Annotated in this window: 47 protein-coding genes and 1 tRNA gene (1 of these 48 running past the window's edge); 34 read left to right on the top strand and 14 right to left on the bottom strand. The window is 51.1% G+C overall.

Going from position 1 to position 57,671, the window contains the following annotated elements; all coding sequences use genetic code 11:
• The first annotated feature begins 117 nt into the window (after window positions 1-117).
• Window positions 118-2,466 (top strand): Hint domain-containing protein, encoded by a 2,349-nt coding sequence (locus HK25_RS10310; RefSeq protein WP_233127798.1) that lies wholly within the window; start codon window positions 118-120, stop codon window positions 2,464-2,466.
• 164 nt (window positions 2,467-2,630) lie between these two features.
• Window positions 2,631-3,014 (top strand): DUF488 domain-containing protein, encoded by a 384-nt coding sequence (locus HK25_RS10320; protein ID WP_086636142.1) that lies wholly within the window; start codon window positions 2,631-2,633, stop codon window positions 3,012-3,014.
• A 21-nt stretch (window positions 3,015-3,035) separates the two neighbouring features.
• Here the strand turns inward: HK25_RS10320 and HK25_RS10325 are convergent, their stop codons facing one another.
• From HK25_RS10325 to HK25_RS10340, 4 genes are all read right to left on the bottom strand, one after another.
• Complete coding sequence (locus HK25_RS10325) at window positions 3,036-3,701, bottom strand: methionine ABC transporter permease (protein WP_086636143.1); 666 nt, start codon at window positions 3,699-3,701, stop codon at window positions 3,036-3,038.
• Window positions 3,682-4,668, bottom strand: a complete 987-nt coding sequence (locus HK25_RS10330; protein ID WP_086636144.1) for a methionine ABC transporter ATP-binding protein — start codon at window positions 4,666-4,668, stop codon at window positions 3,682-3,684. Before HK25_RS10330 ends, HK25_RS10325 begins: the two co-directional genes overlap by 20 nt.
• Entirely contained in the window at window positions 4,665-5,477 is an 813-nt protein-coding gene (locus HK25_RS10335; RefSeq protein WP_086636145.1) for a MetQ/NlpA family ABC transporter substrate-binding protein, read from the bottom strand. Before HK25_RS10335 ends, HK25_RS10330 begins: the two co-directional genes overlap by 4 nt.
• 199 nt (window positions 5,478-5,676) lie before the next feature.
• The gene (locus tag HK25_RS10340; protein ID WP_369824745.1) at window positions 5,677-6,786 is read right to left on the bottom strand and encodes a P-loop NTPase; all 1,110 of its coding nucleotides are present in this window, start codon (window positions 6,784-6,786) and stop codon (window positions 5,677-5,679) included.
• A gap of 194 nt (window positions 6,787-6,980) precedes the next feature.
• Between HK25_RS10340 and HK25_RS10345 the strand changes: the two genes are divergently transcribed.
• The 6 genes from HK25_RS10345 (at window position 6,981) to HK25_RS10370 (ending at window position 13,907) form a co-directional block, all read left to right on the top strand.
• Window positions 6,981-8,141 (top strand): OpgC family protein, encoded by a 1,161-nt coding sequence (locus HK25_RS10345; protein ID WP_086636147.1) that lies wholly within the window; start codon window positions 6,981-6,983, stop codon window positions 8,139-8,141.
• A 70-nt stretch (window positions 8,142-8,211) separates the two neighbouring features.
• Complete coding sequence (locus HK25_RS10350) at window positions 8,212-9,759, top strand: DegQ family serine endoprotease (RefSeq protein ID WP_086636178.1); 1,548 nt, start codon at window positions 8,212-8,214, stop codon at window positions 9,757-9,759.
• A gap of 77 nt (window positions 9,760-9,836) precedes the next feature.
• Complete coding sequence (locus HK25_RS10355; protein WP_233127799.1) at window positions 9,837-10,787, top strand: FUSC family protein; 951 nt, start codon at window positions 9,837-9,839, stop codon at window positions 10,785-10,787.
• A 634-nt stretch (window positions 10,788-11,421) separates the two neighbouring features.
• Window positions 11,422-12,699 (top strand): autotransporter strand-loop-strand O-heptosyltransferase, encoded by a 1,278-nt coding sequence (locus HK25_RS10360; protein WP_086553966.1) that lies wholly within the window; start codon window positions 11,422-11,424, stop codon window positions 12,697-12,699.
• Between the two features lie 224 nt (window positions 12,700-12,923).
• The gene (locus HK25_RS10365) at window positions 12,924-13,535 is read left to right on the top strand and encodes a hypothetical protein (RefSeq protein WP_233127806.1); all 612 of its coding nucleotides are present in this window, start codon (window positions 12,924-12,926) and stop codon (window positions 13,533-13,535) included.
• 120 nt (window positions 13,536-13,655) lie between these two features.
• Window positions 13,656-13,907, top strand: coding sequence for a hypothetical protein (locus HK25_RS10370; RefSeq protein ID WP_086553908.1), 252 nt, complete (start codon window positions 13,656-13,658; stop codon window positions 13,905-13,907).
• Between the two features lie 45 nt (window positions 13,908-13,952).
• Here the strand turns inward: HK25_RS10370 and ilvD are convergent, their stop codons facing one another.
• On the bottom strand, window positions 13,953-15,821 hold the full coding sequence (ilvD, locus tag HK25_RS10375; protein WP_086636148.1) for a dihydroxy-acid dehydratase: 1,869 nt from the start codon (window positions 15,819-15,821) through the stop codon (window positions 13,953-13,955).
• A gap of 275 nt (window positions 15,822-16,096) precedes the next feature.
• Between ilvD and pstC the strand changes: the two genes are divergently transcribed.
• From pstC to phoU, 4 genes are read left to right on the top strand one after another with little or no spacing between them, the layout of a single operon-like run.
• Entirely contained in the window at window positions 16,097-17,086 is a 990-nt protein-coding gene (gene pstC / locus HK25_RS10380; RefSeq protein ID WP_086636149.1) for a phosphate ABC transporter permease subunit PstC, read from the top strand.
• Window positions 17,083-17,943 (top strand): phosphate ABC transporter permease PstA, encoded by an 861-nt coding sequence (gene pstA, locus HK25_RS10385; protein ID WP_086553911.1) that lies wholly within the window; start codon window positions 17,083-17,085, stop codon window positions 17,941-17,943. Before pstC ends, pstA begins: the two co-directional genes overlap by 4 nt.
• Window positions 17,940-18,752: a phosphate ABC transporter ATP-binding protein PstB gene (pstB, locus tag HK25_RS10390; protein WP_086553912.1), complete on the top strand. Its 813-nt coding sequence runs from the start codon at window positions 17,940-17,942 to the stop codon at window positions 18,750-18,752. Before pstA ends, pstB begins: the two co-directional genes overlap by 4 nt.
• A gap of 17 nt (window positions 18,753-18,769) precedes the next feature.
• Entirely contained in the window at window positions 18,770-19,474 is a 705-nt protein-coding gene (gene phoU, locus HK25_RS10395) for a phosphate signaling complex protein PhoU (RefSeq protein WP_086553913.1), read from the top strand.
• An 85-nt stretch (window positions 19,475-19,559) separates the two neighbouring features.
• Here the strand turns inward: phoU and HK25_RS10400 are convergent, their stop codons facing one another.
• Entirely contained in the window at window positions 19,560-20,912 is a 1,353-nt protein-coding gene (locus HK25_RS10400; RefSeq protein WP_086553914.1) for a hypothetical protein, read from the bottom strand.
• A 223-nt stretch (window positions 20,913-21,135) separates the two neighbouring features.
• Here HK25_RS10400 and rplM point away from each other — a divergent pair, with 223 nt between their 5' ends.
• Together rplM and rpsI are read left to right on the top strand one after the other, a co-directional pair.
• Window positions 21,136-21,612 (top strand): 50S ribosomal protein L13, encoded by a 477-nt coding sequence (gene rplM, locus HK25_RS10405; protein ID WP_086553915.1) that lies wholly within the window; start codon window positions 21,136-21,138, stop codon window positions 21,610-21,612.
• A gap of 5 nt (window positions 21,613-21,617) precedes the next feature.
• The gene (rpsI, locus tag HK25_RS10410) at window positions 21,618-22,106 is read left to right on the top strand and encodes a 30S ribosomal protein S9 (protein WP_086553916.1); all 489 of its coding nucleotides are present in this window, start codon (window positions 21,618-21,620) and stop codon (window positions 22,104-22,106) included.
• A gap of 74 nt (window positions 22,107-22,180) precedes the next feature.
• Here rpsI and HK25_RS10415 read toward each other — a convergent pair whose 3' ends face one another.
• Window positions 22,181-23,749, bottom strand: coding sequence for a S10 family peptidase (locus HK25_RS10415; RefSeq protein ID WP_086636150.1), 1,569 nt, complete (start codon window positions 23,747-23,749; stop codon window positions 22,181-22,183).
• Between the two features lie 133 nt (window positions 23,750-23,882).
• On the opposite strand from HK25_RS10415, the gene HK25_RS10420 reads away from it, so the two are divergent.
• Complete coding sequence (locus HK25_RS10420) at window positions 23,883-24,308, top strand: hypothetical protein (RefSeq protein WP_086636151.1); 426 nt, start codon at window positions 23,883-23,885, stop codon at window positions 24,306-24,308.
• Between the two features lie 91 nt (window positions 24,309-24,399).
• Here HK25_RS10420 and HK25_RS10425 read toward each other — a convergent pair whose 3' ends face one another.
• Both HK25_RS10425 and HK25_RS10430 read right to left on the bottom strand, forming a co-directional pair.
• On the bottom strand, window positions 24,400-26,253 hold the full coding sequence (locus HK25_RS10425) for a DEAD/DEAH box helicase (RefSeq protein WP_086636152.1): 1,854 nt from the start codon (window positions 26,251-26,253) through the stop codon (window positions 24,400-24,402).
• Between the two features lie 118 nt (window positions 26,254-26,371).
• Entirely contained in the window at window positions 26,372-28,270 is a 1,899-nt protein-coding gene (locus HK25_RS10430; protein ID WP_086636153.1) for a hypothetical protein, read from the bottom strand.
• 158 nt (window positions 28,271-28,428) lie between these two features.
• On the opposite strand from HK25_RS10430, the gene HK25_RS10435 reads away from it, so the two are divergent.
• The 11 genes from HK25_RS10435 to HK25_RS10485 all read left to right on the top strand — a co-directional run bounded on the left by HK25_RS10435 (window position 28,429) and on the right by HK25_RS10485 (window position 37,034).
• The gene (locus HK25_RS10435) at window positions 28,429-28,830 is read left to right on the top strand and encodes a VOC family protein (protein WP_086636180.1); all 402 of its coding nucleotides are present in this window, start codon (window positions 28,429-28,431) and stop codon (window positions 28,828-28,830) included.
• 83 nt (window positions 28,831-28,913) lie between these two features.
• The gene (gene dapF, locus HK25_RS10440) at window positions 28,914-29,720 is read left to right on the top strand and encodes a diaminopimelate epimerase (RefSeq protein WP_086553967.1); all 807 of its coding nucleotides are present in this window, start codon (window positions 28,914-28,916) and stop codon (window positions 29,718-29,720) included.
• Complete coding sequence (gene mtaB / locus HK25_RS10445; protein WP_086636154.1) at window positions 29,717-30,967, top strand: tRNA (N(6)-L-threonylcarbamoyladenosine(37)-C(2))-methylthiotransferase MtaB; 1,251 nt, start codon at window positions 29,717-29,719, stop codon at window positions 30,965-30,967. Before dapF ends, mtaB begins: the two co-directional genes overlap by 4 nt.
• A gap of 1 nt (window position 30,968) precedes the next feature.
• On the top strand, window positions 30,969-31,907 hold the full coding sequence (ftsY, locus tag HK25_RS10450; protein ID WP_086553923.1) for a signal recognition particle-docking protein FtsY: 939 nt from the start codon (window positions 30,969-30,971) through the stop codon (window positions 31,905-31,907).
• A gap of 118 nt (window positions 31,908-32,025) precedes the next feature.
• Window positions 32,026-32,328, top strand: coding sequence for an AtpZ/AtpI family protein (locus tag HK25_RS10455; RefSeq protein ID WP_086636155.1), 303 nt, complete (start codon window positions 32,026-32,028; stop codon window positions 32,326-32,328).
• 59 nt (window positions 32,329-32,387) lie between these two features.
• Window positions 32,388-33,137: a F0F1 ATP synthase subunit A gene (locus HK25_RS10460; protein ID WP_086553925.1), complete on the top strand. Its 750-nt coding sequence runs from the start codon at window positions 32,388-32,390 to the stop codon at window positions 33,135-33,137.
• A gap of 52 nt (window positions 33,138-33,189) precedes the next feature.
• A complete protein-coding gene (locus HK25_RS10465) occupies window positions 33,190-33,414 on the top strand; it encodes an ATP synthase subunit C family protein (RefSeq protein WP_003624142.1) in 225 nt (74 codons plus the stop codon).
• Window positions 33,415-33,451: 37 nt separating this feature from the next.
• Window positions 33,452-34,042, top strand: a complete 591-nt coding sequence (locus HK25_RS10470) for a hypothetical protein (protein ID WP_086636181.1) — start codon at window positions 33,452-33,454, stop codon at window positions 34,040-34,042.
• A gap of 34 nt (window positions 34,043-34,076) precedes the next feature.
• Window positions 34,077-34,571: a F0F1 ATP synthase subunit B gene (gene atpF, locus HK25_RS10475; RefSeq protein ID WP_173560227.1), complete on the top strand. Its 495-nt coding sequence runs from the start codon at window positions 34,077-34,079 to the stop codon at window positions 34,569-34,571.
• 13 nt (window positions 34,572-34,584) lie between these two features.
• On the top strand, window positions 34,585-35,349 hold the full coding sequence (locus HK25_RS10480; protein ID WP_369822914.1) for a glycosyltransferase: 765 nt from the start codon (window positions 34,585-34,587) through the stop codon (window positions 35,347-35,349).
• A complete protein-coding gene (locus HK25_RS10485) occupies window positions 35,343-37,034 on the top strand; it encodes a glycosyltransferase family 39 protein (protein ID WP_086636156.1) in 1,692 nt (563 codons plus the stop codon). Before HK25_RS10480 ends, HK25_RS10485 begins: the two co-directional genes overlap by 7 nt.
• 43 nt (window positions 37,035-37,077) lie before the next feature.
• On the opposite strand, the gene HK25_RS10490 is transcribed toward HK25_RS10485, so the two are convergent.
• Window positions 37,078-37,153: transfer RNA gene (locus HK25_RS10490), tRNA-Thr, on the bottom strand.
• Window positions 37,154-37,319: 166 nt separating this feature from the next.
• Between HK25_RS10490 and HK25_RS10495 the strand changes: the two genes are divergently transcribed.
• The 3 genes from HK25_RS10495 to HK25_RS10505 are packed head-to-tail and all read left to right on the top strand — an operon-like array spanning window position 37,320 to window position 41,164.
• Window positions 37,320-38,801: a paraquat-inducible protein A gene (locus tag HK25_RS10495; RefSeq protein WP_233127801.1), complete on the top strand. Its 1,482-nt coding sequence runs from the start codon at window positions 37,320-37,322 to the stop codon at window positions 38,799-38,801.
• A 44-nt stretch (window positions 38,802-38,845) separates the two neighbouring features.
• Window positions 38,846-40,501 (top strand): intermembrane transport protein PqiB, encoded by a 1,656-nt coding sequence (locus HK25_RS10500; RefSeq protein WP_086553971.1) that lies wholly within the window; start codon window positions 38,846-38,848, stop codon window positions 40,499-40,501.
• Window positions 40,502-40,504: 3 nt separating this feature from the next.
• Window positions 40,505-41,164, top strand: a complete 660-nt coding sequence (locus HK25_RS10505) for a membrane integrity-associated transporter subunit PqiC (protein WP_086636157.1) — start codon at window positions 40,505-40,507, stop codon at window positions 41,162-41,164.
• A gap of 74 nt (window positions 41,165-41,238) precedes the next feature.
• On the opposite strand, the gene purF is transcribed toward HK25_RS10505, so the two are convergent.
• The 4 genes from purF to metH all read right to left on the bottom strand — a co-directional run bounded on the left by purF (window position 41,239) and on the right by metH (window position 48,528).
• A complete protein-coding gene (gene purF / locus HK25_RS10510) occupies window positions 41,239-42,714 on the bottom strand; it encodes an amidophosphoribosyltransferase (protein WP_086636158.1) in 1,476 nt (491 codons plus the stop codon).
• A gap of 45 nt (window positions 42,715-42,759) precedes the next feature.
• The gene (locus HK25_RS10515; protein WP_086553930.1) at window positions 42,760-43,284 is read right to left on the bottom strand and encodes a CvpA family protein; all 525 of its coding nucleotides are present in this window, start codon (window positions 43,282-43,284) and stop codon (window positions 42,760-42,762) included.
• Between the two features lie 2 nt (window positions 43,285-43,286).
• A complete protein-coding gene (locus HK25_RS10520) occupies window positions 43,287-44,939 on the bottom strand; it encodes a Na/Pi cotransporter family protein (RefSeq protein WP_158092779.1) in 1,653 nt (550 codons plus the stop codon).
• A gap of 73 nt (window positions 44,940-45,012) precedes the next feature.
• The gene (gene metH, locus HK25_RS10525; RefSeq protein WP_369824744.1) at window positions 45,013-48,528 is read right to left on the bottom strand and encodes a methionine synthase; all 3,516 of its coding nucleotides are present in this window, start codon (window positions 48,526-48,528) and stop codon (window positions 45,013-45,015) included.
• Between metH and HK25_RS10530 the strand changes: the two genes are divergently transcribed.
• The 5 genes from HK25_RS10530 to HK25_RS10550 form a co-directional block, all read left to right on the top strand.
• On the top strand, window positions 48,518-48,997 hold the full coding sequence (locus HK25_RS10530; RefSeq protein WP_143295987.1) for a hypothetical protein: 480 nt from the start codon (window positions 48,518-48,520) through the stop codon (window positions 48,995-48,997). The genes metH and HK25_RS10530 overlap by 11 nt on opposite strands.
• Window positions 48,998-49,223: 226 nt before the next feature.
• Entirely contained in the window at window positions 49,224-51,419 is a 2,196-nt protein-coding gene (locus HK25_RS10535) for a peptidase domain-containing ABC transporter (RefSeq protein ID WP_086636184.1), read from the top strand.
• Between the two features lie 3 nt (window positions 51,420-51,422).
• Entirely contained in the window at window positions 51,423-52,883 is a 1,461-nt protein-coding gene (locus tag HK25_RS10540; protein WP_086636160.1) for an HlyD family type I secretion periplasmic adaptor subunit, read from the top strand.
• 43 nt (window positions 52,884-52,926) lie between these two features.
• The gene (locus HK25_RS10545) at window positions 52,927-54,741 is read left to right on the top strand and encodes a tetratricopeptide repeat protein (RefSeq protein WP_086636161.1); all 1,815 of its coding nucleotides are present in this window, start codon (window positions 52,927-52,929) and stop codon (window positions 54,739-54,741) included.
• Window positions 54,742-54,791: 50 nt separating this feature from the next.
• Window positions 54,792-57,671, top strand: partial view of a glycosyltransferase gene (locus tag HK25_RS10550; protein ID WP_086636162.1) — the 5' portion only. 189 nt of this gene lie beyond the right edge of the window; only the first 2,880 of its 3,069 coding nucleotides appear in the window; the start codon lies at window positions 54,792-54,794; its stop codon lies off the right edge, out of view.

Genomic DNA, 57,671 nt, shown 5'->3' on the forward strand with positions numbered 1-57,671 from the left:
AGCACGTCTTCATCAGACAACAGCTCCTCTTCGACGACTGGCAGCACGTCTTCATCAGACAACAGCTCCTCTTCGACGACTGGCAGCACGTCTTCATCAGACAGCAGCTCCTCTTCGGTGACCGGTAGCACCTCATCATCAACCGTTTCTATCGATCAGTTTACAGATACCAGTAAGGTTATTGGTGCTGACGGTCAGACAACAACTGTAACCGGTACGTCGTCTGTAGCGCTGAACGGTGCGACCCTGAAGGGTAACGTTGTTTTTGGTAATAATGGCGATGTTACTCTGCAGCAGCTGACACTGGCTGACGGTGCTTCTGCAACAATTGGCACAGGCACGAACCTGACCCTTGATCAGAGCACGCTGCCATCTGGCACAATTAACATGGCCGGCGGCACACTGACAGATAGCAACGCATATGCCTCTTCTGGTCCGCTGACTGTTAATTTTGTTTCCGGCTCAGGCGTTAATACGGTTTCGCTGAATGGTCAGGCGTTAAGCAACGCGACGTTTAAGAATGTTTCTCCTGAAGACATCATTAACGTGACCAGCGACTATTATGGTCAGAACGGCGATACAGAAAAGCTTATTGATGTAAAAGACGGCGTTGTTGAGTTGGTTTATTACAACTCATGGGATTCAAAAACACAGCACGTACTGGCTACGTTTGACACGGCACAGAAATCTGACGGCTCTTACTACAAAGTTTCAGACTTCACATCGTCATATGCCAACAACACCTTTACGCTCGATGAAGGTGCAAAAGCGACTGGTAGCACGTCTTCATCAGACAACAGCTCCTCTTCACGTGTCAGCCCTGCTTCAACGACGGTTCCGGTTACCGACTTTAACGATGCCAGTAAGGTTATTGGCAGTGACGGTCAGACAACAACCGTAACCGGCACGTCAACCTCTTCTCTTGATGGCGGGACTGTAAAAGGGAATGTTGTTTTTGGCAGCAATGGTGATGTAACGCTTCAGCAGCTTACTCTTGATAGTAATGCTTCTGTTACAATCGACAGCGGTACAAATCTGACCCTTGATCAGAGCACACTGCCGTCTGGCACCATTACACTCAATGGTGGCACACTGAATAACACCAACGCGTTATCATCATCAGGTCCGCTGACTATCGCTTTTGGTTCAACACCATCTACAGTGACCCTTGATGCGTATGCTCTGAGTAATGTGACATTTACCAATGTTACACCAGAGGACACAATTAACCTGGACAACTCATACGGTGAAGTTAGTCTGGTTGATGATGGCACCGGTATTATTAAGGTCTTAAGTAAGAGTGGCCAAACTCTGACTTATCTGCATACAGGGCAGAAATCTGACGGATCTTATTATACAGCTTCAGATTTTACCGATCCGGCAACAGATGACGACGCATCGATTACGGGCGGTGATGATACGGTTGTGTGCTTCCTGGCAGGCTCAATGATCAGAACACCATCAGGTCTGACCGCGGTTGAAGCGCTTGAAACAGGTGATGATGTGCTGGTTTATGACAATGGTCAGCCTGCCACACAGCGCGTTACCTGGGCAGGTCAGGCACACTGCACTGTGCGTCCTGAACTGACGGATGATGAAGCCGGTTACCCTGTTCGTATTCTGAAAGATGCGATTGAAAAGGGTGTACCATTTAAAGATCTTCTGATTACGGCTGAACATTGCCTGTTTTTTGATGGTAAATTTATTCCAGCCCGTATGCTCGTGAATGGCCGTTCAGTTTTCTATGATAAGTCAATTACATCTTATGACTATTATCATATCGAAACCGAGCAGCATTCTGTTATCATGGCTGACGGCACCTTAACCGAAAGTTATCTGGATACAGGTAACCGCAGAGCGTTCACGCAGAAAAGTGCTGTTATTTCTATGGCAAAAACACGTGAGCTGACCTGGGATGATGCGGCTGCACCGCTTGGCGTAACACGTGATTTTGTTGAGCCTGTTTATCGTAAAATTGAAGCACGTGCAGAAAAAGCAAATCGTGTTGTTCAGGCTGAGCCACAGCCACTGACGAAAGAGACAAAACTGCATCTCACCACTGAAAGCGGTGCGGTTATTCGTCAGGCCCGTGAGCATAATGGTCGTGCAGTTTTCATGATCCCGGGTGGCGTGAATGCCGTTCGGATTGTTACCAGAGCAAGCCGCCCAAGTGACGTGATCGGACCATTTATTGATGATCGTCGTTATTTCGGTATTGCTGTTGGTGAAGTGAGTGTATTTGAACGCAATAAAATGCGTCAGGTTACTTCTCACCTGGTTGAGCACGACATTGATGGCTGGAACGGTTTCCAGGGTCATGACATGCGCTGGACCTCAGGTAATGCACTTCTGTCTCTGGGTGAGCGCGCTGCTGACAGCATTGCACTTCTCTCAATTGAGATTAAAGAAACCACACACTATACGGTTGAAGAAACAGCAGCCGAGGCTGCAACTCTTCGCGCCTGATATACTCGCCCGGCAGGTTTTATATCCTGCCGGTCAGGTGTTTGAAAAAATATTAAAGCAGAAGGGGCAGGCCAGTCGTCTGCCCCTTTTGTATTTTTAAATGGTATTAAAAACACTTTTCTCTGTAATGTATTTTTATACATTGAAGAAGAGGTGGGCATGCCATGCTTCCTGATATCAGACTAAAACGGGTTTATGATTCACCGTCTTCAGAGGACGGTATGCGTGTTTTCACAGACCGGCTATGGCCAAGAGGTATCCGCAAGGCAGATCTCAAAATGGACCTGTGGCTGAAGGGGGTGGCGCCTTCGTCTGAACTGCGCCGCTGGTTTGGTCATGACCCTGCGCACTGGGATGAGTTTCAGGTAAAATACCGGCAGGAGCTGGCATTATATGATCCGGATGTAAGGCAGCTTATTGACCTGGTGCGAAAAGAAAGAGTGACTTTGCTCTATGCTGCCCGTGACCCGGTATATAATCATCCTCGTGTGCTGGTGGCCTTTTTGAAAGAGACCATAGCTTCAGGTAAAGACCATCCGGGTGTTTAAAGGTCTTTGGGGCCGGTAATGTCAGTGACCGGCTGCATCATGACGTGCTTTGCGTGACAGCAGGTTGCCGATTGCCTGAAGCCCGGTGACCAGCACAATAAGCACGGCAACGACACCAGACATAATGGTGGTGTTGAAGCGCTGGTAACCATAACGAATAGCCAGGTCTCCAAGTCCTCCGGCACCAATTGTGCCAGCCATTGCTGATGCTCCAACCAGCGTGACAAGAGTGACGGTCAGCCCTGAAATCATACCAGGGAGGCTTTCTGGCAGAAGTACATAGCGTATCACCATCCAGCGTGTGCCGCCCATGGCCCGTACCGCATCGACAAGGCCAGGGTCAACTTCACGTAACGAGACCTCAGCAATGCGTGCGAAGTAAGGAATGGCGGCAACAGCCAGAGGTACGATTGCTGCCGTTGTGCCCAGAGATGTGCCAACAATGAAGCGTGTTAAGGGAATAAGCAAAACCAGCAGGATAATAAACGGCACAGCACGTACTGCATCTGTCAGTAATCCCAGAGGGCGCGCCAGCCACGGCATGGGTGACAGGCCGGAGGGGCCGGTCAGTACCAGAAGAATACCCAAAGGCAGCCCTCCGGCAACGGCGAGAAAGCCTGAAATGAGCACCATCTCAAGTGTTTGCCATGTGGCCTGAAGGAGCAGATTAAAGATCAGGCGTGACATAACCTGTGACCTCAACAGAACGGGCAAGACCATTCAGAAGAGAGAGGTTCTCTTCTGTCGGGGCGGGAAGCTGAAGCAGAACGTCCATCGCGGGCTGTTCGATATTCTGGTGTGGCTGAGCGCGCAGAACAGTGGCAGAAATCGTGTTTTGCTCAAGCTTTATAAGAAAAGGGGTAAGCGGGTGCTCTTTCAGGTCGAGCGTGAGTCTGACGATCGCCTGTGACCCGTTTTGCGCCTCTGTGCTCAGATTATCAGGTAATGGCATAGTGGAATTTTCTGAGTTTTGCAGAATTTCTGCCGGCGTGCCGCGTGCGGCAATATGGCCATCTTTCAGCACCAGAACATGATGACCGAGCTTGTGCACGACATCCATTTCATGCGTGATAAAAAGCAGAGTAAGCCTGAGCTTACGATTAATGTCAGACAGCAGGGCCAGAACAGAGTCAGTGGTTTCAGGGTCAAGAGCTGAGGTTGCCTCGTCGCACAGCAGCAATACAGGGTTAGCGGCTAAAGCTCGCGCTATACCGATACGTTGTTTTTGACCACCTGAGAGAAAGGCGGGGTATTTATGGCCATGGTCAGCCAGACCTACCAGATCGAGTAGTTCATTAACGCGTTTTTGTCTCTGTGCTTTTGCAATGCCAGCTATTTCAAGCGGCAGCGCAACATTAGCCGCTGCTGTGCGTGATGAAAGCAGATTGAAATGCTGAAATACGACACCAATTTTGCGGCGCAGGGGGACAAGGCGTTTTTCAGGTAAGGCTGCGAGATCTTCACCACAAAACAGAATGCGCCCGCTATCTGGTTTTTCAAGACCGTTCAGGCAGCGCAGCAGCGTTGATTTGCCAGCTCCTGAGCGGCCGATAATGCCAAAGCTGTCGCCCTGTTCAACGTTAAAGCTTATGTTGTGCAGTGCCGTATGAGACCCAAAACTACGACTGATATTTTCAACGGCAAGTAGTGTCATGACCAGCCTGGCACGATGGCCCCGTGATACACATCAGTCAGAGCTTTATGCACATTGGGCTGCTGGTAGGATTTGACCAGCGTTGCAACCCAGGGGGCATTTTTATCAGCTTCGTTCACAGCAATAAAATTAATATAAGGATTATCTTTTAATCCTTCATTGCCAATGCTGTCTTTTTTAACATCAATGCCGGCTTTAAGGGCCCAGTCAGTGTTGACGACGGCGGCATCAAGGTCAGGCAAAGCCCGCCCGACCATGCCTGCATCCAGCTCCTGGATCGTAATGTTTCTGGGGTTGTCAGCAATATCGAGCGCGGTAGGGGTAAGCCCGGCATTATCAGACAGTTTTATGACACCAAGGGACTGGAGCAGGTGTAGCGCCCGGCCTTCGTTGCTTGGGTCGTTTGGTACGCCAATTTTAGCATTCTGAGGTAATTCAGAAGGAGATTTCCAGCGTGTTGAATACAGGCTGATCGGTGCAAAATACGTATTACCTACGGGTACGATTGTATAATTTCTTGCTTTTTTCTGTGCTTCGAGAAAGGGACCATGCTGGAACGCATTAGCATCCAGCTCGTGCTGCTGAAGTGCTTCGTTAGGTGCGTTATAATCTGAAAAAGGGATAATTTTCAGTAACAGGCCCGCTTTGGCAGCATTTTCTGCAGCAACACGCCAGACGTCTTCATCTTCACCCGCCATAATGCCGACACGGATGACTTTTTGTGCTTCAGCATGAGCAAAATTAACAGTCAGAGGTGCTGTGCTTATCATGGCAAGCACAGAGCGCCGGGAGAGAGGAGGGAGCGACATGAAGGATGCACTTTAATTTACATTGGGATGATGGCGGTATTATAACACAAAATTCATAGTTTAATATAAAATAAGTGCACATAGTGTCCAATATAAAAAAACACTATTGGATCGTGTTAAATGATAATGCAGGCAGGATAATAATACAGTATCGAAATATTCTCTTATTTTTCCTGCCATGCACCGAAGTCTTATAAAATCAGAGCGCCGAATTCTTTTTGAGGGCCTGTGTGGTTGCCTGGGCGATCTGATAAAATGCGCGGGCGGCATCACTGTCAGGTGCACTGGCGACAACAGGCATACCATTATCAGCGCTTGTGCGGATATCAAGAAGCAGCGGTACTTCACCAAGGAACGGCACCTGCATCGCCTCAGCTTCTTTTCTGGCTCCGCTATGACCGAACAGCTCTGTGTTATGTCCACAGTTAGGGCAGCAGAAATATGACATGTTTTCGATAACGCCCAGCACGGGCACTTCCATCTTTTTAAACATGCTTACACCACGACGGGCATCAATCAGTGCGATATCCTGCGGGGTAGAGACAATAACTGCGCCAGCCAGCTTTATTTTCTGCATCAGTGAAAGCTGAGCATCGCCCGTGCCCGGAGGCATGTCGATAACCAGAATATCCAGCTCACCCCAGTCAACATCTGTCAGAAACTGGTTAATCGCACCCATGACCATAGGGCCGCGCCAGATCATAGCCTGCTGCTCCTGCACCAGCATACCAATAGACACAGACTTAATGCCCCAGGCATTAACGGGCTGAAGGCGGCCGTTTATAACTTCCGGCTTGCTGTTGACACCGAGCATACGGTGCTGAGAGGGGCCATGAATGTCAGCATCAAGCAGGCCTGTGCGCAGCCCCTGCTGTGCCAGGGCTACGGCAAGGTTGGTGGCTGTTGTTGACTTACCAACTCCCCCTTTGGCTGAGGCAACGGCGATAATAGCTTTAACGTCGGGCAGCACAGGGGCATCTGGTGCAGGTGCTTTTCCGCCAAAAGGCCTGTGTCCTTTTGGTGCCGGGGGTGACGCAGGGGCAGCCGGGCGGTGTGCTGTCAGAATAATAGCAGCGTCTCTCACGCCAGGAAGTGCTTTAAGTAACTCAGCAGCTTTGTCACATAAGGGGGCGAGAGCACCGGCTTTTTCGCGGCCGACAGCCAGAGCGACAGAGAGCTTGCCGCCATCTGTTGTGTAACCTTCAAGTTTGCTGAGCGAGAGCAGCGAGTGGCCAGTGCCTGTATCTTGTACCGAGTCAAGAATCTTTGCGATATCATCGGAATGGAAGAGGGGCTTTGTCACAGTCAGTGTCCTGATTCGCTATAAAAAAGACATGTAACCGTGTGCGGGTGGCGGTAACAGAGGCCTTGTAAGAAAAACGGGACTATACCCGAATTTGCTCTGAATGACATAATGCGTCAGGATAGTTTCGTCTTCCGGTCAGGCTGTATCTTATCAGAGGCAGCCCTTCATCTTGATATGCAGAGGTTCTGTTTGCGTTTATGGTAGCTCAGCATGAGGCATCGGCCATTACGCCTGTTCAGGTGGCACCTGTAAAAAATGGTCAGGGGCGAGACCATCGTATTGATGCTATGCGCGGGGCTGCATTGCTGATGATGTTTGTGGATCATATTCCGCAAAGTCTGTTGAATCGTTTTACAATGCGTAATGTTGGTTTTGCTGATGCCGCCGAGGTCTTTGTACTGCTGGCGGGTTATGCTTCATGGCTGGCTTATGGCCGGGGCTTTAAGAAATATGGGGTGGCCGGGTGCCTGAAACGGATTTTCCGGCGGTGCGTACAGCTCTATATCGCTCAGGCTATCATGGTGTTTGTCTCAGTAGCCAGTATCAGGGTATGGCGTCATTTTACCCCCGTGCCGGTTGATTTTCTTGAGCCTGAGCTGGCACATGGCATAGGCTGGATCTGGCGGGCGATGACGCTTGATGCCCTGCCCAGTAACCTTAATATCCTGCCTCTTTATATTGTTTTTCTGGCAGGCTTCCCTCTTTATTTTCTGCTGATGCGCTTACAGCGCTATCTGGCACTGCTTGTTGCCGGAGCGCTGTGGTTTTTAATTAATCTTGACCCGGATGTTAATTTTCCAAACTGGCTTGACCCTGACGGCTGGTATTTTAACCCGCTGGCCTGGCAGTTTTTGTTTGCTCTTGGGGTAACAGCTTCTGCTGAAACAGAGCGGAGGGGGACAGATTTTCCCCGCATTCCGGTTCTGTCCTTCTGTTGTATTGCTTACCTTATTTTTTCAGCTTTTCAGGCTTTTCCATGGGCTCAGTGGTCGTTGCCTGATCTGCGCCCGCTGGGTGACTTAGTGTCTCCCGCCAAGAGCTGGCTGTCACCGCTGCGTCTTTTCGATGTGCTGGCTATTTTTTATCTGATGCAGTCATCATCTGTTGCGCGTGTATGGGCGTCAGATACACGTGTCGGACAAATTCTGGCCAGAGTTGGGCGCTATTCACTGGATGTTTTCGTTGTCGGCACCATTCTCGATCTTTATGCGCGTCTGGTTTTTACGAGCTTTGGTGATGGCTGGATATTGCAGATTGTCGTGAATGTGGTTGTTCTGGGTGTATTGTTTGCGCTGGCCGGCTGGCTGGACGCCCGGCGAAAACGGCAGCAGTCGCAGGCTCTGGCAGCTGCAGGCTGACGTATCAGGCTGATCGTGTGATAAGCAGGCATAGTGTCTGAAGCCAGAAATGATGAGAGTGGTAATTTTTATGCGTTTGTCAGTTCGCCTTTTGTCTGTGAGTTCACTGTCGTGTTTGTTGCTGGCCGGTACAGCAGGCATGTCTTCTGCCTGGAGTGCAGATGCAGCCGTGCCAGTCGCAGCACCTGCCGGAGCTGGCAAAGTGCATATGGTGCCAGACAGTTTTGCTGACCTCGCTGACCGCCTTTTGCCTGCTGTAGTGAATGTTTCTACATCTCAGACCGTGAAAAAAGGAGAGGGTGATGATGACGAGGGTGATGATGATCAGTCATCACAGATGCCAGACTTTCCACATGGTTCTCCGTTTGAGAAATTTTTTCATGACTTTATGAACCGTAACACCAGCCCCGATTCACCGCCGCGGCGGATGCAGGCTCTGGGCTCAGGTTTTATCATTGACCCGGCCGGTTATATTGTAACCAACAATCACGTTATTAGTCATGCTGATAAAATCACGGTTACGCTGCAGGATAACACGGTGCTGCAGGCCAGGCAGATTGGTCATGATGATCGCACTGATCTTGCGTTGCTGAAGGTTGAAAGTAAGCAGCCTTTACCTTTCGTACAGTTTGGGGACAGTGAAAAGCGTCGGGTGGGTGACTGGGTGCTTGCCATTGGTAATCCGTTTGGCCTTTCCGGCACGGTGACGGCCGGCATTATTTCATCACGTGGCCGCAATATCGATCAGGGCCCCTATGACAATTTTATTCAGACTGATGCGCCAATTAACAGGGGGAATTCCGGCGGACCTCTGTTTGATATGGATGGTAATGTTATTGGCATTAACACAGCCATTTATTCGCTTTCCGGCGGGTCTGTTGGTATTGGGTTTGCTATTCCGTCAAGTGAAGCCAGAGGTATTATCGGGCAGCTGCGTAAAAACGGCAAAGTGTCGCGTGGCTGGCTTGGTGTACGCATCCAGAATGTGACGCAGGATATCGCAGATGGCCTGAATCTGACGCCGGCACGTGGTGCACTGGTGGCTGGTATTGAAAAAAATGGTCCTGCAGCAAAAGCAAAACTGCAAATGGGTGATGTTATTCAGTCGCTCAATGGCCATCCTATTGAAGGCAAGGCATTACCGCGTCTTTCAGCTGATATTCCCGCAGGTACGGTCGCGCATCTTGGTGTCTGGCGTCATGGCAAGGTTATTGATGTGCCTGTTACGATTGCAGCATTGCCTGATGTAGCCGCTGACAAACCTGAGACAAAAAAAGCGCCTGAGACAAAAAACTCGAAAGAAGTCAGTCTGTCAGCTCTTGGCTTTACAGTCGGACAGCTCGATGAGGCAGCGCGGCAGAAATACTCTGTTTCTGCTACCCAGAGGGGCGTGGTTGTCACCTCAGTGAAGGAGGATGGTCTGGCGTCTGATCGGGGGCTGAGAGAAGGTGATGTTATTACTATGGTGCAGCAGGCCGAAGTGAATACCCCTGCTGAATTAAAAACCCGGATTGAGGATGCTCAGAAAGCGAAAAAGAAGTCAGTCCTCCTGCTTGTGCACGATAATGATGGTGCGCGTTATATTCCTTTCACCCTGACCAGTGCTGATACGCACTGAAAACAGTCAGTAAAGAGTGAGTTGTTTTGCAGATACCGTCTTCTTGTTACCCGTCTTACTGGTTAAGAAGCCAGACCTTGCGGCAGGCCATTCGTCTTATTGTGTCAGTGGCCCTGTGTTGCCTTGTTACTCAGGTTACGCATTTGCAGGAGCCCGCCTGGGCCCTGATTACATCGGTGATTGTGACACAAAGCAGTATCACAGAAACCATGTCTTCCGGCCGGTATCAGCTTGTTGGCACGCTTATAGGCGCCTGTGCCAGTGTGGTGCCGATTACACTGATGTTGCTGCACTGGCCGCTATGGCTGAGTTTTAGTATTACGTTTGTGCCTTTGGCCATTCTGGCCTCCTGGCGTCCAAACACACGCATGGCGGTCGTTACGTTAATGATCGCAACGCTTTTCCCGATCGAAGGTGACCCGTACCTCAGGCCGGTTGAGCGTGTTCTGGCCATTCTATTCGGTGTCAGTGTGTCTATGTTCGTGTCTTACATGGTGTTGCATGAGCAGGCTCGTCGTGATGCATTTCGTAATGCGGCTGAGACCGTCCGAAAAATTGTGGGTATTCTGAGCCATGCCAAAAGACATGACCTTGCGTGGTCGGAGTTTCAGGATCTGAATGATGACTGTGCTGCCGTTTTAAGAAAAGTACAGACTGCTGTTGAAGAAGCTCGCCGTGAACGGTGGGTTCCTCTTGAGGAGCGTGATCCGATGCTGGCGTCTTTGCCAACGGCACTGCGGCAGTTGCAGATGGACACGATTGTTGTCGCCAGGGCTATTATTCTCCGCCAGGCCGGTGATATTTTAAAGCCGCAGACTATGGCCAGTTTTGACTGGATTATTGCGCGCTGTGAAGCTGAAGCCGTGAGTCGTAAGGCCACGAAGCCGGATATCGCGGCTGAGATCATTGCCGCACTTCCTGCTGAAAGCGACCATCCGGATGAGGTTGTGCGTTTTGTGCTGGCTATTTTACGTAAAGATCTGATTACATTGATTCATCAGCTTGGCGGAGATGATCTTTCTGTATGAATATTCTGGTAATAAATTGTTTTTTTTTTAAAGAATGACATATAATGTTAACGACTATAATGTGATGATACTTCAGGCATGGCGCATACCTGCTCAGGGGATGCTCAGCTGTCCGTTCAGAGCAATATGGTCACTCAAGTATAAAGGAAGCCCCTGATGACTAAATGTCCTGCAAAGCGTTGCAAATCTCCTTGTTTTTATGGTGTATTTTTTATTGGTCTCGTTGCCACCGCTGCATATTTCTGGCGCAAAAAGAAGTGCAGCAACTAAAATAAAAAACTTCTGGCCGCGCGAAGGCTATTACGCGGCCGCTGCTTAACTGTGAATTGAGTAGTATTTTTATATTAAGGCCCGCCTGGACCTTCCGGCGGGTCATTTATTTGAGAATGAAGAGGAGCTTGCGTTGAGTCCAAGTGAAGAGAAGAACTCTATGTCTTCTTTGCATCATGCATCTGATGTCGCGGCTGCGGCTGAGTTTGCCAAGGTTTCAGCTGCTGTTGCAAAATTTGTGCAGTCACCAGTGACAGCAACACCTTCGGTTCCTTCTTCCGCATCGACTCCGCTTTCTTCTCCATTATCTGCTCCGGTCGTATCTTCAGCATCAGAGCCGCAGCCTGTTTCTCCTGTTGCTGCTATGGCGGCTTCAGCGGCTGCTGCACCTCTTGGTCAGACAGCCGATACAAAAGCTGAAAAAGAAGAAGGAAAAGAACCTTCTAAGGCAAAGCCCGCTTATCTGCCGGCACCACAGTCGCCCACACAGAGTTGTGGTCATGGCATTCGTTATGACTTTAATATGGGTGCGCGCATTCAGCTGCCTAATCGTAGTGAAGGCAAGTGGCGGATTGTGCTGCGTGACCTTGATACCGGTAATATTCTTTTCTTTAATGAAAATACAGGTGCCATGGTTGCCTCATCAAAACGCTATTATGTGCGTTTTGGTATTGAGATCACCGATGTTCAGGCTGATGGTACAGAGAAAATTATTTTCACCCATGAGCTGGACTGCCGCAATAAAGAGGTTGTTATTCAGCTTCCGGTTGGCACGCTTGGTGATACGCTTGCGTGGTTTCCCTATGTCGTACGCTTTGCTGAGGAGCGTGGTGCCCGGGTGACCTGTCTGTTGTCAGGGCTCATTAAGCCAGCTCTGATGAATGATTATCCCAATATCCGCTTGCTGACTTCGGAAGAGGCAGAAAAAGAGAAGGTCTGTGAAAAGGCTTATGCGACATATTGCCTTGGCCTGTTCTTTGATGATGCAGAGAATGTTCAGCAGCCGACAGATTTCCGCTTTGTCGGGTTGCACCGTACCGCTGGTTATATTCTGGGAGTTTCTCCAAAAGAAGAACCTCCTCGTCTTTTACTGAGCAAAGAAGGCCGGCCTATAAAAGAGAAATATGTATGTATTGCTGTGCAGGCCAGTACGCAGTGTAAATACTGGAATAACCCAGGGGGATGGCGAGAGGTTGTAACCTTTCTCAAAGAAAAAGGTTACCGGGTTATCTGTATCGATCAGAAGCCTATTCACGGTACCGGTGTTGTCTGGAACCACATCCCTTATGGCTCAGAGGACCAGACCGGAGATCGCCCGCTGACGGAGCGTATCCGCTGGTTGCAGCATGCTGAGGCGTTTATTGGTGTGAGCTCAGGGCTTGCCTGGCTTGCCTGGGGTGCTGGCACTAAAGTCGTTATGATATCCGGTTTCACACATCCTACTAATGAATTCGAGACCCCTTATCGTGTGATTAACTGGCATACCTGTAATTCATGCTGGAATGATCCGCGTGTGCGTTTTGATCATCATAACTTCATGTGGTGCCCACGGCATGAAAACACGCCCCGGCAGTTTGAATGCTCACGTCTGATTACCGGTAAGCAGGTGATCGACACACTGGAAAAAGTGATTGAGGAATAAAAACAGGCTGGCATGCTTCGTCATCTGGTTATTTTTAATGCCAGACGACAGAGTTACAGTGCTGTAAAAAGGATGAGTAAAAATTTTACGTTACGCAGGGTAATGTTTGGCGTAAGATTTTCTCAGTAACGTCTGAAGCAGTGTGGCGTTCGGACGGATTTTAAATAAGGAGAAAGACTTTGCGGTCTTCAGTGTCTCGTCTTGCTTCTCTGGCTGCCGGCGTCATGACGGTATGTGCTTTTATTATGGGCGGAGAGGTGGCCACAGGCTTGTCTCCTCAGGCGCATGCGCAGGCTTCAGTTCTGCTTAAGCACCAGACAACAACAGCGATTGTTGAAACGATTGATACCAGCACCCGTGAGTTGCTGCTGCGTGATGCCAGAGGTAATCTGGTAACGATTGAGTATGGTTCTTCAGTTCGTGACCTGCCGCATCTTGCTGCTGGTGATAAACTGAGCATTTCATTTGTTGAAACTCTTGGTGCAGAGCTGGCACAACCTGGCAGCCCGCTGCCTGAATCAACGGTTCAGGTTGCTCGTGGTTATGTAAAAGGTCATCCACGTGGTGTTATTGCGTCCTTTCGCAGAGAGCGGGCAAAAATTACTTCTGTAGATGTTGCTACACACACTGTTTCTTTCGTGACAGATGATGGCGACAGCCATATTGCTGTTTTACGTACAAAAGCCATGCAGGACTTCCTGAAAACACTGAAGGTTGGTGATGTTGTCGATATCACCCGCATGGAATCAATTTCTTATGTGATTAAAGGTCAGGTAACAGTGCCGACGGCTCCGGTTGTCGCCGCTCCTGCTGCATCTGCACCAGCTGCAAAATAAGCAATATTGTAAAATATATTGCATGAAGAGAGCGCCTTTACGGGCGCTCTTTTTGTTTGTGTAAAATACGATAAGACTTACATCATATGTCATGTAAGTGACGGCTGACAGGAGTGAGAAATGGCAGGGAAAAAACTATCAGGCGCGCGGGTTGTGCAAATACTGGATGATATGAACGGAGGACGGTCTTTTCTGGCTAATATTATAGGTTTTTTCTGTGTTGCGGCTATGCTTGGTCTTGTCGAAATGGCATGTCGCTTCATGCTGAATACACAGCTTGACCTTATCCTGCGTATTCTTCTTGTAGTTCTGGCAGGGTATTATTTTCTGCCATTTTTAATTTTGTGGGTTTTGCGCGGTAGTAAGAGCTGAGACTATCTCTCTGGTGTCAGAGGCACCAGAGAGATAAGTGAGAAATCAGCGCCCTGTGCGGCGGGTCAGCTGTGAAAGATCTCTCACAGCACCCCGGGCAGCACTGGTTGTCAGAGCGGCATAGGCTTTAAGAGCCGTTGAAACCACGCGCTCACGCTTTGGCTGCCATGCTTCATTCCCTCTGGCTTCCATCTGTTCGCGGCGTTTTTGTAAAATATCTTCTGTTACAGCAACAGACAGACGACGTGCCGGAATGTCGATGTCGATGATATCGCCTTCTTCAACAAGGCCGATTACGCCACCTTCACCAGCTTCGGGCGAAATATGGCCAATGGACAGACCGGAGCTGCCACCAGAGAAACGCCCGTCAGTAATCAGAGCACATTTTTCAGCCAGACCTTTTGATTTGAGATAGCTGGTAGGGTAGAGCATTTCCTGCATGCCAGGACCACCTTTTGGGCCTTCATAGCGAATCAGCACTACGTCGCCAGCTTTGATCTGATCTTTGAGGATGGCTGTAACAGCATCATCCTGACTTTCGAAAATGCGTGCCGGTCCTGAGAATGTTTCCAGCCCTGCTGCCACACCTGCCGTTTTGACAATTGCACCTTCTGCAGCAAGGTTGCCATACAGCACGGCCAGACCACCATCTTTGCTATAGGCATGCTCTGCATCGCGAATAGCACCGCTGACTTTATCTGTATCAGGTGTTTTATACAGTGCAGACTGCGAGAAAGCCTCTGTCGTGCGTACACCACCAGGTGCGGCACGGAAGAAGGTGCGTGCTTTCTGTTTGCTCTCGCCATCTTCTGATCGAATGTCCCAGCGATCCAGAGCTTCGGTCAGAGATGAGGCATGCACCATCTGTACAGTGTTATGCAGCAGTTCCATGCGGTTCAGCTCACCCATAATGGCAGGAATACCGCCGGCACGATGAACATCTTCCATATGAATGTCAGAACGGGATGGTGAGACCTTGCACAGGTTAGGTACGCGGCGTGAAAGACGATCAATATCTTTCATGGTGAAGGGAATTTCCCCTTCATGTGCGGCTGCCAGCAGATGCAGGACAGTGTTGGTTGAACCACCCATGGCAATATCAACTGACATGGCATTTTCAAAAGCTTCAACCGAAGCAATATTGCGGGGCAGAACACTCTGGTCGTTCTGCTCATAAAAGCGGCGTGCCAGTTCGACAATGCGGGTGCCTGCTTCAATAAACAGATCACGGCGGGCAGCATGTGTTGCTACAAGGCTGCCGTTACCAGGGAGTGAGAGGCCCAGAGCTTCGGTCAGGCAGTTCATCGAGTTCGCGGTGAACATACCAGAGCATGACCCGCATGTCGGGCAGGCTGAACGTTCGATTGTTTCCGAATCGGCGTCGCTGACATTTGGGTTGGCGGCGGCAACCATAGAGGTCACCAGGTCGGCGCGCTGTTCAATGTCGTCAATCGTGACTTTCCCGGCTTCCATCGGTCCGCCCGAGACAAAAATAACCGGAATATTCAGTCGCATGGCAGCCATCAGCATACCGGGAGTGATTTTGTCACAGTTGCTGATGCAGACCAGGGCATCAGCGCAGTGGGCGTTGACCATATATTCAACGGCGTCGGCAATCAGCTCGCGTGAAGGCAGGCTGTACAGCATGCCACCATGACCCATGGCAATGCCGTCATCAACAGCTATCGTGTTGAATTCACGGCCAATACCGCCGGCTTTTTCAATAGCACCACAGACCAGCTGTCCCAAATCTTTGAGGTGAACATGGCCCGGTACAAACTGAGTAAAGGAGTTGGCGACGGCAATAATGGGTTTGCCAAAATCGCTGTCTTTCATTCCGGTTGCGCGCCACAGGCTGCGTGCACCTGCCATATTGCGTCCATGAGTAGTGGTGCGGGAGCGGTAGCCGGCCATTATTAATCTTTCTGGTCTGATCAGTGGTTATGACGGAACCTGCAGTGTTGCGGGAAAGCAGGCTGTGCGTGCGATCACGCGCGCGGCGGTAATCTACGGTAGAAACCCCTGGCTGTCAGGTGCTATCTCTCTTTTTTGATGATGATTGATTTACTACAGTTTTATGACAAATTCTCTTTTCTGCGAGAGCCGTGCTGTCATTCGGTTGCAGCAGGGCGGGCTGTTCAGTATTTCTTGAACATATTCTGTCAGTGAGAGTGTGATACGGAGCATAGATGGACGTTTCCACCCAGCAGCCGGTTCAGTCAGCCGTGCTGAAGCCTGGTCGCCCTAAAACCCTGACGGGAGATCCCTTTTTCAGAGGGCTTGTTCTGTCAGCCGGTGTGGGTGTTCTGCTCATTCTCGGGGCTGTTATTGTCGTTATGGTGGTCGGTGGTATGCCGGCATTCGGGCAGTTTGGTCCCGGGTTTCTGATCTCTAAGGTCTGGAATCCGGTCACGCAGCATTTTGGTGCTGCTGCGCCTGTTTTTGGTACTATTGCCAGTAGTGTTCTGGCGTTGCTTATTGCTGTCCCCTTATCGTTTGGTACGGCATTCTGGCTGACAACGCTGGCTCCGCCAGCGGCTTCATCTGTGATTGGTATGGCCGTTCAGCTGCTTGCGGCTGTTCCATCAATTATTTTTGGCATGTGGGGCTTTTTTGTTCTGGTACCACTGGTTGCCCATTATGTGCAGCCTGCAGCCAAAGCTCTTTTTGGTCACGTGCCGGTTGTGTCAGTACTCATTTCAGGGCCGCCATTTGGTACGGGTCTGTTCACGGCAGCGGTTATTCTGGCCATTATGATTATGCCTTCGATTACGGCTGTTATGCGTGATGTTTTTGCTTCGATTCCTTCTGTTCTGCGTGAGAGTGCCTATGGCCTTGGTGCTACCCGCTGGGAAGTGATGCGTCGGGTTGTCCTGCCCTGGTCTCGTCAGGGTGTTGTCGGCGGTATTGTTCTGGGCATGGGGCGGGCTATGGGTGAAACTATGGCTGTAACCTTTGTCATTGGTGACAGTAACCATATTGGCTGGTCGATATTTGCACCGGCAAATACTATTGCATCGCTGATTGCTCTCGAATTTCCTGAAAGTCCGGCCGGCAGTCTTAAGCTGGCTTCTCTTATGGCTCTGGGAGCTATTCTTATGGCGATTTCATTCGTGACCTTATGGTGCTCGCGCATGTTGCTGGCTCGCGGGCAGAACAGCACAGGAAAACGCTCATGACTGCACGCAGAACGCCGGATAGCTTTCGCGCTGCCCGCCGCAGAATGGCTGACCGTCTGGCTACGTTGTTTTCGTGGTGTGCAACAATACTCGTTGTTTTCGTGCTGGGCTCTATTTTATGGACCCTGTTAGAGAAAGGCCTGCCTGGGCTTCATTTGTCGATTTTTACAAAATCCATGAAAGCGCCGGGGCAGAATGGTGGCCTTGCTAATGCGATTGTTGGCAGCCTTATGCAAACAGGGCTTGCTGTCCTGCTGGGCGCGCCGATGGGTATATTTACCGGTATTTATCTTGCTGAATATGGCAGCCACAGCAAACTGGCTGATAGTGTGAGATTTGTTTCGGATATGTTGCTTTCAGCGCCGTCTATTCTGATCGGCCTGTTTATTTATATGATTCTGGTTGCCCCGTTTGGTCATTTTTCAGGTTTTGCAGGCGCAGTGGCGCTGGCTGTCCTTGCTATGCCTATTATGGTGCGCACAACAGAAGATATGCTCAGGCTGGTTCCTCTTTCCATGCGTGAGGCGGGCATTGCCCTTGGTGCGCCAAAGTGGCGTGTGACCTGCTTTATCTGCATCAGGGCTGCACGGGGTGGTATCATGACCGGCGTTCTGCTCGCAGTTGCGCGTGTTGCAGGTGAGACTGCACCATTGCTGTTTACGTCATTAGGGAATTCAGAGTTGTCGTTTAATATGGGGCGTGAGATGTCGAGCCTGCCCCTGGCAATTTATCAGTATGCAGGGTCTGCTTATCAGGATTGGGTACAGCAGGCCTGGACAGGTGCCCTGCTTGTGACATTTGGTGTGTTGATTATTAATATTGTGGTGCGGATCGGGATCCGCGGGGGCAAAGCATGAGCGAGCACGGTGTGAACAGTACCTTATCAGAGGGTGCAAAGACGGCTACCGCGCCTGAACTTGCTCTTCAGGTCAAAAATCTGGACTTTTATTACGGCAAAACGCACGCACTTCATAATATTTCTCTGGACTTCCCCCTGCGGAGTGTCACAGGCATGATCGGGCCGTCAGGGTGCGGTAAATCAACATTGCTGCGTGTGTTAAACCGGATGTATGACCTCTATCCCGGCCAGAAAGCGACGGGTGAGGTCATATTTGATGGCCAGAATATCCTTGCCCCGGGTGTTGATCTTAATCTTTTACGCTCGCGCATTGGCATGGTGTTTCAGAAACCGACCCCTTTTCCAATGTCGATTTATGATAATATTGCTTTTGGCATCCGACTGCATGAGCGGGTCAGCTCTTCTGAGATGGATGGCCGGGTTGAAGATGCTCTGCGTCGTGTCGCCTTGTGGTCAGAGGTGAAGGACCGCCTTAAATCTAATGCCACAGCCATGTCAGGCGGGCAGCAGCAACGTTTATGTATTGCCCGTACTATTGCCACACATCCTGAGGTGATTTTGCTCGATGAGCCAACCAGTGCGCTTGATCCGGTTTCAACCGCGCGTATTGAAGAGCTGCTTGACGAGCTGAAGGCTGAATTTACCATTATTATGGTAACACACAACATGCAGCAGGCTGCACGCTGTGCTGACCAGGTGGCGTTCTTTTATCTGGGCGATCTGGTCGAGATTGATAATACGGACCGTATGTTTACCACGCCGCGGGAACGCCGCACACAGGATTATATTACCGGTCGCTTTGGCTAACTGAGGGAAGCAGGGTTATGACAACAGACGTTGGGCATACCGTAACGCGGTATGATCAGGAGCTTGACCGTTTGCGGGGGATGGTGGCGCGTATGGGCGGGCTGGTTGAACGCCAGACAGCTCAGGCCATTGCCGCTGTAGTAGATCAGAATGAGGACGCAGCTCTCGAGCCGCCTGAACTCGATGCAGAGGTTGATGCGCTTGAGCGCGAGGCTGAATCTCTGGCGATTCGTATTCTGGCCCTGAGGGCACCTATGGCGGTTGATCTGCGTCAGATTATCGCAGTTCTTAAAATTACCGGTGACCTTGAGCGTATCGGGGATTATGCCTCATCTATTGCTCGCCGGGCGTTAAAAGTAGAGCCGCTGGATGGCGCATTATCTTTCAGTGCATTGCGGAGTATGGCTCGTCTTGTACAGGAAAATCTGCACAATACGATTGAGGCTATGACCTCTGACGACAGCGCCAGAGCAATGGAGGTCTGGAATTCAGATGCTGTTATTGACGAGCTTTATACGGCGATGTTTCGTGAGCTCGTGACGTATATGATGGAAGACCCGCGTAAGATTGGCCCATGTATTCATCTTTTATTTGTGGCTAAAAATCTTGAGCGTATTGGCGACCATGCAACGAATATCGCTGAGCGTGTTTATTATGCCGTGACAGGCGATATGCTGCCTGCGGTTCGTCCTCGTGGTGGTAAGGCTGCAAAGCGCAGCTGATATCAACTGAAATATTCTGAGCATAAAAAAACGCCCCGTAATAAATTTTACGGGGCGTTTTTTTTGAGTCGTGGCGCCTGAAAAATTAAGGGGCCTGTACTGATATACCTATCTGACTGACCAGTTGCGGATTCGCTGACATCATACTGACACCGGCAATAAGTGCCATAAGTGGCAGAGGGCGGGCCGGTTTGATATTAATAACAAGCGGCCCTTTGTCGGGGTGCATGAAATAAGTCGTTAAGGACGCAAAGAAGTCGGAGGGAGTTGCGCCATTTGGCGCAAACTTTGCCTGTAGCCCGGTCAGCAGTTCGAGGGGCGTTGTGTTATGCGCTTTGGCGCTGGCCGTAAGAGCACGCTCAACCAGACCATCATCCTTATAGGTCAGAACAATATTGTGTACAGGCATATCAGCGGCCCCTACGCTGAGTAGTGTGGTCGCATTGGTCTGCCCGAATGTGCCTGTGATATCGAGACGGCCCATTTTATGGCCATCTATATGAAACTCATTAATTTTAAATGTGTTTTTTGTAAAATCACGGGTGTCGCTGAGTAACAGATTTCCCTCAAAAAGCTTGTATCCCATAGAGGGGAGAACAGACAGGTTGGGGACATCCGGCCAGAGTTCCAGCTTGTTAAGGCTTGAAACTTCCTGCTCGCTGGTATCAGAGCGTACTGAGCGTGAGCGGAGCGTGCCGACCTGCATAAGCGGCGTGTCGCCTGACAGACTGAGGCGTTGTACCTGAATGTCGCGTGTGCCATTGCGCGATGCCAGCGGTGTGCCTGTAGCCAGACTGTTATAAAGGCCGAACAGGTCGACCCCGTCGATCATAATCAGGTCTGCTTTAATGTGACGCTGAGGTGCGACATCAGTTGAAAGCCTGAAGTTCTGGCTTTCCAGGCGAGAGGGGATGTCGTCACCGTAGTTCTCAAGCTCAACCGTATCAGCCGACAGGTCAGACTGCAGACTGCTTATAAAGCCCTGCAGTTTATGAGCCTGTGCATGATGAATTTCTAAAGTCTGCCGGGGGATTCCCCTGCGGTCATCGCCATCTGCAGGAAGAGTGACATCTTCAAGTTGCAGCGTCTCAAGACTAAGGCTGCCAGCCGGATCGATCAGGCGGAAATTATGGAAAGAGATAGAACTGATTTTATGGCTTACATCACCTGATGAAGCAGAAGGCTTAGAAATTTCAGCCAGGTCCGCCGTGATTGTTTCAGGCCCATGGCGAATGACAAGCTGGTCGAATTTTACACTGCGACCCAGAAGGCCAGGGCGCGCCTTATGATAAGAGAGAGAGGTGGACGGCCCGAGGTTTTGTCTGAACTCTTCAATGCTCTTTTTAAGCATAGCGTGTTTTGTCTGGGTAACGCCAAACCAGCCCAGGCAGGCAACACCGGTCAGTACACCTACAGTAATGAGAACATTTTTTTTCACCAGCCGGAAACCCTGCCTGTTTTCACCAAGAATTAAGCTATTTCAGCGATGCTCTTTAATCCACTGCGGGGGGGCTCTGCAAGTCTCAGTGCGGTATTATGTTACCTTTAAAAAAAATTACTGAAATAACAGCGATTAATACCAAACTACTTGACGCGAAAACTCTGTTCGCTCATAAGGTGGCCCTCTTTATAAGTTCAGATTTTAACGGAATCGTACCCTGATGAAGACCACTCTCTCGCTAAAACCTGCGGAGGTGACAAAAAACTGGATCCTGATCGACGCCGAAGGCCTCGCTCTTGGTCGTCTTGCTGTCATCATTGCTAACCGTCTGCGCGGTAAGCATAAACCTCAGTTCACCCCACATGTTGATTGTGGCGACCATGTCGTTGTGATCAATGCTGAAAAAGTTGCTCTGACCGGTAACAAAGCTGGCCAGAAGCTTTTTCACTATCACACAGGTTATCCTGGTGGCATCAAGACTCGCACCATTGCGCAGCGTCTTGAAGGCAAAAACCCTGACCACGTTGTGGTTAAGGCTGTTGAGCGCATGATCTCCCGTGGTCCGTTGCAGCGTCAGCAGATGCGCAGCCTGCATGTTTATGCTGGTTCAGAGCATCCGCATGGCGGTCAGAACCCGCAGACACTCGATGTTGCGGCTCTGAATCGTAAAAACGTTGTTAACGGACAGAAAGGCTGAGCATTATGTCTGAAACTCAGGAACGTACAGGCACGCTGGCTGATCTTAAAGGGGTTGTAACAACCGCTCCTGCTGAAGCTCCTGTCTATGAAGTAAAACGCGATGCACAGGGCCGTTCATATGCAACCGGCCGTCGTAAAGACGCTGTTGCCCGCGTATGGATTAAGCCTGGTAAAGGCGATATCACAGTAAACGGTCGTCCGGTTGGCACATATTTCGCTCGTCCGGTTCTGCGTATGCTGCTGACACAGCCTTTCCTTGTTGCTGATCGTTATAACCAGTTTGACGTTGTCTGCACCGTTACCGGTGGCGGTCTTTCAGGTCAGGCTGGTGCAGTACGTCACGGTATCAGCCGTGCCCTGACGCATTACGAGCCAGGTCTGCGCAGCATCCTGAAAGCTGCAGGCTTCCTGACACGTGACTCCCGTCAGGTTGAACGTAAGAAATACGGTCGTGCAAAAGCACGTCGTTCTTTCCAGTTCAGCAAACGCTGATTGGTCAGAAGACCTTATTGCTTTCGGAAAAGGCAGGAGAGTTTCTCCTGCCTTTTTTATTATCTGCTTTCTGCTTATGAGTGAGACAGAAAAGCTTTGACATCCTGTGTCAGTGCAGCACGACTTTCAGGGCGTGTGTATAGCATGTGTCCACCTGAATAGAGATGCAGGCTAATCCGGTCCTGCCCGACAGGAATATGCTCTTTTACCCAGCGTGATGTTGCAAACGGGCATGCCAGATCAAAATAGCCATTGGCAATAAAAACCCGCATAGAGGGATTAAGGGCCAGCAACTGCCGCAGAACCGGGATCTGATGGGCGAGAAGACCCTGACCCGCTCTGTAATCCCATGAAGCATTGACGTTAAGATCAAGCAGATTGTACGTGATCGGTGTTGCAAACTTCAGGTCTGAGGCCGCATATTGCTCGAAAGCACTACCATAAGCGCGACCAAAACCCGACAATGTTGGTTCAGGGCTGTCACTGTCGCTTACACCTTCGGGGTAAGGGTCAGCAATTGAGAGTGTAGCGTCATAGAGCGAGTAAAGTCGTCCGTCCCGGCTTCTGATATCATGCGCTGAGGCCTCAAGTGCGCCGCGTTCTTTTTTGACAATATTAACAGGTATACCTGTGCGTTGTGCGATCTCATTGTAAAATGTATCCGCTGCATCGCCCGCAGGTGGTGTGTTAACCAGTTTATTCAGATAAGGCCCCAGAGCATAGCTATATGCACTGTTGAGCTGCCGGGCTGTGGTGTCTGGCTGTAACTGATGATGAAGAGACAGATTCGCAGCTTCAAAAGTAGGTAGTGCCATAGCCGTTGCGAGTGGGTTGATCCCGGTTTCAAGCAGGGACATGTCGAGCGCGGGTGAAATCATAATCAACCCGTTTACAATAATGCTTTGCTGCTCCATCAGAGCGTTAGCAACTTCTATAGATCGAATGCCGCCATAGCTTTCACCGACCAGATAGCGTGGAGATGTCAGTCGTTTACTGGTGCTGGACCAGAGCTGAATAGCTTTTGCAAAAGCTCTGGCATCCTGTTTGACACCATAAAATTCTTTGGCTGCTTTTTTTTCATCTGTCGGGACAGACCAGCCAGTGCCCGGTGCATCGAGAAAAACCATATCAGTAGAAGGCAGCCAGCTGTCAGGGTTTATTGCCAGCTTTGCGTTAGCGCCATCAGTCGGGTTGCCTGCAGGAAAAGAAAGAATTTCGGGGCCTGCTGCACCAAGATGCAGGTAGGCCGTGCCTGCGCCCGGGCCACCGTTAAAAAAGAATGAAACAGGTCGGTTTTCAGGTGCTGCACCATCCTGTGTGTAAGCAACGTAGAAAATACGTGCGGAAGGGTGGCCGTCTTTGTCTCGCAGTGTCAGCGTGCCGGCTCGTGCTGTATAGCTGATTTTGTGCCCATTAAAGGTCGCTGTGTGGTGGGTCACAGCATCCTGAGGTAGCAGCGCTGCTTTTCCCTCAAAAGCAGGGGTATCTGCTTTTGCAGTGCTGCCTTGCGTTTTAGATGGGGCTTCAGCCTGTTCGGCATGAACAGGTGCAGAAAAAGCAGACAGACAAAGTAATGCTGCTATACTGCATGACGTTAAAAGAGATGGAAAACCTGTTTTTTTTACAAAATAAGGTACGTGCATTGCAGAGATCCTGTCTGATCGCAAAGATGTTTTGAGATAGATAGAAGGTTGCACGTTTTTGACAAAATTACATGTTTGTATCATTACCAGGACCCCTGATAAGCTACAAAAAATATTAAGAAAGGTATGCTTTATGCGTTTTAATTATAAGCTGTCTCTTATGGCTCTCCCTCTTGCTGCTGCACTGATGGCAGCTCCTGGTGCTCACGCCCAGATGTTTCAGAACCCTCTTAAAGCCGGTATGGACAGCGCCCGTAGCGCGGCACACCAGAACAAAGAGACGCTGGAGCATGCAGACAGCGCTGCAAAGCAGAATTTAGAGAATCGTCTTCAGAGTGAACAAAATAAACTGACAAATTCAAATACGGCTGCACGTGACCGTTTCCAGTCTCAGACTGATCAGCTGAGAACGAAAGCAGATGAGGAGAGGGCGCAGGCTGAGGCAGCAAAAAGCCGCTGGAACAATGCAGGTCACGACACAAAAGAGGCCCTGAAAAGCCAGAAAGAGCGTGTAAAATCAGACTGGAAAGACGCAACAACGCTGCCCAGCATCCGATAATAGCTTGAGTGCGGATAGCTTTTTTAAGCTGTCGTAGATGTAAAAAAGGCCTCTTCCTGACTAAGGAAGAGGCCTTTTTTATTAAGTGTTTTTAGTTCTTTTTACGTTTTCTGTCAGAAGAGCCTTTGAAAGAGCCGCCGCTTTTTTTCTTATCTTTGTAAGCAGGACGTCGGTCATCACCATCGCCTGATGACTTGCCTCTGAAGCCGCCTTCACCCGCTGCTTTACCACGATATCCATCGCCTGATGGTTTACCTCTGAAACCACCACCAGCTGGTTTGTTTCTGAAGCCACCGCCGCCACCGCTTTTGCGGCCGCCGCCAGCAGGAGCAGAGGCTGGCTCAATGCTGATTTCATCAGGGTCAGTTGCTGAAGCGCACTCTTTAAAGCTTTCAGCTTTGCTCTTTGCAATTTCAACCAGCGTGTGGTCGCCCTGAATGCGGATCGCGCCAATATCCTGCTTTTTGATATTACCCAGGCGACACAGCATTGGCACCAGCCATTTGGGGTCGGCACGGTCTTCACGACCGACAGACAGGCGGAACCAGCTGCCTTCTTCCTGTGGGCCGCGTTCTCTCGGGCCTTCGTCACGTGTTCTTTCACGTGGCATTTTTTTGATCGAACCAGGAGAGATAACGCGCACATTAGATGCTTTAGGCAGACTGGCACGCCACAGCCCGATCAGGGCGGCAGCAAGCTGCTCAGCGGAGCGGTTTTCTGTCAGTTTGCTGATAAGTTCCTGAGTTTCCGGTGCTTCTGAAACTTCAGCGTTCAGGGCAGGGGCCGCAAGCAGACGTTCAGCGTCAGCGCTGGCAATTTTTTCAGGTGTTGGTGCACCACCCCATTCTGCTTCAATTTTTGCGGCTTCCATCAGGCGTTCTGCCAGGCGACGACGACCTGGTGGCACCAGAAGCACACAGGTTCCCTTGCGTCCGGCACGGCCTGTGCGGCCTGAGCGGTGCAGCAGTGTAGCCGGGTTGGAAGGCAGGCTGGCGTGAATAACCAGGCCCAGCTCAGGAATGTCAATGCCACGTGCAGCAACGTCCGTAGCAACACAGACACGAGCCTGGCCGTTACGCAGGCTTTCTATGGCGCGGCTACGCTCGTTCTGGCCGAGATCACCTGAAATCGCGACAGAAGAGAAGCCACGTTCTGTCAGGATAGACTGCAGCTGACGAACGGCTTCACGTGTGTGGCAGAATACAATAGCTGAAGGGGCTTCAATCAGGCGCAGCACGTTAACAATGGCGCCGGCCATATCGCCCTGGTCTGCTAGAAGAACCTGGTATGAAATGTCAGAGTGTGGTGCGCTGTCTGTCTGAGTGTTGATGCGCAGGGCATCACGCTGGTAGCGTTTAGCCAGAGACGCAATCTCGCGCGCAATTGTTGCTGAGAACAGCAGCGTACGGCGATCTTCCGGCATGGCTTTGAGCAGGGTTTCCAGCTCATCACGAAAGCCGAGGTCAAGCATCTCATCGGCTTCGTCAAGCACAACGGCTTTCAGGTTCGATAAATTAAGCTGCTTGCGGCCAAGATGGTCACACAGGCGGCCAGGTGTACCGACAACAATATGACAGCCGGCATTAAGTGCACGGGCTTCTTTGCGTGGTTCCATACCACCAACACAGGTGACAATACGTGCACCGGCCAGGCCATACAGCCACTCAAGCTCTTTACCAACCTGCTGGGCCAGCTCGCGGGTGGGGGCAATAACCAGAGCCAGCGGTGCGCCTGGTGGTGGAAGTTTACCCGTCTCATCAAGCAGAGTGCGGGCCATGGCGATACCAAAAGCAACAGTCTTGCCAGAGCCGGTACGGGCTGAAACAAGCAGGTCGCGGCCATCGGCTTCTTCAGCCATGACAGCGGTCTGTACAGGTGTTGCTGATTCATAACCGCGAGCAGCAAGAGCACTAGCGAGAGCAGCGGGGGTATTTTTAAAAGGCATAAATCGTTAAGTCCAGGCAACAAGGAATGGGGTGGCAACAAAAAATTCCCCGCACGACGAGCCAGACTCTGACAGGAGAACTTTTTTCTGAAGACGTTTTTTCTAAGCCATATAGTGGTTACTGGAACGGAAGATAGCGAAAGTCCATAAATATCTGACTCAGACTCGTATCAGGCGCTCCTCCGACACCTTTCCAGGCCTGTCGGCGGGAGTAGGCAAGCTGAATGCCCGTTTCAACTGTTCCGTATTTCCCTTTCAGGAATCGATACCACGCGCCGATTGTTCCTTCCATAACGCTGCGGGTGTTGGCGGTGCAGCCCAGGGTTGAAAGTTCTGTTTCACACCCAAGGTTTGAGTAGGCAGGGTTGCCGTATCCATACGGGCTGCCATTGTAGTTAGAAAAACGTCTGCCGGCTGCCTGATACCCAAAATAACCGTAAACATCAATACGGGGATTAGGATGTGCTATAAGACCTGCGGTTGTCTGAGCAGAGAAAAGAGGGGCGGGGCTGCCATTTGCCCTGAGTGTCGCGTCTGGAAGCAGAACTGAGCCATAACGACCGATTCCCACACCTGCCAGTCCTGCCATGCGCATCTCAAGTGTATGAGGGATGAGAGGCAGAATCATTGAACCGCCGCCGCCGCCCGCAACAACCGTATTATTGTGCCCCTGCCCGAGGGATGAGACCCGGTTATGCGGAAATTTTACGATGCCTTCTGCCTCATAATGTCCCCATGACGGATCCCACGCTATCTTGGCGATGACATCAGGAGCAATTTCGTTAGAGAACGGGGCATCGTTTGTCAGACCTGTGCCGTTGCTGCTGATGGTCGCCACACTGCCGTTGGGGAGAGTAACCGTACCATTGTTATTCTGAAAGCCGGTTGTGTCATATAATGTTGCCGGATTTTCAAGAGAGAGGCCCAGCCAGAGACGATGTTGAAAAAAATCTTTTACGAAGCGTAGCTGAAGCTGTCTGGTCCATGTCTGACCAGCCAGCATTGAGGATTCGATGGTCTCAGGCAGACTTTCCTGGCGGGGGGTAATACCAACGCGTCCGGGTGTCAGGAGGCTCCACGCCTGGCCTGCCAGAAAATGGAAGTTTGTTTTGCTGTTATCATACGCCAGGTAAAGCTGGCGCATACGAAAAGCGTAGCTGTTACTTTCATAGGCATCTGTTGTAGACGCGCCGGCACCAAAATCCATTTCATAAAAACCCGAAATAGTAGAGTGGGAGTTTACATTGCCTCGCGCCATCAGAGAGATACGGCTGTATCGCGCGCTGCCATCGAAATTGTTCGTGTGATAGCGTGGCTCGTTGGGGTAAGGCATATCCTGCCAGTAGTTAAACGTACCACTTGGAATGTGGCGGTTTTCATATACGGCTGAGGCATCAAGAAAGCCACCGAGGATGATCGCAACCGGCCCCATGTGAAACACGCCATGGTCACCAAGGGCACCAGTAGCCTGAGCACCAACAGTTTCACGCGGGTGGGGGCCAACGGCGTTGTCTGCCAGATGGGCAATGACATCTTCATCGCGGTGACCAATCACGGCATCAACTTCAGGCCTGGCATTCGTATCGTCAAAGACGGGCTGCGCTTCTGAGGTGTCGCCATTACGCAGGTGACGTGGTGGCCTGGTGTTCATAGCCGTTGCCGTGCGCGGCTTACCGGAGGGCCCTTCATTACTGTCTGCCCATTCATATCCATTGGCAGTAGGTGTAGTTGAACGGGCGGTTATAGTATGATTTGTAGCGGTTTTATGACCTCTGGGAGACAAGGCCGCGCGCTGAGCTGCAATTTGTTTTTGCATGCTGATAAGCGTTTTCTGCAGCTCCATCTGCTGGGCCTGGATGCGTGCCATCTGCTTTTCAAGCGCATCGAGAGAAGCGCTGTTCCCTGCTGCAGCAAGTGCTGAGGTGCTGGTGATGAGAGAGGATATGCTAACTGTTGCCAGCAATGTGCTGGTGAGCAGGAAAGGGCTTGTGTGGTGCAGAAAACGAGAAAATATCATTGTTTGACACGAATAAACTTTATTAATAAAAATTTAAGAACTGTAAAGCATCTCAGGCGCTCTTGAGTAAAGAACAGATTGTCTCAAATATAATTTTATGTTCCGTGTGTGTAATTACAGGCACGGACATACCTGCCATGTTATGAAGGAGTAAGATGATGGCGCAGATGATTCATTCTATGATTCGAGTGCTTGATGAGGCCCGTTCTGTTGCTTTTTATGAGGAGGCTCTGGGTCTTAAAATTGCAGATAAAATTGTTTTTGATGATTTCACACTGATTTATTTATCAAATGGCGAGCAGACATTTGAGCTCGAGCTGACAGTGAATCATGGGCGGACCGAACCTTATGATTTGGGTAAAGGGTATGGTCATCTGGCCGTCTCAGTCGAAGATACAGAGGCAGAACATGCCCGCCTGACGCGGGCTGGTTTTGCGGTCACTCCGGTTAAAACTCTGGAAAATAAGGGCCGGGTCGTTGGTACTTTCTTTTTTCTCAAAGATCCTGACGGATATAGTATAGAGGTTCTTCAGCGTGGTGCGCCGGGGCGTTTTGTGTAGATCAGAGATTTCTGGCACAAGCAGGCTGAGTTTACCCATTTTTTGAAAAATTCTGACAGGCAATCTGGCTTATGAGACGCCCACTGTTGACTTCCTTTCGTAAGATGCATGGCCTGGGAAATGATTTTGTCATTTTTGATGAACGCGCAAATTCTCTGGCTCTGACACCGGTTCGTATCGCCGCTCTGGCTCATCGCAGGCGCGGTATAGGCTGCGACCAGCTGGTGACTTTGTCTCTCACCAGAGAGGCAGATGTGCTGGTGCGCTTCTTTAACCCCGACGGATCAGAGGCCGGGGCCTGCGGCAATGCTTCACGATGTGTAGCCAGTCTGCTCTGGCATGAGAATGGCAAGCGTCATTCAACGCTGCAGACTAAGGCTGGCCTGCTCTCTGCTTATGTTGGTGAGTATGGGGAAGTCACTGTTGATATGGGGCAGCCGCGTGAGCAGTGGCAGGATGTTCCCCTGGCTGCAGAGCATGATACACTGCACCTGCCGTTACCAGGTGACCCGGCAGCTGTATCAATGGGCAACCCGCATGCCACTTTTTTTGTGGAAGATTTCTCGTTGCTTGACCAGGGGCACAGCCTCGAGCACGACCCGCTCTTTCCTGAACGGGCTAATATTGGCTTTGCCAGAATGGAAAGCCGGACAAAAATGCGCCTTAAAGTGCATGAGCGTGGTACGGGGGTTACCGAAGCCTGCGGCTCTGGCGCCTGTGCGGCGGTTGTGAATGCTGTCAGACGTGGTCTTGCAGAGCGTACCTGTCAGGTTGAGCTTGATGGCGGTGTGCTGCGTATTGAGTGGGGCAGCAATAACCATGTGCTTATGACAGGCCCGGCGACTGTGGCTTTTGAAGGAACAGTGGATCTCGCTGCGTATCCGTCATGACAAAACCTGAAATCCTGACTTTTGGATGTCGTCTCAATACGTGGGAGAGCGAGGTGATGCGTGAGCATGCTGCCCCGCTTGAGGACGTTATTATTGTTAATACCTGTGCAGTGACCGGTGAGGCCGAACGGCAGGCGCGGCAGGCTATCCGGCGTGCGCATCGTGATAAGCCCGGCGCGCGCATTGTCGTGACGGGATGTGCCGCACAGATTGACCCTGATCGCTGGGCTGCTTTGCCAGGTGTGGTCAGGGTGCTGGGCAACGAAGAGAAACTAAAAGCTGAGAGCTGGTCCGCCTCTGCCATGCAGGAGGCCCGCGCGGTTTCTGACATCATGGCAGCGAAAGAGACAGCCGCTCATCTTGTTACAGAATTTGCCGGTCGCACCAGGGCTTTTGTTCAGGTGCAGCAGGGGTGTGACCATCGCTGCACGTTCTGCATTATTCCGTTCGGGCGCGGGCCATCACGCTCAGCACCGGTCGGGGTAGTAGTCGAACAGGTTAAAGCGCTTGTTGATGCGGGATACCGTGAGATCGTGCTAACTGGTGTTGATATGACCTCATGGGGTGGTGACCTGCCAGGTAAGCCTCTGCTGGGGCAGTTGTGTCGGCGTGTGCTGGCCCTGGTCCCGCAGCTTGAGCGTTTGCGCCTGTCATCTGTTGACCCGGTCGAAATTGATGAGGATATCTGGCGTCTTCTGGCTGAAGAGCCGCGCTTTATGCCTTACCTTCATTTGTCGCTCCAGGCTGGTTCTGACCTGATCCTGAAGCGGATGAAACGCCGTCACCTGGCTGAAGATGCGGCCCGTGTGATCGCGCGCGCGCGTAGCCTGCGCCCGGGGATTGGTATTGGCGCAGATGTTATTGCGGGTTTCCCGACCGAAGATGATGCCCTGTTTGAAGAAACGCGGGCTTTTCTGGCTGAGCAGAGCATCCCTTATTTGCATGTTTTCCCGTACAGCGAACGTCCTGGAACGCCTGCGGCCAGAATGAGGGCTGTAAATGTGCCTGAGCGTAAGGCACGGGCCGCATGTTTGCGCGACGTGGGGGCTGAGGCGGCAAAAGTCTATTTTGAGGGCTTTGTTGGGCAGAATGTGAGGGTGTTAATGGAAACCCCTCAGTCGGGTCATAGTGAGCAGTTTGCTCCTGTACGTCTGAAGGCTGAAGAAGCTGATGCCCAGGCGGGCGAGATTATAGATATGAGAGTAATTGAAGCCAGCGCGACAGGTTTGCTGGCAGAGAGGATTTGAGATGGCGCTAGGTTTTTTTTCACGCCTTAAACAGGGGCTTTCGCGCTCTACACAAAAGCTGGGCGACGGGCTGACATCTGTTTTTACAAAGCGCAAGCTTGATGACGCCGCTCTTGAAGAGCTGGAAGATATCCTGATTACGGCCGATCTGGGGCCGGCTGTCGCTGAGCGTGTGATTGAATCATTCCGCCACTCGCGCTTTGGCTCTGAGGTGACAGATGAAGAGATTCGCACTGCTTTAGCAGAAGAAATTGCGACTATTCTTGAGCCGGTTGCTAAGCCGTTTGAGCCTGATCCGTCTAACAAGCCGCATGTTGTGCTGGTTGTCGGGGTGAATGGCACCGGTAAAACGACAACAATCGGCAAAATGGCCCGTTTTTACAGCGATCAGGGTAAAAAAATTATGATGGTTGCCGGCGACACATTCCGTGCTGCTGCTGTCGAGCAGTTGCAGGTATGGGGGCAGCGTACCAATTGTCCGGTCATTGCCGGCCCGCCTAACTGTGATGCGGCAGGCCTTGCGTTTGAGGCACTCAAGCGCGGTAAGGCTGAGCAGGCTGACCTGCTGTTTGTTGATACGGCCGGGCGTCTTCACAACAAAAGCGCTCTGATGGAAGAACTAGCCAAAATTATCCGCGTTATGCGCAAATTCGATGAAAGTGCGCCCCATACAGTATTACTGGTTCTTGATGCGACAACCGGTCAGAATGCGATTGAGCAGGTCAGGGTCTTCCGTGAGCTGGTCAACGTGACAGGTCTGGTCGTAACAAAACTTGATGGTTCAGCACGTGGCGGCATTGTTGTTGCCCTTGCAGATACGTTTGGTTTGCCTGTGCATGCCGTAGGGGTGGGTGAGCAGGCTGAAGATCTGCGTCCCTTTGAAGCCCGTGATTATGCAAACGGGCTTGTGGGGCAGGTTGGTGCTGAGAATAAAGAGTGACCGGAAAGACGCTTTTTATAAAAAAAACCAGTTTTCCTGCTTTGGGTGTCAGAGCTTCCTTGACAGGGCATAGTAACCTCGTTAGCAAGCGCCTGCACCTGTTCCGGAGGTGCGAAGTATGAGTGAGGATAAAAACGATTCTTTTTTATCTCGTCTGAAGGCAGCTGAGCGTCGCTCCGGGCTGAAAACAGAGGATGATAAGAAGGAAAGTGCAGACGATAAAGACGGGCAGTCTCTTGCAACTCTGGCGCTTCGTGCCGGAACAGAGATGATTTCAGCTCTGATTGTTGGTGTCTGTATCGGGTGGGGGCTTGATAAGTGGCTTCATACCCGTGCGATTTTTCTCATTATCTTTGCGCTGCTCGGAGGCGGAGCTGGTGTGCTCAATGTCTGGCGGCTGGTCAAGCCACCCCCGGTCTGAGTTAAACGACTCGATGCCAGAAAAGAGTTTCTGGTTTAGTTAGAGGTAGGAGAGCGGTTTTGGCAGGCGGTTCCAGTATCGACGTCCTTGGTCAGTTTGAACTTCATTCGGTTTTTGGTGGCCTTGGTGACGCACTGCACTTCAGTCAGTCGCCTGTCTACATGATGCTGGCCGTAGTGCTGGTTCTGGCTTTTCTTTATTTCGGCATGCGTCCCGCAGCCGTTGTGCCTGGTCGTTTTCAGGCCGCAGCAGAAGTGTGTTACGAATTTATTCGTAATATGGCGATTGATACAATCGGGCCTGAAGGTGCTTCCTTTTTCCCGTTTATTTTTACGCTTTTCTTCTTTATTCTGGCCGGTAACTATCTCGGTCTGCTGCCTTTCTCTTATACCTTCACAAGCCATATTGCGGTAACATTTGCCCTGGCTATGATGGTATTTGTCCTTACAGTCGTGGTCTCACTGAAAGTTCAGGGAATTCGCTTTTTTGCGCATTTCATGCCTGCTGGTGCCAGCCTGGCACTTGCGCCCCTGCTGATCCCTATCGAGATCCTTTCTTTTCTGTCACGCCCTGTAAGTCTTTCTATCCGACTGTTCGCTAACATGGTTGCCGGACACGTCATGTTTGAGATTTTCGCAAGCTTTGTCATTATGCTCGCCGGTTTTGGTGTGGTAGGTGACGTGTTTGCGATTGGGCCAATCGCTATTAACGTAGCGCTTGTGGCTCTTGAGTTGCTGGTTGGTGTGTTGCAGGCCTATGTGTTTGCCATTCTGACCTGCATCTACCTGCGGGAGGCCGTGGCTCACTGAGCTGCTTTGCCCGTTTCGTTTGAACTGTACTTTTAACAAGGAAGTGACTGATATGGACATCGCTGCAGCCCGGGAAATCGGTGCAGGTATCGCCGTAATCGCCCTTGCCGGCGTTGGTATCGGCCTCGGCAACATCTTTTCAACTCTGGTAAGCAGCATTGCTCGCAACCCGGCTTCTCGTCCGCACGTGTTCGGCCTGGGTATGCTCGGCTTTGCACTGACAGAAGCGATTGCGCTTTTTGCTCTGCTTATTGCGTTCCTGATTCTTTTCGTCTGATCAGAAGACGGAAAAAGGAGAGATTCCTGTGGGTGTCATGATAAAGACTGTTCGTGCCGGCATATTCTCTTTTGCTGCCGGCGTGTCCCTTCTCGTCGTGGCGGCACCCTGTGCTCACGCCGCAGGAATGCCTCAGCTTGACTTTAAAAACCCTCTGGTTACCGGTCAGGTAATCTGGGGGGCATTTATCTTCCTGGTGTTTTATCTGGTGCTCAGCCGGGTAATGCTGCCACGTGTTGGTCGCGTTCTTGAAGATCGCAGTGCCCGTATCTCGGGTGATCTTGAAGTCGCACGTGCTGCAAAGCATGATGCCGATAATGCGGTAGCCGAACTTCAGCATGCCCGTAAAACGGCTATGGCTGAGGCGAAGGCTAACCTGCAAAAAGCGCTCGACGATGAAAAGCGTAACACTGAAGCAAAAATTCAGGAAATTAAAGAGCGTCTTGCTGCTGAGATTGCTGAAGCAGAGAGCAAGGTTGCTGCTGAAAAGCAGCGTGCTTTTGCCGCACTGACAGATATTGCTGTTGAGACCACTCAGGAGCTGGTCAGTCGTGTCACTGGTGTTCGGCCTGCGCCGGCTCTGGTTGCCACAAAAGTTGAAAACGTAGTGGCTGAACGGGTAGCCTGATTACTCTTCGGGAGGAAGAACCGTCATGAATGGCATTTTTCACGAAGCAGGCTTTTGGGTAGCCGTATCCTTCGTTTTATTTTTCGTATTTTTTGGTCGCAAACTCTGGACCCCTATCGTGACTATTCTCGATAGCCGTGCAGAGCGTATCCGTCAGGACCTTGACGAAGCAGCCCGTCTGCGTCGTGAGGCTGAACAGATGCTTGAAGATGCGACCCGTGACCGTGAGCAGGCACTTGCTGAAGCCAAAACAATGGTTGAGCAGTCACTGCGTCATGCTGCTGAAGTAGCAGAACAGGCACGTAAAGACGCTGAAGCCGCAGTGAAACAGCATGAGCAGAGCGCTCGTGACCGTATCAGTGCTGTTGAGCGTGCAGCAACCCGTGAGGTGCGTCAGGCTGCTATTGATGTTGCGATAAAAGCCAGCCGTCAGGTTATTGCTGAATCGCTTAAAGAAGATGGAGCTTCAGCACTGGTTGATCGTGCTATTTCCGATCTGCCAGCAGCTCTGGCCCGACCAGCAGCGTAAGTAAACTGCGCTGTTGCCCGGTTTGAGCATCCACTCTTCTTCCCGGTCTGATACAGTACCGGTTCTGAGCTTTGTTATCGCTGTTCTTAACGAGAGCGATAACCTCTCTTTTGTCTGTCAGGAGCTGGCTGACGCCTGTCGTAGCCTGCCTGAAACAGAAATTATCTTTGTTGATGATGGCAGCCGCGATGACACAGTGGCTGTTCTTCAAAAGCTGCGTGATGAGCAATTGCCCACGCTGCGTATTCTTTGTCACGAACGTTGTTGCGGGAAATCGGCTGCTCTGCGTACAGGCATTACTGCTGCACGGGGGGAGTGGGTTGCCACGCTTGACGGTGATGGCCAGGATGATCCACACGAATTTATAGAAATGCTTCGCCTGGCACAGTTAGCCAGTGGCACACCGCCTTTAGTTGTGGGGGTGCGTCGTCGTCGTCGTGACGGTCTGTCGCGTGTGCTGGCAACACGTTTTGCTAACGGGCTGCGCCGCAGGCTGCTGAATGATGACTGCCCTGACACCGGTGCGCCTATGAAACTGTTTCAGCGCGATGTTTTTTTGCGTCTGCCACAGTTTGAGGGGCTTCACAGGTTTTTACCGGCTCTGCTCAATTCCTATGGTGTGCCGCTGCTGTGTCACTCTGTGGGGCATCGTCCCAGGTTGCATGGTCAGTCCAAATATACAAACCTTAACAGGGCGATTGTTGGCGTGCGTGACCTGCTTGGGGTTATGTGGCTGCGCAACCGCACCAGACTGCCAAAATCGGTTCGGGAATGTTGAGACATTTCCAGGGTAAGTCCCGGCTGTCTATCTGGTCTCTTGTTTTCATTGGTATTTTTGCATTCCTGGTATTTTTGCCCGGGCGTGCCTCGACGCCTCCGTTTGATCGTGATGAACCACGATATATGGAGGCCACAGCGCAGATGCTTGAAAGTGGCAACTTTGTTGATGTGCGCTTTCAGGATAAGCCGCGATATCTTCAGCCGGCTGGTATTTACTGGCTCGAGGCGGCTTCAGTTGCTCTGAGCGGTACACTGCACGACCGTGCTGTGTGGGCGTATCGTGTCCCCTCTCTGCTTGCCATGTCTGCATCAGTGGCGATAACAGCCTGGATGGCTTCGGTGCTTTTTGGCGCTTCAGCTGGTTTTTTTGCAGCTGCTATGCTCATGGCTTCGGTGCTCGTTACGGCTGAAAGTCGTATGGGGACCATAGATTCCACGCTCTTATTTTCTGTTATGCTGGCGCAGGTTGCCCTTGTACGGGTTTTGCTTGATCGCGAGGCCAGGCGTACTACACCCATTAAAACTGCTCTGCTATTCTGGGGGGCGGCAGGTCTTGGGCTGATGCTCAAAGGTCCTGTCATTCTCATTCCTACACTTGGTACGGTTGCAGCTTTTTGTCTGACAGAGCGTAAGGCTGATATCTGGCGCAGATTGCGACCCGGCTGGGCCTGGATAGTTTCACTGGTTATTGTTTTGCCATGGTGTGTTGCTATTGGCGTAGTGAGCCACGGTGCATTTTTTAGTAATGCAGTTGGTACGAATTTCCTGGGTAAGGTTGCTTCAGGGCAGCAGGCTCATGGTTTACCTCCAGGTTATCATCTTCTTGTGTTTTTGCTGGCGTTCTGGCCAGGGTCGTTTTTTGTGGTCGCAGCGTTACCTGTGGTGTGGCGTAACCGTTTAACCCCGGCAGTCCGCTATCTTTTATGCTGGATCATTCCCCACTGGCTTGTGTTTGAAGCTATTGCAACCAAACTTCCCCATTATGTTTTGCCGACCTATCCGGCACTTGCTGTTCTCACGGCCGGAGCTCTGGCACAGGGTGGCCCGGTCTGGAGAAACTGGCCAAAAGCACTCTGGGCTCGTGGTGCTCTTTGTGTGTATGGCGGATTATGGACGATAACAGGGCTTGCTTTGTCGGTCGCCGGTCCGGTTCTTCTGTGGCGTCTGGAGGGGCAGCTCTCGCTGCCAGCATTCATTCTGGCAGGAGGGTGTGGTCCTCTGGTTATTATTTCAGCAGTTATGCTGGTACGCTCTGAGCTTATTAAGGCTTTTGTGACCAGTGCGACCTGCGCACTGCTGCTTTATGCCGGTTTGTTTACGGTTGTTGTGCCAAAGTTGCACAGTATATGGCTGGCACCCCGCCTCGCAGCTCTTGCTGAAACGTACCGTCCTTGCGGTGATAAAACTCAGGTGATTTCAGTTTCTTTTTCTGAGCCCAGTCTTGTATTTTTGCTGGGAGGGAAGGTGAAGCTGCTTGGTGCACAGGCCGCAGCACGCCTGATGCATAATGATAAAGCCTGTACGGTTGCGCTTGTTGCGCAGAGAGATCGTGAGGCTTTTGTAACAGCTCTTGGTGATGATAAGGCGGACCTGCTGTCACGCGGGATGGTAACAGGGTTGAATTATTCGAATGGCCACCATCTTGCGATTAGTCTGTATTTTCTGGCACAACAGAGTAACTGAGCGCTAAACTCTGGTTATTAGTAATTTTATCAGGGAGTGAAAATGGTGCCCGCTGGCGGATTCGAACCACCGGCCCCATCATTACGAATGACGTGCTCTACCAACTGAGCTAAGCGGGCATAACTTATTTTCGACCGCTGACTATCATGCTCATATAGGAAACGCAACCAGGAATGAGCACGACTGCAGAAAAAACTCTGTACAAAAAGGGCCAGGTTAAAAGATGAAGCGTTATTCATTTATTCTGTTACGTCAGAATTTTTTTTGCGTTAAAGTCTCGTAATCATGAAAATGTCTCTTTTTCAGACTTTGCAGCGGGATGTGGCTGCGTACCAGCAGGCCGGACCGGTTGATACGTCGCGCCGGGTTTACGTAGTGCAGGACGTGATGGAGTGTCCCTGCTGCGGCCTGCATCAGAAGCTGCCAGAGCTTAAAGAAGGGACACAGGCCCGTTGTTCGCGCTGTAACCAGTTACTTGATCGTCGTAACAGGACTGCTCCGATCGCGACACCTCTGGCTTTTTGCATTAGTTCTGCTGCTCTTTATATTGCGATGTTATTTTCTACGCTTATGACGCTTGACCTGTATGGCCGTCAGAGAACTGTAGATATGGTTACAGGCCCTATAGAGCTTTTACACGAAGGCTGGGGCGAGGCCGGTATTCTGGTCGGTCTGGTAACGGTGCTGGCTCCTGGCGTGGTGATTGCCCTGATGGGGCTCATTCTGACAACAGCCCTGCGCCCTCAGCTGCCATCATGGGTGCCATACCTCCTGAAATGGTATGAAATCTTACGCCCATGGTCGATGGTTGAGGTTTATATTCTTGGTGTATTTGTTGCTTACACTAAGCTTGTTGATTTGGCCTTTGTTGAAGTGGGTCCGGCGCTTTACCTGGTTGCTGCTCTGATGGTGTCTATGGCAGCCACAGATGCAACGCTTGATATGGAAATGATATGGCGTAAGCGTAAAATTGACTCTTTTATGCATATGATGAACGGGAGCCGCGTTCCTGTTGAAACGATTACTGCTGACCAGTGTTCAGTCGAGACGCATCCTTTTTCCCGCAGAGTTTCCTGTCTGAGTTGTGGTCTGGTCCTGGCTTTTGATCACGATGTACACCCGAGCAACCCTGAAGGGCATTGCCCGCGATGTTCGCATGTGGTCAGGCAAAGAAAGGCCAACAGTCTGCATCGCACAACAGCATTGCTGATTTCAGCGATTGTTTTTTATTTGCCAGCAAATATTTATCCGGTCATGACAGTGATCAGTCTGGGTAATGGTTCGGGTCATACAATCATTCAGGGCGCAATAGAGCTCTGGCAGAGTGATATGATACCCCTTTCCATCCTGGTGTTATTTGCCAGCGTTACTGTGCCGGTGCTTAAAGTGGTTGGGCTTTCCGTTATGGTTGTGACAATATATCGTCATTCAGCCAAAGGGCTGGTTCTGAGGTCAAAGCTCTTCAGAGTTATCGATGTTGTTGGCCGCTGGTCTATGATTGATGTTTTTATGGTCTCTATCCTCGTTGCTGTTGTCAGGTTTAGTCACCTTGCCAGCATCTCGGCGGATGGTGGCATGGTGTGTTTTGCCGCAGTTGTTGTGCTGACAATTTTTGCGGCCCATACTTTTGATCCGCGCCTGATGTGGGATGCTGCTCAAAAAAACAAAGGTGACCGGAGTTCGCGTGTACTTCAGCCTTCTCAGAAGGCGGTTATGGTTCGCGATGAGAAATTTTATTCAGCTAATATGGAGCCCGACGAGGCGTGAATAAGCAGAATACACATAACAACTCACCGGATCAGGATGATGCTATGCCTGATTCTGCCCTGCGTCGTATCCGGTTTTCAATTATCTGGATCATTCCTGTTCTCTCTATTTTTATTGCAGGTTTTCTGGTCTGGCGTAGTTTTGCCAATAACGGGCCCGAAGTGACGGTGATTTTTGACACTGCTGATGGTCTGACCAGTGGTCAGACACAGGTTAAAAATAAGTCAGTTGTGCTCGGTACTGTCGAGAAAATTATGCTTGTCGATGATATGAGCCATGTTGAGGTTCGTATCCGTATGAATGCAGGCACAAGCTATATGCTGACAAACCGCGCCAGGTTCTGGGTGGTTCGTCCGCGTATTAACGGGGCCAGTATTACAGGTCTTGAGACCCTTTTATCAGGTGCCTATATCGCGTTCGACCCGGGGCTGGTAACGCCAGGTGAGAAAGATCTATGGCATGTTACTCATTTTCGCGGCCTCGAATCACCGCCAGGTATAACCTCTGACCAGCCAGGTCAGACATATTATCTGCTTGCCTCTTCAATCGGGTCTATTGGTACGGGAGCACCGGTTTTCTTCCGTGATATGGTTGTTGGTGAGGTGCTGGGTTACACCATGCCTCCTGGCGGGATTGGGCCAGTACTTATTGAGCTGTTTATTCGTCAGCCTTATGACAGATATCTGCACACAGACACGCGTTTCTGGAACGTGTCGGGTGTCACTGTTGGTTTTGGTGCTGGTGGTCTCAAGGTGCAGTTGCAGTCGTTGCAGGCGTTGTTCTCAGGGGGGGTCGCTTTTGGCCTGCCGCTTAAATATGACACCGTGACGCAGTACGACGCGCCTGAGAATACGTTGTTTAAGCTGTATGAGAGCAGGGAAGATGCTGAAACAGCTGGTTATCATGAGCGTGTGCCGCTTGTGACTTACCTGACATCTTCAGTGCAGGGTCTGACTGTTGGCAGCAAAGTGAGCATGTTCGGCCTGCAGATAGGTAATGTGACCAGCGTGAAATTTGAGATGAATGCGAAGACTGATCAGCCTCGCGTTCGTGTTGGTATGCAGATTCAGCCGGAGCGTGTTCTTGACGCTAATAAGCTTAAGCATGGTGCATTAACAGATATTTTCAGAACTCTGGTTCAGCACGGGCTGCGTGCTTCTGTTGACAGTGTGAGTTTTCTTACCGGCGAAAGTATGATCTCGCTCAATTTCGTTAAAAATGCTCAGCCTGCTCAGGTGGAGATGGACGGCACGACCCTCGTTATTCCTGGCCAGCCTGGTGGTATGAATGGCATTATGGAATCTCTCTCCACAGTGGCTGCACGTCTTGCTGGTGTACCGTTTGAGCAGCTTGGTGTGAACGCAAGCAATCTTCTGGCTCATGCTGATCAGACCCTGGTCAGCCCGGATGTGCGTCAAAGCCTGACCAGTCTGAGAGCGTCATTACAGAATCTGCAGGTCATGAGCACCGAACTGCGTAAAGGTACTGCACCACTGATGCAAAGCCTGCCTGCCATGACGAAGCAGCTTGAGCAGACAATCGCGAATGCCAACAAGCTTATGGGCAGTTATGGCAAGAACACAGACTTCTATCGTAATATGCAAACCATGATTCTTCAGTTGAGTCAGACCGCCCGTTCTATGCGTTTCCTGGCTGATTTTCTGACAAATCATCCTTCTGCGCTGATATCAGGACGTTAAGCCATGAAAATGCTTTTTGCTCTTCGGTCTGCCCGTTCTTTTTCTGGGCGCCGTTCTTTTTTATCTGGTTTTGCAGCGCTGAGTGTTATGGCAACATCACTTACAGCCTGCTCTTCAGGTGCCAATCCGGCATTTTATACGCTTGCCGTTACACCCGGGCAGCCTTTATCAGGTGGTCCGCGTTATGTCGAAGTGCGGCTTCCTACCATTGCCTCTGGCCTGGATCGGGATCGTATTGTAACGGCTGATTCAGGTTATCGACTGACACTTTCTCAGAATGATGCCTGGAGTGACTCTCTCTCTGCTCAGATAAGTCATGCTCTGGCAGGTGATATTGCACAGCGTTTGCCCGGCTCGGCTGTTTTTGCTGAGAATGATGCTGTTTCAACGCAGCCGGATGCTTATGTCGAGCTTTCGGTCACTCACTTTAGTCGGGGGCCGTCTGGTCGTACGCAGCTTGAAGCGATTTTGTCAGTGCGTGCAATTGATACAAATCAGCCTTTTTATATGCAGCGTCTGACTCTTGAGGGGAAGGCTCCGTCTTCTTCAGCTGCTTTGATTCAGGATATGAGTCTGCTGCTGGGGCAGTTATCTGATACAGCGGCAACTCAGCTGAGAATGTTGCAGGCAGATCAGGCCTCCCGGCAGGTTACGTCTCAGTAAATAAAAAGCTTTAGACTGGTTATAAAAAAAGGAGCTTCCTTACGGAAGCTCCCTTTTTTTTGTCTGGCTTTGCCTCAGGCAGTGCCTGTACCAAATTCTTTATCATGGTCAATGAGCGGAATAGGGTAGTCACCGGTAAAGCACGCATCGCAATAACGATCACGGCAGGATTCACGGCTTTCATAGCCCATAGCACGGTAGAGGCCGTCCTGAGAGATAAAGGCAAGACTGTCAACGCCAATCAGTTCAGCCATTTTCTTCAGGTCGTGTTGTGCGGCCAGCAGCTGGCTGCGCTCAGGGGTATCGATACCATAAAAGCAGGAGTGCTGAGTTGGCGGAGAGGAAATGCGCATGTGCACTTCTTTCGCGCCGGCAGCCCGTACCATGTCGACGATTTTACGTGAGGTTGTGCCGCGTACAATTGAATCATCGACCAGAATAACGCGCTTACCATTCAGAGCGGGGCGGTTTGTCGAATGCTTCATTTTAACGCCCAGGTTTCTGATCTGGTCAGTGGGCTCAATGAAGGTACGGCCAACATAGTGATTGCGGATAATACCCAGCTCGAAAGGAATGCCGCTGGCTTCAGCATACCCCATGGCAGAAGGCACACCTGAATCCGGTACAGGCACAACGATATCTGCCTCAACGCCACTTTCGCGGGCAAGTTCCTGACCGATCTGTTTTCTGACCGCATAAACCGGCAGCCCCTCAAGGACAGAATCGGGACGTGCAAAGTAGATATATTCAAAGATACAAAAATGGGGTTTGGTCTGACCAAACGGGCGCAGAGAGCGCACGCCATCATTATCAATAATGACAAGCTCGCCTGGTTCGATATCTCTGACGAACTCTGCGCCGATAATATCAAGACCACAGGTTTCAGATGCCAGAACCCAGCTGTCGCCATCACCATCTGTACCGCTCAGGCGCCCCAGAACCAGCGGACGAACGCCCATAGGGTCGCGGGCACCGATCAGGGCATCACCTGACAGAACAACCAGTGAGTAAGCACCGGTAACACGTTTTAGAGCGTCAATCAGGCGGTCTTCAACAGTTGCATAGAGAGAGGTCGCGATCAGATGAACAAAGACCTCTGTATCCATGGTGGACTGAAAGAGGCATCCGCGCAGGATCAGTTCTTTACGCAGTGTTTCTGAGTTTGTCAGGTTGCCATTGTGGGCAACAGCCAGGCCACCAAAGGCGAACTCAGCAAATAAGGGCTGCACATTGCGTAGCAGTGTTGCGCCTGTTGTGGCGTAGCGGTTGTGCCCGATGGCACGGTTGCCTTTAAGTGTTGCCATAACGCGCGGGTCACTGAAAACGTCGCTGACGAGTCCCAGTCCGCGGTGGGAGTAGAATTCAGAGTTGTCATCGCATGAGACGATACCAGCTGCTTCCTGGCCACGGTGCTGGAGAGCATGCAGGCCAAGAGTAGTCAGAGCGGCAGCATTTCTGGCGTTCCAGATGCCAAAAACAGCACATTCTTCGTGCAGATGATCATCATCATGTGCTGATGGTACGGGGGGTAAGGAACCGGGGGCATTCATGAGTAAGAAGGGTCTCCGCAGAAAGCCGAAAAAGTGCCAAATGAGCTATAAGGTGGCGTCATGACCTGCTGTGCGATCTGGCGCAACCCCTTTTGTCGTAAAATCAGGCATAAAAGGCTGAATGTAAGCGACTCCCATCCGGATATAGGGTGTAAATTTCCCTTTATTTTCAATATCATGGATATCTTCCGGGGGTAAAAGCCACTGTGCAGACACAAAAAGCAATAAAACCAGAAGGACCCCGCGCGCAAGTCCAAAAAGGGCACCCAGTGTGTGGTCGAGCCCCTGAAGGGCTGATTGATGAATCACCCGCACGATCAGGGAAGAGGCGAATGAAGCCACGACAAGCAGCACGAGCATCAGTAAAATAAAGGCGGTAATATCTGCTACAGTATGGTCGTGGATGAAGGAGCGGGTCCAGGGAATCAGGTTAGTATAGTAACGGCAGGCCAGTAGCAGAGCGATAACCCATCCCCCTATGCCAAGTGCCTGCCTGGCAAAGCCCCGTATAAGGCCATGCAGCACAGATAAAGTAACGAGGACAAGTGCGATAATATCGATCGCAGCCACGTTCAGTCTTCTCCTGTAGGGAGTGAGTAAGACGCTGCGGCAACAATATGCGTATTGACACGGCGCAGGTCACGTAAAAGGGTGAGCTGATAGGTCACCACTTCCTCCCGCAGATTATATTCAGCTGATGAATTACTGTCTCCGGGTTGTTTGCGCAGGCGCTCAAAATAGGCAGCGGTTGCTGTTGATTCAAGTGTTCGGAAAAAATCCTTCTGTCCTGCCAGTGGGTTGGTCTCAGAAGTGTTTTGTCGTAGCAGAACAGTCGCGCAGATATTCAGGTTGCGTGCGAGCTGATCCATCATTTTCTGCACGGGCACCTGAAGTGACGGAGGCAAAGAAATACGCTGGCGCGCCATTTTTTGTACCATAGGCACAAGGCTGCGTTCTACAATGTCTTCAGCATGCAGGAGCTGATTACAGAATGCCAGAATTTCCTCAGCGGCCTCCATTTCCGGTTCACTGGCAGTTTCGGGGTCGAGCCCGGCCAGATAAGAGCGGATAGATGCTCCCAGATCTTCAATGGCGTTACCTAAGGGGCGGGCTGACGCTGCACGGGACGGGTCAGTCGTGTTCATACCTTCGCCCATAGTCGCGAGCATGGTTACAAGAAGGTCACACAGGCGCATGGCTTCGCGGGCGGCACTGCCAATGGCCAGCTGAGGCGCCTTATCAAGGAGGAGTGTGTCCAGATAGCGTGGAGTGCCAGGAGATTGTTTTTTGTCATCCGGAATGTCCGGGATGAGTTTTTCCATTAATCTGGTATATATTTTCAGGGCGGGTAGCATAATAACCGCGAGGCCAACATTAAACAGAGTATGGAAGTTGGCTACCTGGCGGGCGGCATCAGGTTCGAGGCGTGTAATCAGGGTGCTGATCCATGGCAGAACCGGCAGCAGCATACATGCTCCGACGATACGCACCAGCAGGTTACCCATAGAAATACGGCGGGCAATAGGGCTGGTACGGTTCCCTTCCATTACGGGGTTAATGGAGGTACCGATATTGGCACCCAGAATAAGGGCCAGAGCTGTTTCCGGGGTGATGGTGTTGCTGGTTGCAAAGGTTGAAACCAGCATAACCGTGGCAACAGAAGAATGGCTGAGCCAGGTAATGACAGCTCCCAGCAGAATAGCGGCAATATCATGTGAGCCCATAGAGGCCAGAACCGCCGTAAACTCTGCTTTATGAGTATATGGTCCAAGCAGAACCAGAAACTGTCGCAGTGAGATCAGGATCAGTCCCAGGCCAATAAAAGCACGGCCTGAATCGCGCCAGGCACCCTGACTGCGGCGAAACAGCATGACTCCGGTTAATACAAATGCCGGCGCGATGGAGGAGACATCAAACGAAAGGAGCTGAACAATGAGTGTGGTGCCAACATTGGCACCCAGCATAACAGCCAGAGCCGGTGCCAGCTCAAGCTGGCCACGTCCTGCCAGGCCTGTAATCATCAGTCCTGTTGCGGTTGAAGACTGAAGGATGGCTGTTATGCCAAGACCTGTCAGAAATGCCTGAAAGCGATTGCCCAGCATACGGGCCAGCAGGCTGTTAAGGCGTGCACCGCAGGCTCGCTGTACGCCGGTCTGCACCATATGTACGCCCCATAACAGCAGCGCGATACTTCCGGCCAGATTAATAAGCGTTAGCAGAGCCACGTTATGGGCGTTCCTTTTTCTTATAAAAACCGTCAGCCCGGGTTCTTATAAGAAAAAATCCAGGCTGATAGTCTCAGATAGTGAAGTATCTCGCATGTTTGTTCATAATAACAAGCGCAGATGTTGATTGTTCCGGGTGAAGCTGATCACCGTCTGTCAGAGATACCCCAATATCAGGTGCATTCAGCAGCTTGAGAATAGGGTGCTGATCTTCCAGGCGCGGGCAGGCCGGGTAGCCGAAAGAATAGCGTGACCCACGATAGCCCTGCTGAAGCAGTTTTTCCATATTACGGTCGTCTTCAATGGCAAAGCCAAGTTCTGAACGAATGCGCTTGTGGGTATATTCTGCCATAGCTTCAGCAATTTCAACTGAGAGACCGTGCAGGTAGAGATAATCCTGGTAGCGGTTCTCTTCAAACCAGTCGCGGGCAATGTCAGAGGCTTTCTGCCCCACGGTAACAACCTGCAGGGCGACAACGTCACGCTGTGCGTCAGAAATATCACGCACAAAGTCAGCAATACATTCACCATCTTCACGTGGCTGACGAGGCAGAGTAAAGCGTGCGGCTTCCGTTATGCCATCTTCTTCAAATAAAACGAGGTCATTACCATCGCCTGCGGCTTTCCAGTAGCCGTATGATGCCTGTGGCGTGAGTATATTATCTGCCGCGGCGATGTCGAGCATCCGTCTGAGCACAGGTCGAAGCTCCTGTTTCGCCCATACCATAAACTCATCGAGCGAACGGCCCTGCTTTCTGAACCCCCACTGGAACTGGTAGAGTGAGCGCTCATTGAGGAAAGGAATAACCGCCTCTGTCGGAACAGAGAGGATTTTATTACCCCAGAAAGGCGGGGTCAGTACAGCCTCATCCTGTGTCAGTCTGGTGCGTCTGGCGCGGGCGGCTTCGCGGTCGACCGGACCATAACCGCGTGTAATGCTGTCTTCAGGTGTACGGGCAGCCTGACGTTTTGCTTTGCCCTCACGACGCTTGCTGATAGCGGAGAGATAGTCATCAAAGCGGTTTTGCGTAATCTGGTCCATTAACGTGAGGCCATCAAACGCATCACGGGCATAAGCGACCCGCCCTGAAGGGTTGTAGGAGGCTACGCAGTCTTCTTCAACATAGTTGCGGGTCAGTGCCGCCCCTCCAAGAAGAACGGGAACGTCGAGCCCGCCACGGGTGATTTCTTCGAGGTTTTCACGCATAATCACTGTTGATTTAACCAGCAGACCTGACATGCCAATGGCATCGGCCTTTTCGCGTTTTGCAGCCTCGATCATGTCAGCTACGGGCACTTTAATACCCAGGTTCACTACGCGGTAGCCGTTATTGGTCAGAATGATATCAACCAGGTTTTTGCCAATATCGTGTACATCACCCTTAACCGTTGCCAGGACGATTGTGCCGCGCTGCTGGCCTTCAGCCCGATCCATATGAGGTTCAAGCCAGGCAACAGCAGCCTTCATAGTTTCGGCAGACTGAAGCACAAAAGGCAGCTGCATTTTACCCGCGCCAAACAGCTCACCAACTACTTTCATACCGTCAAGAAGTACTGTGTTGATGATGTCGAGTGGTGACATTTCTGTCATGGCTTCTTCAAGGTCTGCTTCCAGGCCTTTTCGGTCACCGTCAACAATGCGGTCTTTGAGTCGTTCCTGCGCGGTGTCTGCTTTTTTACGCTTGACGGCTTCAGATGCCTTCCGGTCCGCAAACATAGCAAGCAGAGTTTGTAGCGGGTCATAATCTGCTGTGCGGCGGTCAAAGATCAGATCTTCTGCAACTTTGACTTCTTCTGGCGCAATCATGTGCAGCGGGCGGATTTTTGAGACATGCACAATGGCAGCCGTCATACCGGCCTTGACTGCATGGTCGAGATAAACAGAGTTGAGTACGGCACGTGCTGCCGGATTCAGACCGAAGGAAATATTGGAGAGACCAAGAACAATCTGCACATCCGGGAAGTTGTCACGGATCAGTTTAATGCCTTCAAGTGTCCACACACCAAGCTTACGGTCATCTTCAGCGCCGGTGGCGATGGTGAAGGTCAGCGGGTCGATCATCAGGTCAGACTGCGGCAGTCCGTACTGATCGCAGGCAAATTCGATCAGACGCTTTGCGATACGCAGTTTGTCTTCTGGTTTGCGGGCCATCCCTTCTTCATCAATGGTCAGAGCAACGACTGCGGCACCGAATTTACGGGCGAGGGCCATGCGGTCTGCTGCCGGGCCGTCTCCGTCTTCAAAATTGATGGAGTTGATGATGGGTTTGCCACCATGCAGCTTCAGGGCGGCTTCGATCACGGGTGTTTCGGTTGAGTCAATGACCAGAGGGGCGTTAACTGATGAGGTGAAGCGCCTGATCACTTCATTCATTTCTGCTGTTTCATTGCGCCCGACAAAAGCGGTGCAGATGTCGAGGGCGTTTGAGCCTTCTTTGGTCTGCTCGCGACCAAGCGAGACGCAGCCGTCCCAGTCGTGAGATTCCTGAAGTTCACGCCATTTTTTAGACCCGTTGGCATTGCAGCGCTCGCCAATAGAGAAATAGGCGTTTTCCTGTCTCAGTGGTACCTGGTTATACAGACTGGCGACTGAAGGAACCCACACAGATGTGCGCCTGGCAGGGACCGGGCGGTGGTGGCCAGTGCCCTCTGCGCGGCGGCGCAGCATGGCATCAAGAGCCGCGATATGAGGTGTCGATGTGCCACAGCAGCCGCCAATAAGGTTGAGGCCGTCTTCGTTAATAAAGCGCTCGACCCATGCGGCCATCTCCTCGGGGGAGAGAGGGTAATGTGTCTGACCATCAATCAGTTCAGGCAGGCCTGCATTAGGCTGTACAGAGATCAGGCGTGGCCAGTTTTCGGAAAGCCAGTGCACGTGCTCTGCCATTTCCTGCGGGCCTGTGGCGCAGTTAAGGCCCATCAGGTCAACGTCCAGGCTGTGAATAACCGTGGCTGCGGCGGCGATGTCAGGGCCAACCAGCAGAGTGCCTGTTGCCTCAACGGTTACCTGCACAAAGATCGGCAGATGTACGCCCATTTCTGCACGGGCGGCTTTCATGGCGTTGACAGCCGCTTTGATCTGAAGGGTGTCCTGGCAGGTTTCTATCAGAAACGCATCGACACCGCCTTCAATCAGGCCGCGTCCCTGCTCAGTCAGTGCGGCTTCAAGAGTGTCGTAATCAACGTTACCCAGAGAGGGAAGTTTTGTGCCAGGGCCTACAGCACCCAGAACATAGCGGTGGCGGCCATCAGAAAAGCTTTCAGCGGCCTCACGTGCCAGAATGGCAGAATTACGATTGATCTCGCGGGCTTTGTCTGTCAGCCCGAACTCGCTTAATGTTATCGGAGAGCCGCCAAATGTATTGGTCTCGACCATATCAGCACCGGCTTCGTAATAACCGCGATGGATTTCACGAATCAGTTCAGGGCGTGACAGAGTAAGAATTTCAGTACAGTTTTCCTGTCCCCAGTAATCGCGTGTCAGGTCCAGATCGAGCATCTGAATACGCGAGCCCATTCCACCATCGCAGAGCAGGACGTGTTCACGCAGGGCATCAGAGAGAGAGAGACGAGAGGGCATGGCATCCATGGAGCGAAAAGAGGAGGGAGGGGACGGGCAGGCAGCAGCGCTGCGTGACGCTACCTTATTTCAGAGACAGGCGTCTCTGTCCACCGCAAGGCTGCGGTGGAGAGGGGAAGAGGACAGGCGAGTGCCTCTGTTCGTCGTGGCAGAGGAGAATGTTCCGGCTCAGCGGAATCAGAGTGCCGCAGTATTTATCAATTTTACGCCACATTCTGATCTGCTGCAGGGCTGGGCAGAAAGCCGTGTCTGGTATGGTCCTCTGGTAAGGCACGGGCGCACATGTGCATGTTGTGTTAATCCGTTTGATATAGACCAGCTTCTGGCGAAAATATTTCGCGATCGTGCAACGGGGCAATGTTGTTTTTTTACACAAGTATTTCTTATTTGTGAAAAAAATGTCATAAACGAGGTGTGCGATATGGTTGTGCAAAGCCGCGTTGTGTCAGGAATGTACGGACTTAAGGATAGTTTGTGAAAATTTTTGAGTGATTTTTCAATGTGGTTCAGTTAGGTGTCAAAGCTCTGTTGCACAAAAAAACACCTGATTTCTGATTATTATTTTTTTCAAAGAGTTATATTCTCTCTGATTGTGTGACAAAAAGTTTTTAACGACACGAAATGTTTGCGTTTTATCAAAAGGGTTGTTCGTGAATCATTCTGACAATGTTCCGGAAGTCTCTGGCTCTCAGTCACATACTGATATGGGTGAAGAACGCGTATCACCCGCTATTATCCGGTTGCGTGCTGTTATTGCAGCGGCGCGGTTTCATGGGCTTGAGCTTGATATACGGGATTTTGCGGCAGAGCCAGGTGAGGTCAGCCCGTCTCCTGCAACGTTGTGCCGCTGGCTGAAAGAGCAGGGTGCTGCCGCCAAGGGGATGCAGATCAAGTGGCGCTATCTTGTCAGAATGTCGAATTCGCCCCCTATTGTTCTGCTTTTTAAAGATGGATCAGCGGCCATTATGGTCAATACAACGCCCGACCGCGGTGTTGTCTGGCTGCGTGATCCTCTGAAGGGGGAAGAGACACCTCCGGTACCAGTTGACGAGCTGCGCCTGAGCCGTATCTGGACAGGTGAGATCGTTCTGGTGAAAGCACGAGAGGGGCAGTCAGAAGCTGATGCCCCAATCTGTTTCGCCTGGTTTGCCAAGATGGTGTTGCGTGAGAAGAAATCCCTGCGTGATATTGCACTATCGTCAATGACATTAAGTGTACTGCAGATTTTTCCGCCGCTTATCGTGATGCAGATTATTGATAAAGTTATTAATTATCACTCGATGTCTACTCTGGTGGCGATTACCGGTATGATCGTCGTGTTTTCAGTTTATGAAATTCTTTTGTCTTATGCACGGCGTGAGGTTTCCCTCGTTCTGACAACCCGTGTTGATTCACGTTTATCTCTTAATATTTTTAATCGTCTTGTGTCGTTACCTCTTGAGTATTTTGAGCGGCAGCAGGCGGGTAACCTTCTTGGTCGTGTCATGGCTATTTATAAAGTGCGTGACTTTTTGACCGGCAGGCTTATGTCCACTTTTCTGGATTTGTTTACTCTTGTTGTAATTTTACCGTTTCTGTTCTTCTTAAGTTCGACACTGGCCTGGATGACAATAGGTGCCGCTGGTTTTATCGGGCTGGTTGTAGTGTTGTTTACCGGCCCTGTTACTAAAGTCATGCAGCATCAGCTGCTTGCTGAACGTGATCGTTCTGCGATTCTTTATGAGACTGTAGCTGGTATTCGTACTCTCAAAACGCTGGCTCTTGAAAACAGCCGTAAGCATGTGTGGGATGAAATGACAGCCCGCGTCGTGCGCTGGAAGCTTGCTGCCGGACGTATGATGAACTGGCCACAAACGCTGGTGATGCCGCTGGATTTGTTTATTAATCGCGGCATTCTTATTGTTGGCGCTTATCTCACGCTGACAAGTCCTGGTACAGTAGGTGTTGGTGCGCTTGTTGCGTTTATGATGCTGGGCGGTCGTGTCGCGTCTCCGCTTGTTGGCCTGGCCAAGCTGATGGATGATTATACGGAAGTGATGACCTCCTTAGGTGAGGCGGCTTCGGTCCTGAATCAGCCGACAGAGACAGTTGCGCTGACAACAGGAATGCGTCCGGTTATTAAAGGTGCCCTTGTCTTTGATGGCGTTAACTTTACCTATCCCGGCGCGACAAGTCTGGCGCTTAAAGATGTGAACTTTCAGATTCCTGCCGGCACTATGCTGGGTCTGGTCGGGCGAAGTGGTTCAGGTAAATCAACCATAACCCGTCTGCTGCAGGGTGTCAGCCGTTCTTATACGGGTTATCTGCGCCTTGACGGTATTGACCTGCGGGAAATTAACCTTACCCATCTGCGTCGTTCCTTCGGTGTTGTGTTGCAGGATAACTTTCTGTTTCGTGGTACAATCCGTGAAAATATTACGGCGGGTCGTCCGGGCTATACGATTGATGATGTTATGCGTGCAGCACGTATGGCTGGCGCTGAAGAATTTATTGAGCGTATGCCTGCTGGGTATGAGACCTTTATTGAAGAGGGATCGACTAATATTTCCGGTGGGCAGCGTCAGCGTCTTGCTATTGCCCGTGCAGTCATCACCGATCCGAAACTGATGATTCTCGACGAGGCAACATCAGCTCTCGACCCTGAGAGTGAAGCACTGGTGAATGCCAACCTGGAACGCATAGGCAAAGGGCGCACAATGGTCATTGTGTCGCACCGTTTGTCATCGCTTGTGAACTGTGACCAGATTTGTGTGATGGATAAGGGGTCTGTCGTTGATATAGCGCCTCATGATGTTTTGCTTGAGCGGTGTGATATTTACCGTACGCTCTGGATGCAGCAGAACCGTCATACACATGGTAGTGCCGTGGGTGATACCTCCCTTATCGCGGAAGGAGAATAGGCCATGAGCGAGAAGGATATTATTCCCGCAGGGCAGCCTCAGTCACAGGAACCTGTTCAGTATGAGATGCCAGATGAAACAGCGACAGCTTTTATCCGGCAGGCAGATGACCCCTACGCTCCTGGTGACCTGCCTATAGGCTTGCTTGAGTTTCATTCGCCTACTGCGGCTCTGGTTAACATGCCGCCAACGGCATCAGCACAGTATATCATCTGGCTGATCGGTGCACTGATGCTCTCGACCCTGACCGTTATGGTTGTTTTTCCGCTTGATAAAGTGGTTTCAACGTCAGGACGGCTGATTTCAACGGAAACACCAATAGTTATTCAGCCTCTTGATGCGTCAATTGTACGTTCTATTAAGGTGCGTGAAGGTGATTACGTTCGTAAAGGCGAAATATTAGCTGAGCTTGATCCGACAACAACCGGTGCTGATATTGATAATATGCGTGCTCAGACAGATCAGTACCAGGCTGAGGTAGATCGCCTGCTGGCTGAGGCTGATGGCAGGACGTATACGGCTACAGCTCAGAATCTTGCATCAGCTCAGCAGGCTGAAGCCTTTATTCGCCGTCAGGGTGAGTATAATGCCAAGATTACTAATTATGATAAAATGATCGCCAGCCTTCAGCATGATATGAAAGGGTATCAGGCAAGTGCAGCTATGTATGCAGCGCAAAGTAAAGTCGCAGCAGATGTGCACTCTATGCGTATGCAGCTGCAGAAAGATCAGGTTGGCAGTAAGCTTTCAACGCTGAGTGCCCAGAATGCCCTGATGGATATTGAGCGTTCGCAGATCGCTGCACAGCAGCAGGCGGCATCAACCAGCAATAAACTTGCGGCACAGACTTCAGAAAAAGAGAGTTATATTCAGAACTGGAAGGCTGAGGTTTATCGCGATCTGAATACTGCTGAACATCATCTGGCTGAATCAAAAGCATCATACCGTAAAGCACTTCTTCACAGTCAGCTTGTGATTATGAAGGCCCCCGAGGACTCAATTATTCTTAGTCTGGCCAGGGTGTCTGTCGGCGGTGTTCTCTCTGCCGGGCAGCGTATGATGACCCTGATTCCGGTTGGTAAGGGGCTTGAGGTTGAGACTGTTCTGTCCGGTAAAGACGTTGGTTTTGTAAAGCTGGGTGACAAAGCTCTGGTTAAATTTGAAACCTTCCCTTTCCAGCAGTATGGCGGTGCAGAGGCTGTTGTCAGAACGATTAGTGCGGACTCCTTCGTTCAGGATGAGGATGCGCAGCAGGTCGGTGTCTCACTTGATCCGAAAAACCAGGCGTTTTTCAGGGTTCATATGAGAATTGATAAGTACACTTTACATGGCGTTCCGAGTTTCTTCCATCCTCAGCCTGGTATGCCAATAACAGCGGATATTAAGGTCGGTAAGAGAACGATTATGCAGTATATGCTTAATACGATCATGCCGCTTATGAACCAGGGAATGCGCGAGCCGTAAAAGAAGAGTTGCGGTTCAGGCATACAATATAAGGGTAGTCATTATGGTCGTAAGCTTAATCAAACGGATGGTCGGACGCGATGGGTCTGCCGAGGCCCGTCTTGAGGGAGCAAAGGCTCTGATGGCTGCCCCCGAAACAGCCATTAAGGGTTTTTCGCAGCTTTCTCTGCTTGCTCGTGAAGATATCCCTGAAGCGCAGTTTCTTGTTGCCGATGCTTATCTGACAGGTAACGGGGTGCCACCTAACCTGCCGGAGGGGGTGCGCTGGATGCGCCGTGCCGCACGTAAAGGCTGGCCTAAAGCTGGTTTTACGATGGCAACATTGTATCTGAACGGTTTGCCGGCCAGTATTGAAGATCAGGGCAGTTCCGGTGCTCTTTTTGGTGCGAGCTCGCCTCTTGTTGAAAAAGGTGAGCCTAATTTTCACCGGGCCGCGGTCTGGGCTAAATTGTCGGCTGAGCTCGGTGATGTCGATGGCCAGGCAATTTATGGTTATGTGCTGTGTAACGGGCCTGAGGATGTCAGAAATCCTGAAGAAGGCCGAAACTGGTATCGTAAGGCTGCTGAAGCGGGAAATGCTCAGGGCCACCTTGGGCTGGGGCTGCTGACACTAGGGACAGCCTCTTCTCAGGATGATTATATTGTCGCAGCGCAGCACCTGAGAAAGGCTGCTGATGCTGGTTTATCTACAGCATTATATCTGATGGGTGTGATGTATGAGCATGGCATGGGTGGCTGCTCTGCTGATGAAGGGGTCGCTTTTTCATATTACAGTAAAGCTGCCGAGCAGGGTGTTCCAAAAGCTCAGGCTCGTTTGGGTGTAGCCTTAATGGCTGGTAGCCACGGGATGGAACGTGATGTCGTGCGCGGAGAGACCTGGCTCAGGCGTGCAGCATTAGGCGGTGATGCAGAGGCGGCGGCTACCCTGGGCGATCTGTACGGTCGCGGTGGTGATTTGCCTCCAAATTATGTCGAGGCTGTTTCGTGGTATCAGCAGGCAGCAAAAGCCGGTCATGCAGCTGCCAGCTATACGCTGGGGACCCTGTTTAAAGAGGGCGTTGGTGTTGCCAGGGATGAGCGTGAAGCTGAGCGCTGGTTCAGGCTCGCAGTCGAGCAGGGGCACAATCACGCAACCATTGATCTGAGCAATATGCTGCTTCAGGGGCAGGCTTCTTCCGATATAAGCGCTGACCTTATTCAGGTATATCGTACAAAGGCTGAACAGGGTGATGCTTTGTCAGCTTTTAATCTGGCCGTGTGTCTTATTCAGGGGGTAGGCACAGAGCAAAGCTATAAGAGTGATGCAGAGGCACTCAGATGGCTGCGTATTGCAGCTGATAAAATTGTTAATGCACAGTACTGGTATGGTATTCTTACTCTGCATGGACGTGGCACGGATAAGAACCCTGAAGCAGGTCGCGCCTGGCTCAGAAAAGCTGCCGAGGCTGGTATGACAGATGCCCAGGTTGCTTATGCTGATCTTCTGGTGAATGGCACTGGTGGGCCAATGGACCACCAGCAAGCACTGGAGTTATATAAAAAAGCAGCGGCCCAGGGGCACGTGTGGGGAATGTTCTCGCTTGGTGCAATGTACGGCGGCGGGCACGATGTGCCTGAGGACCTTGTCGCTGCGCAGCAGTGGTTCAGGAAAGCAGCGGAGAAAAATAACCCTCCTGCACAGCTGATGATGGGACGTTACCTTGCTGCCGGCCGCGCTGGTGAGCAGGATACAGAACAGGCAAAAATATGGTATAAAAAGGCAGCAGCCCAGGGCATCTCTGAAGCCGCGGCTGAGCTTGCAAACCTTGAGGCTGCTGAGGCTGAGACCAGTGTTCCTGCCACCAGTCATGACGGCTGAGCAGCAGGCCGGTCTCTTTATTTGAGTATCAGAAAAGCCAGGTTTTTCTTATGAGCGGGTCTTCCGGAGCAGCACTGATCTGGCAGGATGTGACACTGAGCGCCCGGTCCCGTGCGGTCATTGCCAGTCAGCAGGCGCAGAAAACCTATTATAGTGGTTTGAAAGCCTGGGCAGAGCGTGACTACGCCACCGCCAGAGACCTTCTTGAATATGCTAACAGGCAGGCTCCTGAAAGCCAGCATGTCATGTTTGCCCTGGTGCTTGCACGCCAGATGACACGAGATCTGTCTGAAGCAGAAATACTTCTTTCTGCGTTATTGTCAGAGTGTGATTTTAAAGAAGGGTGGATGCTGCTTGCAGGTTTGCGCCTTGAATTGCAGGACGTCGCGGGTGCGTTAGCCGCTGCAGAGCATTTGTTGTCTCATTTTTCCTGTAATGCAGATATCGCTGATTTTGTCAGCAAAATTTACCACCTTAATGGGGTCGCAGGCTGGTGCGGGCTTGAGGGTAATGGTCAGATCAGGTGGGGGAGCCGTTCTCCGTTAAAGCCTGTCAGTGTATGTTATGACGATACGGTTCAGCCTGTATGCCGGAGAGGGAAAGAATGGTTTTGCCCCGAAGGCTGGCAGCATGCTGAGGTTGTCTCAGTTATATTTTCCGGTGGTGATCATTTCTTTGGTAATGATTTCAGGCCAGAGCATATTATAAAATGCGAGGGCTTTGTTGAAGAAGAGGCAGAAGGTCTCAGAGGCTGGGCCTGGTTTCCTTATGACTCGCAAAGAGAGCCTGTGCTCAAAGTGATTGATGTGCAGAGCGGTAAAACTCTGCAGCATGTTCATGCAACAGTTCTTGACGAAACAGGCGGGGCTCAACGTCCGGGCGCCATGTACCGTCATTTTTCACTTTCGCAGCATGAGCTGCCTGCAGGTTTTATAAGTGTCAGGGATGAATATGGCCGCGACCTGGCAGGCAGCCCGCTTTTTCCGGGGCAGAAGGCCCGGAGTGCGGTTGCGGTTGCCAGGTACCTTGCCGGCATGCGCCTTACTGCATCAGAGGTTTTTTCTTCGTCTGATAAAGGTGTGGCTGAAAGCTTTCTTCCCGTTCCGGTTCTGACAAACAATATTCCCGTACCGGAGGTTTCAGGGCAGCGAGCACCTCTTGCCATTATTATTCCTGTATTTCGTGACCTGACGTGTACCAGGCGCTGCCTTGAAGCTGTCAGAAAGACAACTCAGGGTATAAAAATTCAGGTTCTGGTTATCAATGATGCTTCCCCCGAGAGGGAGCTGACCGATTTCGTTAAGGCTTTTTGCGAGAAGTATAATTTCTCCTGTCATCAGAATGAGCGTAACCTTGGTTTTCCCGGTACAGTTAATAAGGGCCTGAGGGCTTTAGCGGGCCATGATGTTATTTTGCTCAATAGTGATACATGCGTCGCGGAGGGCTGGCTGGCAGAACTGAGGCGGATTGCTTACCGTGATCAGCAGACAGGTACGGTGACACCATTTTCAAACGATGCCAGTATTTTGTCATACCCGTCGCATGAGAGAGAAAACGCTGAACCTGATGCAATGCAGACAAGGGTTTTCATGGCTGCAGCACTGGTAGCCAATAAAGGGGTGTCATATGACATCCCGACAGGTCACGGATTTTGCCTTTATATACGTCATGATTGCCTGAAGCAGACAGGACTGTTGCGCGAAGATGTTTTCGCCCAGGGATATGGCGAAGAAAATGATTTTTGTATGCGTGCCCGTGCTCTGGGGTGGAAGCATAAAGCCGCACCAGGAGTATTTGTCGCACATACAGGGGCTGCCTCATTCGGCAGTGCCCGGGCAGATCTGATGGCACGCAATGCTGATATTCTTGAGGATCTGCACCCTGGGTATCATGCTCTGGTGGCAGACTGGATCAGGCGTGATCCGCTGTCTGAGGCGCGCCGGCGTTTTGATCAGGTGCGTTTTCGCGCACGTGGGGTGGCTGCCCGCGTGTGTAAAAAAACAGTTTTACTGGTTACGCATCATCACGGCGGAGGAGTTGAGCGGGTTATTCAGGAGCGGGCCGCCAGTTACAGGAAGCGTTCTTTTCGGGTTTTAATTCTCAGGCCATCAAAAAAAGGATGCCTTATTGAAGATAGTACTGCCCCTGAGGATTTTCCGTCTTTGGCTTTTACGTTGCCTGATGAGCATGCCGGGCTGCTCGATCTTTTACAGCATGAAAATGTTCAGAAGGTAGAGCTGCATCATCTGCTTGGTCACCATCCGTCAATTGCGCACCTTGCAAATGAATTATGCTGCTCCTGTGATGTGTTTGTACATGACTATATGTGGTTTTGTCAGCGTATCTCGTTGCTTGACCCATCTGGAAACTATTGTGGCGAGCCGGATCTTTCAGGGTGCGAGCGTTGTATTTCTACTGGCGGCAATAATATAGAAGAAGATATTAGTGTTGCAGTATATGTACAGCGCTCTGCATCGGTTCTCAGTATGGCAGATACTGTATATGTACCGTCTCGTGATACTGCGCAGAGAATGTTGAAACATTTTCCCGAAATCACCTGTGTGGTAAGACCTGCTGAGAAGAGAGTAAAGAGAGCAGAGTTGCCAGGTCGTGGCAAACAGGCAACGGCAGGACATTATGTTCCTGCCGATGGTTTTTTAAAAACACCCAGGCAGGCAGAGTCCCGGCGTTTACGGCTATGTATTGTGGGCGCGATTGGCCGGGAAAAAGGGTATGATGTGCTGTATCAGGCTGCTCTTGATGCGGCTCTCCGGGATTTGCCACTTGAATTTGTTCTGGTCGGGCACACCCCTGATGATACTCCTTTGCTGAATACTGGTCGGGTTTACATTACCGGTCGGTACAAAGAGGGTGATGCAGTCACATTACTGGAATCTATACAGGCAGATGCTGCATTTTTACCATCAGTC

The organism is Acetobacter sp. DsW_059 (assembly GCF_002153695.1).
In the GTDB taxonomy this organism is placed as follows: Bacteria; Pseudomonadota; Alphaproteobacteria; order Acetobacterales; family Acetobacteraceae; genus Acetobacter; species Acetobacter thailandicus.

What these genes read in the sequence shown, in the direction of transcription:
- HK25_RS10320 (WP_086636142.1), top strand. Translation starts at nt 2,631, where the DNA reads ATGCTTCCTGATATCAGACTAAAACGGGTTTATGATTCACCGTCTTCA.
- HK25_RS10325 (WP_086636143.1), bottom strand. Translation starts at nt 3,701, where the DNA reads ATGTCACGCCTGATCTTTAATCTGCTCCTTCAGGCCACATGGCAAACA.
- HK25_RS10330 (WP_086636144.1), bottom strand. Translation starts at nt 4,668, where the DNA reads ATGACACTACTTGCCGTTGAAAATATCAGTCGTAGTTTTGGGTCTCAT.
- HK25_RS10335 (WP_086636145.1), bottom strand. Translation starts at nt 5,477, where the DNA reads ATGTCGCTCCCTCCTCTCTCCCGGCGCTCTGTGCTTGCCATGATAAGC.
- HK25_RS10345 (WP_086636147.1), top strand. Translation starts at nt 6,981, where the DNA reads ATGGTAGCTCAGCATGAGGCATCGGCCATTACGCCTGTTCAGGTGGCA.
- HK25_RS10350 (WP_086636178.1), top strand. Translation starts at nt 8,212, where the DNA reads ATGCGTTTGTCAGTTCGCCTTTTGTCTGTGAGTTCACTGTCGTGTTTG.
- HK25_RS10360 (WP_086553966.1), top strand. Translation starts at nt 11,422, where the DNA reads ATGGCGGCTTCAGCGGCTGCTGCACCTCTTGGTCAGACAGCCGATACA.
- HK25_RS10365 (WP_233127806.1), top strand. Translation starts at nt 12,924, where the DNA reads ATGACGGTATGTGCTTTTATTATGGGCGGAGAGGTGGCCACAGGCTTG.
- HK25_RS10370 (WP_086553908.1), top strand. Translation starts at nt 13,656, where the DNA reads ATGGCAGGGAAAAAACTATCAGGCGCGCGGGTTGTGCAAATACTGGAT.
- ilvD (WP_086636148.1), bottom strand. Translation starts at nt 15,821, where the DNA reads ATGGCCGGCTACCGCTCCCGCACCACTACTCATGGACGCAATATGGCA.
- pstC (WP_086636149.1), top strand. Translation starts at nt 16,097, where the DNA reads ATGGACGTTTCCACCCAGCAGCCGGTTCAGTCAGCCGTGCTGAAGCCT.
- pstA (WP_086553911.1), top strand. Translation starts at nt 17,083, where the DNA reads ATGACTGCACGCAGAACGCCGGATAGCTTTCGCGCTGCCCGCCGCAGA.
- pstB (WP_086553912.1), top strand. Translation starts at nt 17,940, where the DNA reads ATGAGCGAGCACGGTGTGAACAGTACCTTATCAGAGGGTGCAAAGACG.
- phoU (WP_086553913.1), top strand. Translation starts at nt 18,770, where the DNA reads ATGACAACAGACGTTGGGCATACCGTAACGCGGTATGATCAGGAGCTT.
- rplM (WP_086553915.1), top strand. Translation starts at nt 21,136, where the DNA reads ATGAAGACCACTCTCTCGCTAAAACCTGCGGAGGTGACAAAAAACTGG.
- rpsI (WP_086553916.1), top strand. Translation starts at nt 21,618, where the DNA reads ATGTCTGAAACTCAGGAACGTACAGGCACGCTGGCTGATCTTAAAGGG.
- HK25_RS10415 (WP_086636150.1), bottom strand. Translation starts at nt 23,749, where the DNA reads ATGCACGTACCTTATTTTGTAAAAAAAACAGGTTTTCCATCTCTTTTA.
- HK25_RS10420 (WP_086636151.1), top strand. Translation starts at nt 23,883, where the DNA reads ATGCGTTTTAATTATAAGCTGTCTCTTATGGCTCTCCCTCTTGCTGCT.
- HK25_RS10425 (WP_086636152.1), bottom strand. Translation starts at nt 26,253, where the DNA reads ATGCCTTTTAAAAATACCCCCGCTGCTCTCGCTAGTGCTCTTGCTGCT.
- HK25_RS10430 (WP_086636153.1), bottom strand. Translation starts at nt 28,270, where the DNA reads ATGATATTTTCTCGTTTTCTGCACCACACAAGCCCTTTCCTGCTCACC.
- HK25_RS10435 (WP_086636180.1), top strand. Translation starts at nt 28,429, where the DNA reads ATGGCGCAGATGATTCATTCTATGATTCGAGTGCTTGATGAGGCCCGT.
- mtaB (WP_086636154.1), top strand. Translation starts at nt 29,717, where the DNA reads ATGACAAAACCTGAAATCCTGACTTTTGGATGTCGTCTCAATACGTGG.
- ftsY (WP_086553923.1), top strand. Translation starts at nt 30,969, where the DNA reads ATGGCGCTAGGTTTTTTTTCACGCCTTAAACAGGGGCTTTCGCGCTCT.
- HK25_RS10455 (WP_086636155.1), top strand. Translation starts at nt 32,026, where the DNA reads ATGAGTGAGGATAAAAACGATTCTTTTTTATCTCGTCTGAAGGCAGCT.
- HK25_RS10465 (WP_003624142.1), top strand. Translation starts at nt 33,190, where the DNA reads ATGGACATCGCTGCAGCCCGGGAAATCGGTGCAGGTATCGCCGTAATC.
- HK25_RS10470 (WP_086636181.1), top strand. Translation starts at nt 33,452, where the DNA reads ATGATAAAGACTGTTCGTGCCGGCATATTCTCTTTTGCTGCCGGCGTG.
- HK25_RS10485 (WP_086636156.1), top strand. Translation starts at nt 35,343, where the DNA reads ATGTTGAGACATTTCCAGGGTAAGTCCCGGCTGTCTATCTGGTCTCTT.
- HK25_RS10495 (WP_233127801.1), top strand. Translation starts at nt 37,320, where the DNA reads ATGAAAATGTCTCTTTTTCAGACTTTGCAGCGGGATGTGGCTGCGTAC.
- HK25_RS10500 (WP_086553971.1), top strand. Translation starts at nt 38,846, where the DNA reads ATGCCTGATTCTGCCCTGCGTCGTATCCGGTTTTCAATTATCTGGATC.
- HK25_RS10505 (WP_086636157.1), top strand. Translation starts at nt 40,505, where the DNA reads ATGAAAATGCTTTTTGCTCTTCGGTCTGCCCGTTCTTTTTCTGGGCGC.
- purF (WP_086636158.1), bottom strand. Translation starts at nt 42,714, where the DNA reads ATGAATGCCCCCGGTTCCTTACCCCCCGTACCATCAGCACATGATGAT.
- HK25_RS10530 (WP_143295987.1), top strand. Translation starts at nt 48,518, where the DNA reads ATGGCATCCATGGAGCGAAAAGAGGAGGGAGGGGACGGGCAGGCAGCA.
- metH (WP_369824744.1), bottom strand. Translation starts at nt 48,528, where the DNA reads ATGGATGCCATGCCCTCTCGTCTCTCTCTCTCTGATGCCCTGCGTGAA.
- HK25_RS10535 (WP_086636184.1), top strand. Translation starts at nt 49,224, where the DNA reads ATGGGTGAAGAACGCGTATCACCCGCTATTATCCGGTTGCGTGCTGTT.
- HK25_RS10540 (WP_086636160.1), top strand. Translation starts at nt 51,423, where the DNA reads ATGAGCGAGAAGGATATTATTCCCGCAGGGCAGCCTCAGTCACAGGAA.
- HK25_RS10545 (WP_086636161.1), top strand. Translation starts at nt 52,927, where the DNA reads ATGGTCGTAAGCTTAATCAAACGGATGGTCGGACGCGATGGGTCTGCC.